We start from the raw sequence: 50252 nt of genomic DNA, 5'->3' as shown, positions 1-50252 counted from the left end.
TTCTTTCGGACGATATCGATTCAATCGTATCTTGCCTTCCCAGTGGTACTATCTCCTTCCATTCAAGCCCCTAAAATACAAAATTAGGGTATGAATGAATCCTTTTATTTTCTTTCGTAAACGTACGAGCTTTCGGGATTGCGAGATCACCGAAGGTCATGACAGGTCTATCCTAGTTAAGCCATACCTGATGCCAAATGACAACGGATAACAGAAAAACGATAACTGACAACAGTTCATTCATCAGGAGATAGCCGCGTCATCCTTCCTCGCTATGACAATGACTTTCAACGCTTCATTTTAATTAGTGCTTAAATATTTTCTTTTTGAACTCAACCACTAATGGACACTGATTCAGACAAAACTATTCATCAAAAAAAATAATAGGCAATAAATTTGATAATATCCTTTCTTTATATTTACCTTTGAAGCCTAGAATGGAACACGCAATAATTCAATCTAGACAATCTTTCTATAAAAGTGAAAATCTTCACTTTTGCAATCTCCATTTTCATAATTATTTTTCACTATTCAATTTGTTTTTGAGACGAAAAGCCTTTGATTCAGGTTTCAAATCTTATTTATTATATTTTTTATTAAAACCAACATTGTCTATTACACCGACAGTTGTTGGTTTTTTTTTGATATCAAAACAACCTTTTATATATAAATTCTAAAAATTAAGAAATGGATAACAGAAGCTTAGTGTCTATTGACGACTACACGAAAGAAGAAATTTTGGAAGTGCTGGCTAGGGCCGCAGAATTTGAAAAGAATCCAAACTCTAATATCCTTGAAGGTAAGGTCGTTGCCTCTCTATTTTTTGAACCCTCAACACGAACTCGCTTGAGTTTTGAAACAGCTATCAGTCGCATGGGTGGTCGAATTGTTGGTTTTACCGATGCTTCATCGACTAGTACATCTAAAGGTGAAACTCTTAACGATACGATTAAAATGGTGAGTAACTATGCTGACCTTATCGTAATGCGTCACTCTATTGAGGGTGCTGCTCGATATGCTTCAGAAGTTTCTGATGTTCCCGTAATTAATGCAGGTGATGGTGCCAATCAGCATCCTTCACAAACCATGCTCGATCTTTATTCTATACAAAAGACTCAGGGCACTCTTGAAAACCTGAATATCTTTATGGTTGGAGATCTTAAATATGGAAGAACAGTTCATTCTCTACTTATGGCTCTTTCACATTTCAACCCAACTTTCCACTTTATTGCGCCTAAAGAGTTAGAAATTCCTAGAGCCTACAAAATTTTCATGGATAAAAATAACATCAAATACCATGAACATTCCGAATTCAATTCGATCATAAATGATGCAGATATTCTATATATGACTCGTGTTCAACGTGAACGTTTTGTTGATCCTTTGGAATACGAGAAGGTTAAGAATGTTTATATTCTGAAAAATGATATGCTAAAAGATACGAAAGACAATCTTCGTGTTCTTCATCCACTACCAAGAGTAAACGAAATTGCAGTAGATGTTGATGCTAACCCAAAGGCCTACTATTTTACACAGGCTCTAAATGGTGTTTATGCCAGACAAGCCATCATCGCTAAGGCTCTAAATCTATAGAGATCAATTTATCATTGAATATTTCATTTTAAAGACTTTAAGTACATCAAGATATGACAAAGAAAAAAGAACTTCAGGTTAGAGCTATTAAGAATGGTACTGTAATCGATCATATTCCTGCAGAACTCCTTTTTAAGGTAATCAACATGTTAGAATTGGATAAATGTCCAACAGCAGTGACTATTGGGAGTAATTATAGAAGCGATATGCTGGGTAAAAAAGGCATCATCAAAATCTCAGAGAAATTCTTTGCTGATGATGAAATCAATAAAATTTCATTAATTGCGCCTAATGCCAAATTGAATATTATTCGAGATTATCAAGTTATTGAAAAAAGAGTTGTTGAAGTTCCTAACAAAGTTGAGGGAATCGTAAAATGTATGAATCCTAAATGCATTACAAATGTGGAAGATGTTTTTACTAAGTTTAAAGTTATGAGTAAATCACCAATCACATTAAAATGCCACTACTGCGAAAAAATTACTGACGAAAAAAACATTCGCATCAAATAATCAAAACATCATTCATTTCGAGATACAAGGAGTTCCGTTTTGGAGCTCCTTTTTGACACTATCCCGTAAAGTGTGTAAGTTATTTATTGAGGATTATGATACTGTTTGGAGGTTAATAAGTCGTCAGCTATCAAAATTGGTTATCAATAGTCCCTTGAGAATTGGGCATTGGTTAATCAATTAGTTCTCGGTTTTCGGTTATCAATTTTCCCTCGAGAATTCGCCTGTCCTTTCTTTAACCTTGTTTCCCTGTCGCCCATCCGCACTATCGCGAGTTCTCCCATTCATCTTTCGATTTATGGCAACACGATCACATGCTCTTGCAGATATTTTATCTGCAAGTTTTGAGTTAGAGATCTGTGATCTCTTTTTTTTTGATGCTTTACGATTGTAAATCGATAACTCCATAGCCCCAGATTATAAATCAGGGATGGCGAAAATTACGTTCAATTAGGAGAAGATGGTTTTAGATTTCTCTTTTAAATTCGAAATATTCAGCTGGAAATATTTTTAAAACCACCCCGTCTCATTTTCCTCGTTCCTCGACAAATAATCCACCCCTCCTTGAATGTAAGGCGGGGAATATAAAAAAAGAGAAGTGGTTTCTTATTTCTTTAAGCATACTTCATCATTATTTATCTGCATTTTGTTGTGTGTTTTTGATTAAGCTCTGTCAGAAATGACTATATAAGACGCTTACAGACTTATCGTTCCCGATAAACATTGGGATTTATATCGTAATTATTTTTCAAATTATCCTCCGATACTTCACCCATCTGCCTTCCGCTCTTTCTCTTTTTTTTCCTTCCTTTAACCTTTATCCTTTCCTTCCTTTATCCTTATTTACTTTTCCTTATCTTTGCGACAGAAAATTTTAAATCATATACTATAACCCATAGTATCAGAATCACAACAAATATGACTAGCGAAGAATTACAAAATATCGTTTTACAAGCCATTGAATTAGGCCAAACTGGAAAAACTAAAGCTTGCAATAAAGAGCTACGCAAAATTTACGCTACCTTAAAAACAAACCCTTTAATTCTATGGGAAAGTAGTCATATTTCACACCTAGGCAAAAGCTTACTTCTTATATTGCATCTTGACTTAATTGATGATGAAGAAAAAAGTATTGGTTTAGTTTTACTCGCCTATCTCTTTTTAACCAAGGGAATACGGAATGAAGAACAGATATCTGAGACTGATCTTGACGAAATATTTCGCATTCGAAAGGATAGGATTCTTCTCTTGAGAAGTTTTGACGATTTTTTTGTGGATAGCTTGCAAGAAATCTATTATGCCAATGATAAAGCGCCCAATAGAGAAGCCTATAATGATCAACGTAAAGCCGTATTAAGTCGTGTACCATACATGCAATTTTCTGATATTTACGAAATAGAGCAAGACTATCCCAATTTAAGAGATGATGAATTTCTTCTTGATACTGCAAATTATATTGAATTAGATGATGAAATTAATTCAGAAAACATTAGGGAAGCCAAGCTTCTTCATGACGTTTTATTTAAAACAAGCTTACAAAAACTAAAGGAAGGTAAAATCATCTACTAATTTATAGACAGTTCATACTTAGTTATCAATTGTCAGTTTTCAAAATTGGTTATCAGTTCCCCCTACAACTGGCATTGAGCATTGGTTAATTAATCATTCGACATTTCTCGATACTTCACTCTTCCAAATCTGTCATAGCGAGGAGGAATCCCGAAAGGATTCGGGACGGCTATCTCTTAGTTAATGAGCAAATGTCAGTTTCACTTCTTTTTTACTTCAAAATTTTCAGCTAGAAATATTTTAAAACCACCCCGTCTCATTTTTCTCGTTCCTCGACAAATAAGCCACCCCTCCTTAAATGTAAGGCGGGGAAATATTAAAAAAGGGAAGTGGTTTTTTATTCATTTCATCATTATTTATCTGAGTCTAGCTTTTTTGTTGTGTATTTTTATTAATAATTCGTCATTCTCCTACAAATTATCCTTCGCCCATCCGCCTCCCAAACTCTTTCGGGATCGCCCTTTCCCCTTTAACTTTTACACTTTCCTTTTTTTAACCTTATTTCTCAATCTCCCTGTCGTGAGTTAACCTTTACACTTTCCTTCCTTTACGCTTGTTTACTTAAATTTTCTTTAACCTTTAGCCTTATCTTTTGATTGATAATTCCTATCTTCATACAACAAAATAAAAGATCAAAGAATCTATATTTCCACAAGAACTGAGATATCAAAATATGAGTCAAGAAAAATACGACCTAATCGTAATAGGTAGCGGACCTGCAGGGTTTTCAGCAGCTACACGTGCTATCGATTTTAAAAAATCGGTTTGTATCATTGAAGCCAACCATCTTGGTGGTGCTGGTATTATGAACGGAGCTCTAAGCTCAAAAGCTATGTGGGAGTTATCAAAAGATTTTAATGTTGCTTCTTCGGTTAATCGAGGCTATAGAGTTTCCGGATTACTTGCTGATTACAAACAAGTTCAGAAAACCATTATCCAAGCTGCGAAACAAAAGCAACTACAAATGCTCTCTCAGATAGAAACCTTTTCTGAAAAAACGGAGACCCACGGAAGCATCTGTTTAAAATATGGATGGGCAAAATTTATCGATTCCAATACAATTCAGATTGATAAAAAAGGAGAAAAAGAGATTATTACAGGTGACAATATCATAATTGCAACAGGATCGCGCCCAAGAGAAATGCCAGACATTGAAATTGACCAAGAGCGAATTATAAATTCTGAAGGTATAATGAAACTCAAGGAATTTCCCGAAAGAATGATCATTATTGGTTCAGGGATTATTGGCTGTGAATATGCTACTATCTTTTCTAATTACAATCAAACAGAAGTTCATCTACTTGATCGCCAACATAAAGTAATTCCTTATGAAGATGATGATATTAGTGATTTTGTTTCAAAAGGACTTGAAAAAAATGGCGTAATCATTCACCACACAGCCAACCTAAGAACAATTCGTAAAAAAAGTGATTGCCTAGAGGTTGTTTTAGATTATCAAGATGGGCATTCAACAGTTATTGAGGTAGATGTTGCTATTGTAGCCATAGGTCGTATACCAAATCTTGATAATTTAGGGCTCGAAAATGTTAACATCAAAACAACCGAAAGAGGCTATTTAAACATTAACGAAATATGTGCAATTGACAACTTCCAATCTTGCAATATTTTTGCCGCAGGTGATGTATCGGGTCATGCACAACTCTATTCGGTTGGTGAAATTCAAGGTCGATCTATCGTTGAAGCTCTATATGGCAATTTAGAATTTCCACTCGACTACTCAAATATGTCTACACTGATGTTCTTCAAACCCGAAGTTGCTGCCGTCGGGATGAATGAAAAAGCCTGTAAAAAGCAGAACATTCCATACAAAGTAGCTAGCTACTCAAACGAATTAGTCAACAGAGCTATTGCCATGAGAGCTACCGATGGGTTTATTAAAATTATAGTAAGTGACGATGGTGAAAATCGCATATTGGGTATGCGTGCTGCTGGTCCACAAGCGTCGACCTTAATTACATCAATTGCTTACCAAATCACCCAAAAAGGAACACTTAAGGATATCCGTAAAAACGTACACCCTCATCCAAGTATCTCTGAAGGAGTACAAGAATGTTTACGTGTATTCGAAGGAAAATCGATTTACAAACCGCAAGCCTTTCCCGATTTAATTAAATTAAAATCATGGAAACCAGGAATAAATTAGGAATTAGGAATTAGGAATTAGGAATTAGGAATTAGGAATTAGGAATTTACAAATAAACGAATTTTCAGACTACTGGGTTCGAATAATTATTGAAATTTTAGAGTCAAATTCAGAATGGATCAATATAGAAATTGAATCTAAAGAATTAATGAAAATACTAGGATCTATTTATTCTAAAAGCTCAAAGTCGAGATAATCCCTTTCACCTTGTTTTACTTTATCCTTTAAGACTTTTCAAAAAAACAGCGACTAAACTTATTGAAGTTTTAGTCGCTGTGTTTTTTTTAGCCTTAGTGCCTTGTTACTTTAGATTTTATTTTCGCTCTAACGTGAGCAGAATCTTCTGAGAGTAAATATCGTCTGGTTGATGTTGGAAGGAAATCAATTACCGTATCCAACTTATCCTCACGAATGGCTTGTCTTACTTTATAAGCAGAGATATAATTATCTTTAGAACCACATGTAATTCGAGGTATTACTATAAGCTCAACACCATTGGGTGGCAAATGCTTAATCATAGCTTTATTATAGGCCAATGTTACCGGAGAATACATCTCAGTCCCAACATATCTACGGTTAATATTTAATATGGGTACGATATACCTCATAAAAGCAATAACATCTAGCTCAGCTTGACATGCAGCAATGTCTGATTTCTTCTCTTTCTTTAAAAAATAGGCAGGAAAGATAGTACCCGAAACCACATAATCTCCACCTTTTACCATTACTAAATTATCAATATGGCCAAGCTCTTCCTTAATTAATCGCCAACGGGTTGAAAAACTAAAGGATGAACGATTTTCTTCAACAACAAATAAATAAACTACTCTATTTTCACGGCAAGCTTTCTCAATTAGATATTTATGCCCCATAGTAAATGGGTTACAATTTACAACTACAGCTGCAATATGGCCAACATGCACATCACGCTTAATAGAACGTAAATAATCTTGGTAACTTCTAATATTCTCATATCCAAATTCAAGAACCGAAAACAAAGGCTCTGCAGTTGCAATTTCGGTAAATCCCAAACCTTTAAACACAACAAGATTGGCAGGCTTGGTATAAACAAAAATATGATTATGCTTCTGAATAACAATATCAATTAGATGAGTTACAATTTGAGCAAAAGCAGCACCTTCTCTAAACTTGGGTGCAACTGCCACATATTTTAAAACACGACCTTTATACGATCCTGTTCCAATAAGCTCATCATTCAAATTATATAGAATCATAGAATAATCTACATCATCAGTAATATAATCAAAGCCTAAATTACTCAAGAATTCAGATACCAATTTGACATCAAACGGGTTTTTTAAATCTAACGATTCTTCTCTAAAGTCAGTATTTTCTACACTCATTGTTATATTGTGTTTCCTATTGGTATTTTATTCTAATTATTATAAATGTAATTAATCATGATTCACTAACCTTCTATTCACACGATACATAAAATAAGAAACTGCCATTAAATCAGCAGAACCTCCAGGTGAAATTCTTTTTTCTTCACAAAATGCTATCAAATCATTATAAGTCGATTCAAATTTTTCACTCTTAAATTCAAGCAAACAACTTGACGCTTTGTCTTTAAGTTTCTGAAGCACTTCTACACCTTTTCGATAAAGAATATTACTATCATCATTATTTGAAATAATAGCCAATAACGCACAGGTTAATCCTTTATTTAATATTTTATCATTTAGAATTTCTTCGGTATCAAATTGCTCATGCAAAATAGGAAGTGCCTTTTTAAAAACACAGGGCATACCAGCTTGAATTTCGCCACGTATCCCCTGTCCCATTTTACCAAAACGTCTATAACACGCTTCACCATGTGTTTCTTTTCCCAAGTCAAGTTTCTTCCCCAGTTCACGAGCAACCAAGTCGCCATTCATATCCTGAATAAGAGAAACAAATTTATCATTGGTAAATGAATCCTTGGACAATAAATAAGCTGATACAAAAATTGAAAATCCTAAAAGGAAAATAGCACCTTTATGTGTGTTAACGCCATGCGTTTCGGCAAACATATCATCTTCAATCTCAAGGCCAATTAACCTCAACCTAGGCAAAGCTTCTTTCAAATTGTCACCAGAAAAACAATAACCAAAGTCTGCTATCTTCTGAAAAGAAATAGAAAGAGCTGCCGTAGAATTTAAAAAAGTTGAAAAATCCATATCAGTATGTGATCCCTCATTAAATCGATCGACCAAACCAGGTTTAGGTGCTAGAGCAACTTCATGCAATAAAGATTGTGTTGCTAAAATGGCAAGTTGCTTGCAAATATTTTGTCTTTTATTTGATGCCTGATATTTAAATATTTCAGACTCTATTTTCGTACGCATAGCAGCATAATCGTGAGCTTGCGTACGCATACAATATATGGCTGGTGCCTCATTACAAAAGAAACAAGTTTTAGCTTTACCTGAAGAAACCAACTCTCCTTTTTCATCGACCACATCAACATCTAATAAACGCCCCAAAGGATGTTCAATTTCAAATATCTCGCAAAGTTCTTTTATTTGGATAGCAGAATAATCAGAATCGATTATCTCTGCAAGGAAGAAATCTCCTGCCGTATCGGTTTCGCAATGAATCGTATCTTTATTCGTTACGATTCGATGAGAAAGAAGGTATTTTTGCAGCTCACTCAAACATGTCTTAAAAAAAGCATGAAAACTTTCATTAGACTTTGGCAAACCAGGAATGTTCAAATTAAAACTCAGCGTAATACAGCCTTTTTCAAGTCTCTGCATTCTCAATTCGCTTCGCCTATCCTTAGCCAATAGCAATTCCTCTATCGACTTATCCATCCCTATCGTCATGCATGAGTTTTTATTCATCAGCAATAAAAGTCAGTTAATTTGCTTCTAAAGATAGAAACAGTTCCCCCTCCATCTTCATGGAGAGGGAAATATAATTTTCAATTCAAAAATCGAATTAACTTATCCTAAATTTGTAACATTTTTGATCACGTCGATGATTGTTCCGTCGCGATATTCTACTAAAGCAACAATCTTATCACCAAGTTTTTTCTTAGCAGGAATACCTGTCATAGAATCAACTTCTTTCTTAAGATCTTTAATATCTACAACCTTAAGCCCAGCTTTTTTCAAAGCAACAGCTAAATCAGGCTTTGCTGGATTAACACAAACACCACGTTCAGTTACAATCACATCAACACTCTCTCCTGGTGTTACAACTGTATGAACACGATCCATAATAATTGGTAAACGACCACGGAATGATGGACAAACAATTACCGAAAGATTTGCACCTGAAGCTGTATCTGAGTGACCTCCTGAAGCACCGCGAATTTCCCCTGATGAACCCGTAATAACGTTAACATTAAAATCAACATCAACCTCGAGTGCACCTAAAACAACCACATCCAATTTATTGGTCATGGCACCACAGTTATTAGGATTTGCATATTGGTCACAAGTAATTTCAACATGCTTAGGGTTATTCAATACCGAAGTACTTACGGCAGCATCAAATGATTGAACATCGAAAATAGCTTTAAATAAGCCTTCATTAAGCATATCAACACCGTAAGATGTTACGCCACCAATCATGAAAGAACCTTGAATGCTTTTACGCTTCATATCCTCACGTAAAAACTTAGCCACAGCCAAAGAAGCACCACCCGCACCAACTTGGAACGACATGCCATCCTTAAATAAACCAGACTGTTCGATTACAGTTGCTGCAATACGAGCAATACGTAAGTCCATAGGTGAAGATGTAATACGCGTTGTACCCGATGCAATTTTAGATGTATCACCAATACTATCAATATTTACAACATAATCAACAAAGTGCTGACGAATAGTACTTGGCACACATGGGTATTCTACCATATTATCAGTAACGATAATCACATTTTTTGAGTAACGTGCATCAATATCAGCATAGCCCATAGAACCAAAGGCAGATGGTCCGTGAGAACCTGTAGCATTACCTTCCACATCAGCAGCTGAAGCAGCTAGTACTGATAAATCTGGCTTAATTCTACCTGTTAGAAAATCGCGAACACGACCACCATGGGAGTGAATAATTGCTGGATATTTTAATTTGCCCGACGAAATTACATCGCCAAGAGCACCTCTAATTCCCGATGAAAATATTTTAGTTATCATTCCTTTCTCAACATAAGGAACCAAGCCATCGTGAGCCGAAGTTAATGAAGATGAAGCTAAAGTTATATCTTTAATTCCCATCTTATCTAAAATCTCAATAACTTGCATCAACACACCATCACCTCCACGAAGATGGTGATGACAAGTTACTGTCATACCATCGAAAGGTTTACATTTTTCAATGGCATCCTCTAAAGAGGAACAAACTTTTGATGTATGTGCTTTTTTGGCCTTTAATGTACGAGATATATTGGTAGATGGAACTTCATCTTCGATGATACTTTTCCATACACCCTGGTAAGGCTCCAATTTGCCAATACCTTCTATATATTCAGGAATTTCAACTCCTAATACGTTTTTCATGTTTTTATAATTTCATATTTATATCACATAAAAGTTGCCAATAATATTTACCCTTTTAATATGAAGCGTATTTAATAAGGCTCGTTTTATTGCTTTATAATTAATTGTTTTCCAATTTATCGAAATACAAAAATTTACTTTAATCTGATAAGTCTACACTTTTTTCAATATCCTTAATATCGATATTAGCATATTCTAAAACAGTAATCGCTCTCTGAACTACAGGTGCATCAATCATTTTACCATCAATGGCAAAAACACCAATACCAGCTTTCGTATTCTTATAAAATTCAGAATAGACACGATAAGCTTTACGAATTTCTTTTTCGCTAGGATTAAACACCTCATGAACAGGATCAATCTGACGAGGATTAATCAATGCTTTACCCGCAAAACCTAATTTTTTAATGTATTCAGTCTCTTCTTTAAGACCTTCCTCATCATTTACATCAGCAAAAACAGTATCTAATACATCAAGGTTGTTGGCTTTACCTGCCATTACAATTCGCTTACGAGCATAATCAATTCCGGCGCCGTCTGGTGTTTTTATAATACCCATGTCAGCAGTCAAATCCTGACCACCAATCGTTATGGCATCTATTCGTGGTTCGCAAGAAGCAATATCATAGACATTCGCAACGCCCTTTGCGGTTTCGATCATCACATGAATCGTCATTTTAGGATCTTTGATATCATGTTCCTTTTCGATTCGACGAACTTCTTTCATAAAATCTCTTACATCCTGAACAGATTCTGTTTTAGGAAAACGAATATTGTCAGGCTGCATAGGCACGATCTCTTCCAAATCGGCTAAACCAAATGGCGTTTGTAAATTGTTGACACGAACACAAACTTCTGTCTTGTAAAAATTTACAGTTTTAAGCATACTACGTACCAAAATACGAGCAGCATCTTTTTGGTTTAAAGCAACTGCATCTTCCAAGTCAAGTAACACAGCATCGCAGCCATAAACACCTGCTTGTTGAACCATAGCCGGATTGTTACCCGGAATGTACAACATTGATCTTCTTTTCTTTTTAGCCATTACAATGTACCCTCCTGAATACCTAAAGAACGTTTAATTGCGGTTTCAACTCTCGCTTTAATGGTTGGAGTCAATGCGCCTTTGTCCTTAGCAATAAGGTGCACGTGTCCAACGTTCATTGCATCTAAAACTTGATTAATGGTTGCTTTAATATCCTCTTCGAATTGTAGCATTACAGTAGAGGAAAGATCAACCTGCCTACCAGTTCCTTCATCAACGGGCTCAATAAGGACCATAATGTCGCTCGATTCAAAAGTTCCAGCTTGAGCTTTAAACTTAGGTGTCATTATTTTTATATGTTAGTTGTTATTATCCGTTTGTAAGCTATTAATGATTACAAACGAAACTTTAATTGTATATGCGTGATAAACCTAAAACAAGATTAAAATATTTAATAATAAACCATTCTAAATAAAATTTATTTTTCAACTATTATTTTATCAATATTCTAACTATATTTCAGAGTACAAATGTTGCAGTCTTTCAAAAAACAACAAAGGAATTTGGCTTACATTTTGTTTCAATAAAAGTGTTTTAAAACAGCTCAAAGGTAATATTTCTTATCATGTTTTTATAACTGTTCTTATAAAAAATTTATATATATTATCCGTACCTCATAACAGTTAGATTAATAATATAGTGTAGCACAAAAAAAATCTAAATAAAAAAAAATCCTAGAGTTGCCTTTAGGATTTTTTTCACATTATAGGTTAGTGAGATCTTATAGGTTAGTATAAGAATCCGCTCAATATAAAGGAGAATCCTCTTTCAAAAGCAAGCGCAAGTTAGCCTTTCATTCTCGAATAACGCAAACGTTTACTAAGATTTTTTTTGTTTATTAGTTATTCAGATCAAAATCAAATAAAAATAGATTTAAAATTGATATTCACTAAGAATAATTCGTGTGATATGAGATTTAAAACGATCCAAAATTAAACTGTCGCTAAGATTAAAGAAACGGAAGGATAATGGTTAAAGGATAAAGTAAGGAAAGTATTAAGTCACTAAGGATAAAACGAAAAAATTAAAAAGTTTAAGTAAAAGAGAACAAGGTAAAAGTCAATTCAAGAAAATAGTAGAGATCGCGATTCATCGCGTCTTAAAACAAAGAGAATAAGGATAAAGGAAGGAAAGTTGAAAGTGAATGTGCGATCCCGAAAGTCCCGATAATTATCGGGATCGGTAAGATAATGAGTGAAGGTGTGGATGGGCGAAAGGAGAAAAGACGATAAAGCAAAGGAGCGAATAATTGGAGGCTATTTGTAAAATAATTTAGAATCATAAATGACGATTCCATTGGTTATCGGAAATGACAAACTTGATAAGCGCGAGAAAAAATCGTTACTGACAGCGTTTAATCAACAAAGCTAGACGCAGATAAAGAATGATGAAATATGATTTTAAAGATAAGAACCTACCTTCGCTTACTATTCCATTAACGTAATCCCGAAAACTTACGGGATGAGAAAATGAATCGAACCCCGAAGAGTCGAGGAACGATCAGTTAAGTAACCCTAAAAATTAAATTCTAGGATAATAAATTATTAATTCGAAAGACTAACGCGCACCAACCAATGATACTGAAGAAATAGTATCTCCCATTCCAACCAAAGTCACCGGTTTCTCAATTAATATAGTAGGTACTGCAATAATTTCCATCAGATCATTTTCGAACAAGCCTGTTTCTAGCAACTTATTCTCACCATACATCGAGGTAACTAGTTTTTGCAGATTTGTTAATTCATCCAAACCAACATTCGACACTTTATGTCCTTGGGCCCAAAGTAAAACATCTTTGGTATTTATAGATCCAGTTCCTGCCTTTGCTGCTGCCACAGTCGCTGCCAATTGCATTCCATTTCTGTTTTGCAATGAAGTTATTTTAAAGTTTTTCTTTTGTATCGTTAAATACAAACCAAACATATGTAACTGTAAACGAGGACATCCTGTATATTCAAACACTTTCAACATACCCAGAAACATATTTTCTGCATTAATATCAGCTTCACACTTGGTAGCCAAATCTTCTTCGCCAATAACTTCTAGTATATCAATTAATTCACGCTCGTTAAAACCTAAACTATCCACACTTTCGACTAATGAATCAATTAAGTGTTTACGTATAACTTTATCTTGAGTTGATGCAACTTCTAGATGTAATAAATTCTCTGGACATGATTTTCTCCAGGTTTTAATCATTTCTTTCGAAGCATCTATCCTATCAACACCTTTGCTTCCATCTTTCAAATTTTCATGAAGCATTTGATAGCCCGATAAGATGATATATTCTGGGTTAACATCATCCTTAGTCATACACTTTGAAAATTGCTCGTCCACATGCAATTTAAAGTTTAAAGGATCGTAGGTTGCAATAAATCGATTAGCCTTAGGACAAGTATATGCTGTTCCACCCAAATTAATAGTATCTCCGCCATCAAACTCGATAATCCAATGAATTAAAGGTAAATCATCCTTTCTATCAACTTTTGAAGCTTGAGCTACCTTACCATTTTCATCAACAGACAAAAGATTGTCTAAATCTAAAAAAAGTTGAGCTTGCTCTTTTGGATTAGAAGCACAATGAACATACACCGAATTAACACCACAAACAGCCATAACATTGGCAACAATGCCACCTTGTCCACCCATCTGAAGCTTATCGTAGCCTACCGTTTTATTCAACCAGTTGAATACAGTTTTATTATCAATCAACCACTCTTCAGCCTTGCCATCTTTAAAGCATTGAAGAAAACCTCGAATGGCATCTTCATTAGTCTGAATAGAACTTTCTCCTTCCCCAGTTATCTGAGCCAAATCAAGCTTATTTTCAGAAATAATTTTCTCAATGTCTTTCCCACTAACTTTAATTACTGCATCTACATTTGCATTAAATGCACTAATTAAACCATTTACTTCGCCCATTTTTTTAAGCTGAGTAGGAGCCGTCTTGTAATGTTCTAGCCATAATTCCTTTAAATCGCTGTATGCCATGCTTAGATTCTGTTTTTTTTAAGACATCTTAATGAACAAATCACCATCGTTGTCAACTCATTTTATTATTTGATAAAGTAAAGAAATGTAATTTAAGTCTGTTTATTTAAAATTCATATTAAAAAGTCATTAAAATTTAATGCAATGGTTTGAAATTATAGCCTAATCAAGCTGAAAAGAAGCTTCATTTAAATAAAGATTTATAAACTAAATGCTTAAAAACACCAAATAACACTTATATACATTTGTACATTTATATATATTTGTATCAACAAATATAGATTACATCATATATATAAATATTTAAAGAGATTAATAGATGAAAGCAACAACAACTTGGACTCAAGGTACAGCTTCAGTAATTACTGACAATAGAGGACACGAAATTATTTCAGACATACCAGAAGAAAAAGGTGGACACGACTTAGGCGCTAGTGCACTTGAGCTTTGCCTAATGAGCTACTCTGCCTGTGTAAATACAATCTTCAACATGATAGCTAAAAAAATGAGAATTGATTTTACAGCTCTTGAAGTTGATGCTTTTGGATTCCAAAAAGACGGTGCTCTAACTTTTACAGATGTTGAAATCGAAGTGAAAGTTGAATCTAATGCTAGCGATAAAAAAATAGAATCTTGCCTTCAAAATACATTAAAGACATGCCCTGTAGGCATATTATTCAAACAAGCAAGCGTAAATACAACTTACAAAATCATGCGTTTGCAAAACGCATAGCTAAAAACAAATTACATTAAAATACGGAATCCCTTTCCTTAATTGGTTAGGGATTTTTTTGACCTTTAACAACAGATTAACAATTAAGCCAAGCACTTACAAGATATCAAGGTCTTTTATTTTGTAATTTTACGGAGCGAGTTGATAAATAATTAGGACTTCATTTCAACTTCAATCTTAAATTTAAATACAAAATATGAAACGTTTATTATTTATTATTCTGGCAACAATTAGCCTAAACTCATTTGCTCAGAAGGCAGAAAGCAGTTTGAAAGTAGGACAAAAGGCACCTCAGGTTGTAGGTTTTGATCAAAATGGCAATCAATTTAAAAGTTCTGATGTACTTAAGGACAAACAACTTATTGTCGTTTTTTATAGAGGTCAATGGTGCCCTTATTGTAATCGTCATCTGAGCGAATTACAAGACCATTTAGAAGATTTCAAAAAGGCAGGTGCTCAAATTGTTGCCGTTACACCTGAAAAGACAGAAAATATTGAGAAAACTATAAAAAAAACAAAAACAGAATTTCCCGTAATTTGGGACAAAGATAATTCCATTATGGAATCATTTGGCGTTAACTTTATACTTGCTAAAGAGCTTCAAAAAAAATATAAAGGATTCGGTGTTGATTTAGCAAAAGATAATGGAAATGAGAGCCAAACGCTTCCTGTTCCTGCCACATTTATTATTGGCAAAAATGGAAAGATTAAGTTCTTACAATACGATCCCAACTATAAAAACAGATCATCGGCCAAAGAAATTTTAGAGCAACTATAAAGTCGAGCTTACTCCATTCAAAAACATCCTTTATCTTTATGATTTAGGATGTTTTTTCATTTTATTTAAATCATTGTTTTAGAATTCAACCATAACACACCTCCCATTCAGATAAAAGACTTAACTATGCAATAAATAATAGACATGACTAGTTATACCCCTAACAAAGCAGATTTCTCCCTTTGGAAAAGAATAAAAAGTGAATTAAGCCTTCTGTTAGTGCTTCAAATTCTTATTATCATTTTCTTAGGATTAAACCTAGTATATGAACTAACCTTAATTGTGATATTCATTCTTCTACTTTCTATAAAACGAAATAGAATTGTTTATCAAGTAAGTTTTGATAATCAAAATGAAGAATTCTCAATTTCGTATTATTACTTAGTCGCTTTAAAAGGGAAAGAAACAATCAAGTTTGAGAAATTAAATTCAAAACTAGGTTTAAAACGATATGGGCTTGGTAGCTCAATTACAACCCTAGAGTTTTTTAATAAAAAACAACTTGTTGGTGAAATTAGAGTTGGAGATAAATGGCAATGGACAGATGAACAACTTAAAACGATTCATGACCAAACTAAAAATTTGAAAGATTAAAACAATATGCTTTTTCTCATATTCTAATTTTATTACCTTTAAATGTAATCAAGACTTAAAAACATAAAACGGATACTTAAATATTATTTCTTAATTCTGCTGATTTTTTCAAATTGGTCGAATTCTTTTGCGTTCTCGTCTACTAATTACAAACAAAATGAAACCGTTGCGACAATCAGCATTTCCGACACTATAGACGAAAACTTAAGGGGTGACACATTAAATGAAAATCCTGAATTTTACAAAAAACTTAAGTCTAAGGCCTATAAATCCAAAATTACGAAAGAACTCTACAAACTATTTTTCAGGGCCCCTTACAAAAGTGAAAAGTTGGAGAATAAAAAAGCAGAACAAAGTGGTCAAGCTTTCTTACCATACCAAGGTAAGCGGATAAACAAACTTATTATTGATGTTATACCACCATTTAAACCAAACTATCTAGATACGATTGAAAAGACTAGAATCTGGATTGAAAAATCGGCCAATAGACTTCATAATACCAGCAGTAAAAATCATATAAGAAGACTACTTTACTTTAAAGAAGGTGATACTTTAGATGCATTTAATACAGCAGAAAATGAACGTTTAATACGTAATTTATCATATATAAAAGATGCCCATTTCATTGTTGTCCCCGTTATGGGATCAACAGAGCTTATTGATCTTTATTTATTAGTAAAAGATCAGTTTTCATGGGGATTCGATATCGATGCAGGATCTCTTACCTCTACCTCTGTAGAACTATACAATCGCAACTTATACGGACGAGGACATGAGATTAAAGCTGGTTTTGAATATAACTCTGGCAAAGATCCCCAATGGGGATATACAACATGCTATGATATTGAAAATTTCAAGTCCTCACACATCAATATTGGCGTATGCTTTAGTGACAATTATAAAAAATCATTAACCACATTATCATTACAGAAACAGTTTGAAACCTACATGACAAAATATGCAGGAGGACTAACACTTTCTAGAACTAGACATTCAAAAAAAATCAATTCAAATGATCCAATTCTAAATGAAGAGCCTCTTGATTTTGATTATGCTTCAAACTGGTTCGGGCGATCATACAAGCTTCCATCCAAAGATAAATTATATAAAAAACAAATACTTGCAACCATTGGCTATTCATCTATCAACTTTTCGGAACGTCCAACAGTAGATAAAGACTTAAATATTTTTTTTCACAATAAAAGACTTTATCTAACCAGTTTAACGCTCAGACAAACTAAATATTTCACATCAAATCTTATATATAATTTCGGAAGAACAGAAGATATTCCTTTTGGCTATTCACTACAAGTTACTACTGGTTTGGAAGATGGAGAGTTCTCCTTCAGAAAATATTTAGCTTTTGAATACAAACGAGCTAATTATTATAAAAAGATTAAGACATATTTATTTACTAAATATTCAATTAGTGGCTTTTTTGATAAAAGCCATTACGAACAAGGCTATATCGTATTACAAAATAAGTTGATTAGTCGACTCCGAAAACTTGGAAGATACCGGTTTCGTAATTTTTTGGAACTTAATTACGATTTAGGTATTAATCGCCTTTCTGAAGAATTTATTACCCTAAATACAGATATAGGCATAAGTGAATTTAAAAGCCTTGAAGCAATAGGAACACAACGTTTAACTTTAAAGTTTGAGCAAATAACATTTACCCCATTTATTGCTGGTGGTTTTAAATTTGCATTCTTCAATTTTATCGATGTAGGAACAATTGGAAGCAATAAAAAGAGTCCATTCAAAAACAGTGCCTATTATGGCTTTGGGCTTGGACTTCGTTTAAACAACGAAAACTTGGTATTTAAAACTATAGAGTTAAGATTATCAATATATCCTAGAGCACCACACGATTTCTCAAGTACTCAATATGGCATATCAGGAGAAGATCGTCCTACATTTAGTGATTTTAGTGTAGATGGTCCTGAAGTTATCGATTTTGAATAAACAAATTAAGTTTTTTTTTACACAACGCTTCCACGCCACTTTCCATATTTAAGATATAAGAAAGAAACTGTTCCCATTAATATTGCATAGAAATATTCAGAATACCAAACTTGAGTTATAGACGCATTCAAAACCTGAGTGGTAAGATAAACACCACCCAAATAAAAAACAAGTACAAAAACTTCTAATAACATAGCATGAAACGTTCTACCGGTCCCCGAGATCCCATCAAATAAAGTAATTGCAATTGGAAACAATAAGGCTGCCACAAACACAACATAAACAACAGGACGTGCATGTTCTATTAAAAGAGCATCATCTGTATAAATAGAAATTATCAAATCTGGGAAAAAAATTAAAACACCCACTATAGATAGTACAGATAAAAAAGACAACTTAACTGTTCTCCAAACAACTAACATGACTTTATCGGGAAAACCCTCTCCAATAACCTGACTTACCAAAGTATTAACCGCCGAACCAAATGCCCATACGGGTACCATTAGTAATACATATATACTCCTAACAATATTTGAAATTGCCAACTCATGCTCTCCCATTCGTTCAACCATAATGAAAAAGATAAACCAACACGATAAGGATAGAAAATTTTGAATCATTATGGGGAATGACACATTTAATAAACGCTTAAATAAAGGCCAATCAACCTTACAAAAACGCAAAAGATCGTAGTGAGCAAGAGGGACTTTCCTTAATGTATAAAAAATAAAAAAGACCATTGCTGTAAATTCAGCGATTACCGAAGCTAAAGCAGCACCCTTAATTCCCATTTCAGGCAAACCAAAATTTCCAAATATTAATCCATAATCGAAAAACACATTAATAATCGCCATAAAAGCTGTACTCCAACTAATTACTTTAGTTTTAGCGATTCCAATAAAAAAAGCTCTAAAAAGAAGATTGACACATGCAAACAGAATTCCCCAAGCACGAACAGATATATAATCGTTACTCGCTTGATAAATACCATCGGAACTGACCATCCATTTTAATAAACTTGGCGATTGAATCTTCATAAATCCCAACAAAAAAATGCCAACAATCATCAAAAAATAGAACGCATGAATCAAGGTTTTCCCAACCATTTTATAATTCTGTTCCCCTACTCTTCGAGCAATTATAATTTGAGTTCCCAATCCAAAGCCCCACACAAACATAACAATTGCGAAATAAAATATGGTTGCAATAGCAGCAGCACCTAAGGCTGTTTCGCTTAAGTGACCTAAAAATGCAGTATCAGTAACTGATATTATATTCTGGGCAACACTCCCCAATATAATTGGGTATGCAATTGTCCAAATGCTCTTATTATCAATTTTTGTTTTCAATCTCTCCTACTTTTATAAATTCAGGCCAAATGTAAGCCCAAAACAATGATATTCAAACTATGTTTAATTGAAAAAGCTCGCTTTGCAATTAGCAAGCGAGCTTTTAATTCTTAATTTGAAATTTAATCTATTTCAAATAATCATCAAAATAATTACTTACTTTCTGCTTCAAATGAATCCTATCCATGCCTCTCACATTGTGCTCTGCACGTGGATAAGGAAAGTAGTCAACTTGAACATTGTTTTTAATACATTCTCTAATAAAATTTAAGCTATTCTGCCAAACTACAGTCTTATCAATAACGCCTTGGCAAATTAAAAGCTTTCCTTTTAAATCTTTTGCTTTGCTTATTAAAGACACTTTAGCATAGCCTTCTGGATTTTCCTGTGGCGTATCCATATAGCGTTCGCCATACATAATTTCATACCATTTCCAGTCGATTACTGGACCACCAGCAACAGCAACTTTAAAAACATCGGGATAATTTGTAATTAATGAAATAGTCATAAATCCACCATAACTCCATCCATGAACACCAATACGATCAGCATCTACATAGGTTTGGGATTTTAAGAAATCAACGCCTTTCATCTGATCAGCCATTTCTGCTTGTCCACACTGACGGTGAATAATGGCTTCGAACTCTTTTCCTCGATTGGAAGAACCTCGGTTATCAAGAGTGAAAACAACATAACCTCGTTGAGCCATATATTCTTCCCATAAACTAGCTCCACCTAACCATCTATCAGTAACCATTTGTGCATGAGGTCCGCCATAAACATAAATTACAACTGGATATTTTTCAGATGGATCAAAGTCAGCTGGTTTAACCAAACGATAATGTAAGTCGGTTTTATTATCTGCAGACTTAATTGTTCCCAATGAAATTTCTCCAAGATTATAATCTTTAAGTTTGTTTTCTGCTTTCACAAGATTCTTAACAACTTTTCCTTTGCTATCGTTAATATTAATAATTCTAGGCACATTTAAACTCGAATAATTATCAATAATATAAGCACCGGTCTTACTAACTTTGACATTATGAACACCATGACCTTCAGTTAAACGAACACGTTTACCTGTTTTCATATTCAATTTATAAACATGACGCTCAATTGGACTTACCTCGGTAGACTCGTAAAATAGATTTTTCTCAGCTTTATCAAAACCTAAAACCTTTGTTACCAACCAATCGCCACTAGTTAGCTTTTTAATCAACTTACCTTCGCTAGTATACAAAAACATATGATTAAAACCAGCCGTATTTGATTGATAAATAAATTGATTAGGTTTCGTTTTAAGGAAGATTAATTTATGCTGAGGCTCTACCCAACGGTCATCCTTCTCTTCTAGTAAAGTTTTCACAAACTCACCAGTCGCCGCATTATATTTATTCAACTTCATATGATTAGAAGCTCTATTCAACACCTGAATATATAGATATTCCCCTTTTGCTCCCCAAGATACATTTGTAAGATATCTATCCTCGTCAAAATCAGTCACCTTAAGCCAAACGGTTTTTCCGTTTTCAAGATTAAAAACACCAACAGATACTTTTTCAGATGACATACCAGCCATTGGGTATTTAATTTCCCTCAAATCTCCAACACGAGTGTTAATATCAATTAATGGAAATGAAGTGACTTTACTTTCATCTTTACGGTAAAAAGCCAGATTAGCTCCATTAGGAGACCAAAAAATACCACCATCAATACCATATTCACTTCGGCTTACAGTTTGACCACTTACAATATTTTTATCCGTATCAGAAGTTACAGCAACTGCAACGCCATCTTCACCAACAAAATAAAGATTATTTTCAAGCGTATAAGCTAATTTATTATTAGAATCACAAAGCACTTGATTGTCTGCAAGTTCATCTACACTTAAAACCAATTGGGCTTTATTTTCTTGAATCTTGTAGTGTACCAAGCTATTTCCACTAAAAAACTGAATTGTATTAGCATCTTTCCATGAAAAAGCAGGAATTCTACTAAGCTTAGACAAAGATTCTACTGATAATGCAGCATTTAGGGTTTCTAAATCCAATAGTTTTTCCGCTTCATGCTTTGGTGTACCCACCATAATAGCATTCTTTTCTACAAAGCTAAATTCATTTTTATCTGCACGCCAGTCTAAATTGTTAATGCTTTCAGGATAGAAATCACGCCACGGTCCAATTATTGCATCTTTCATACTCAAAACTTTATTTTGAGCGTAAGATGAAACATCACAAAGGGCTAATAAACAAATAGCTCCTAAAATAATCCTTTTTCTCATTTGGTTTAAATTTTATAATTGCTGTTGATAGTATTTCTTATAAAGCCCTAAATGTATTAAAAATAGATAAAAGGGCATTTGACTTCTAATATTTTCTTAGTAAATTGCAGTTATATTTCACAAGCAACCTATAATGGCAAAAAAAAACTCAAAGAACCGAATTATATTTACGATCATATTTTCTATAGTTATTGTAATCATATGTTTCTTCTATTTTAGAAAACCTTCTGAGAAAACAAACAAGGAAGTTAAACTTATTGAAGACCTAGTAACTTCCTCTGTAAAAGCAGAAAAAGAAACGGGTAATGTTTTCCACTTCAACAATATACTATTCAGTATGCCTTCTCCCTATCAAATTTCATTGATTCTACATGAATCTGGAATTTCATACAATAAGGAGTTGTTGAACCCTTCACTTAATGCTTCTGATTATGTAACTAATTTTAGTCGAGCTATAAACTTTGGTGCTTATGGTGTAGACTTAGGTTATATTAATATTTATCAGCAAACCCAAGATGCTACAAGCTATTTTGCAGTTTTAAAAATCTTATCCTTAGATCTTGGCGTTCAGAAAGTACTAGATCAAAATACGGTAAGTAGAGTAGAAAAGAATATCGACAACCGAGATTCTTTAATGATAATTGTATCTGAAGTATACAGAGACATTGATAAATATTTCAAAAATAATAAAAGAGAAGCAACTGGAGCCTTAATTCTTGCAGGTGGATGGATCGAATCGGTATATATTCTTACTCAAGAGATGAAGAATAATCCGCATCCTGAATTGATGCAACGAATTGCCGAACAAAAAAGACCTTTAGAGAATCTTATTAAATTATTAATTCCTTATTCTGAAGAGAGTGAGAGCTATAAATACCTAATAGAAAATTTAATTCAACTTGCTTATACTTTTGATGAAATTATAGAAGAATATGAATACATACCTTCTGAGGATTTCCCTAAAAAGAAACTTACTTATGTAAATAGCACATCAAAATTAATTATTACGCCAAAGTTAACTTCTATTATAACTGATAAAATTGACAAACTTCACACTTTTGTCACACAATAAAGTAATAATTAAGTAATTATACAGCAATCACAATATACTCTGCCTAACACAAATACCGAAAAGATGAAAACGATATATTTGTTTATAATCATACTTGTTTCAACAGTTTTTACATCTTTAGCTCAAGATAATGCTTTGATGGACGAATGTAATAAATACCTAGAGTCCACTTACGTATCTGATGGTCAAGAGTACAAAGCAGACTTGAACTCAGGAGAATCAGCTGAATTTCACACAACATTTTATTCGGGAAACCATTATAGAGTTGCTGAAGCCTGCAATCAGGAAGACAGTGAACTTATTCTCACTATCTACGATCCTGAAAATCATATTTTATTCACGAACAAAAAGTACAGATCAACTCCATATTGGGATTTTGAATTTAAAAGCACACTAAATTGCACGATTAAGGTTCAGTATATTTCTAAAACAAAAAAACCGGGTTCAATTTTATTACTGATTGGATTCAAACAGTAATAACTCCACCTACATCTACCCAATCTGTCTTAATTCATGAGCGAAAGAATTCTAAAAGCCTTAATGCAATTATTCGCAATCATTGCGCATCCTGAAGGTACAGGAGAAAAGCGTCGTAGAATGGTTGTGAAATATTTGTATCGACTACTTGATCAAGATTCTGCACAAGAATACTTGAACCTTTACGATAAATATTACCAAGATACTGTTGAACGAAACAATAAACGATCTAAGAGAAACCAAGTAACTTCTTCCCGTTCGGTTCGTGTTCTTCGTATATGTAGCGAAATGAACAAAGAACTTGTTGAACGACAAAAAGTCATCATCGTTATTCAACTTCTTGAATTTTTAAGGGAGAGTAACGAAATTACTGAAGAAGAAAAAGAATTCGTTGCAACAGTTGCTGACACATTTAACTTACCAACAGAAGGTTATACCAGATTACAAGATTTTATGCTGTCTGATTTTGACGACATAATAGAATCAAAACGTCTCTTAACTATTAACAACAAAAAATCTAAAACCAAAGGAGAACATATCTATTCTGAAGGAATAAGTGGAGAAATTAAAATTCTTAGACTTGCCAGAATTGATCTTTTTGTCATACGATTTCAAGGTTTAACTGAACTATTTATGAATGGTCTTGCGCTTAAACAAGATCATGTACATATTTTAACTCAAGGTTCATCGATTCGTAATCCTAAAATTGCCCCTATTTATTTTAGTGATATTCAAAGTACATTTAATCGTGATACTAACATTGACCGTGTTGTTTTCGAGACAAAAAATATTGAATTTAGATACAAGGGAAATGATCAAGGCGTTCACAATAACTCTTTCAAAGAAGAATCTGGAAAGATGGTTGGGATTATGGGCTCGAGTGGAGCTGGTAAAACGACCTTACTAAATATTCTGAACGGTTCATTAGCACCACAAAAAGGTCAAGTTTTAATCAATGGACTTGATATTTATAAGCAAAAGGACTTAATCGAAGGTATTATAGGCCATGTATCTCAAGATGACCTTCTAATAGGTTCCCTAACAGTATTCGAGAATCTATATTTTAATGCTAAACTTTGTTTTGACAAAAAATCACCATTTCAAATCATTAGACTTGTTTACAAAGTTCTAAATGACCTTGGTTTATTTGAAGCTAAAAACCTACAAGTAGGAAGTCCTCTAGATAAAAAAATTAGTGGCGGTCAACGTAAACGACTCAATATAGCTCTAGAGCTAATTAGAGAACCAGCTGTTTTATTTCTAGATGAACCAACGTCAGGTTTATCTTCTCGAGATTCTTCTAAAATTATGGATCTCTTAAAAAACTTGGCTCGTAAAGGCAAATTAATATTTGTAGTTGTTCATCAACCTTCAAGTGAAACGTTTAAGATGTTTGATCGCCTCTTATTTCTTGACCTGGGTGGATATATGATTTTCAATGGAAATCCAATAGATGCAATTACTTATTTTAAATCTCAAACTCATCAAGCCAACCGAAGTAGTGGTGAATGCGAAGTGTGTGGTAATATTGATGCCGATCAGATTTTCAATATGGTGGAATCTGAGGTGCTTGATGAATATGGACTTCCAACTCAGGTTAGGAAAGTTAGCCCTCAACAGTGGGATGAAAGGTTAAGAAACGCTTCTGATATACCTCACAGAAATATCAAAAAAGCCAAAGAACTACCTCCTATTAGTTTTAAGATTCCGAATCAATTTAAGCAATTTAAAGTGTTTGTCAATCGTGATATTCTATCAAAGCTTGCAAACCCACAATATCTGCTTATAAACTTATTTGAGACACCTCTTTTAGCCTTCATTTTGTCATATATTATTAAATTCTATAATATAGATAAAGGCAACAAATTAGGATATACTTTTAGCAGTAATAGCAATATTCCTGTTTATCTTTTCATGTCTGTTATTATAGCTCTTTTTATAGGTCTAACGCTAAGCGCCGAAGAAATAATAAAAGATAGAATAATTTTAAAACGTGAACGGTTTCTGAATCTAAGTAAAAACAGCTACTTGCTTTCCAAAGTTGTTATTCTATTTACAGTTTCAGCATTTCAGGCTTTTGTATTTGTGTTAATAGGGAACTACATTCTTGAGATAAAGGATATGTATTTCACCTATTGGATTGTTCTTTTTAGTTCGTGGTGTTTTGCAAATATGCTTGGCTTGGTTATCTCCGATAGCTTTAAAACTGTAATTAACATTTACATTTTAATTCCTTTTATTTTAATCCCTCAGCTTATTCTGAGTGGTATAATTGTAAAGTTTGATAAAATAAACCCTAATATTTCGCATCCCAATAGAGTGCCTTGGTATGGTGAAATTATTACGGCTAGATGGGCATACGAAGCTTTAGCTGTTTATCAATTTACCACAAACAAATATGAAAGCAATTTCTATTTGTATGATAAAGTAATGAGCCAGGCTGATTACAAGAAAAACTATTGGCTTCCTATTTTAAAGAACAAACTAGAAGATTGTAAAAAGAAACTGAATCAGGGAAAAGTAGATGAAATTTATAAATTGAATTTAGAATTGATTTATAACGAATTAAAAAGCACCTCGCTTCCGCTGAGCTTTCAAAAGCTAGAACTTTTAAAACGTAATCCAACAAATATAGATCTATTGGATGAGTTAAAACTTTATATAGACGATCTTAATAATCATTATATTATGCTGTACAATGCAGCTAACAAAGAAAAAGACGAAAAAATACTCGAATTACAAAGTCAATTTCCAGACAAAGACAGTTTTGTCAAAATGAAGAAATCTTATGACAATAATAGACTTACTGAATTTGTAACTAATAACGATGATATAGAGCGTATTGTAGAATATCAAAATCGCCTTTTCCAAAAAATTGATCCCATATTTAAAGATGGAGAAAGTTCCTTTTTAAAAGCACACTTCTATGCACCTCGAAAAAAGATATTCGATAGAGAATACGATACCTATTGGGTGAATATTATTGTTATATGGACAATGACAATTTCACTCTACATTATCTTGTATTTTGGACTATTTAAACGCATGTTAAATTCTCTAGAAAAACGATTAAATAAACTGATGTAAATAAAAAATCCATTCTTACCAGAATGGATTTTTTTATGCTTTCAAAGTATGGAACATTCAATTAGTGTCTAATTTTTTTATTAGCAATTCAGCCTTCTCTAACTCTTCTGGTTTACCAAGATCCATCCACAAATCAGATGTATCGTAATAACCTGCAATTTTATGATTCTTAGCTAAACGCAGATATAAATCAATTATAGAAAAAACACCTTCTTCTTCAATTAAATCTAAAAGTTTATAATCGATAATATGAATTCCAGAGAAACTATAAGGATTCGAGTTTACATGGCTTTCATTTACAATCTTTTCTTCTTTAGTAGCATCATTCTTCCAAGCACACAATAAACCATCCTTATTAAAGCATAAATATCTATTTGTATTTTTATCTCTTAGATTAAGAGTCGCTAGCGCTTCTTTTTTCTTATGATATGAGACAAGATCGTTAAGATTCAATGAACTTAGGATATCAACATTATAGATTAATATAGGTGCATTGGGGATAAATAAAGACTTCGCATGCTTAATTGCTCCACCAGTATCTAACAAAAGTTTTCTTTCATCAGATATACAAATGTCCATACCAAAATTATTCTTCGATTCTAAAAACGCTTCAATTTGATCAGCAAAATGATGAACATTAATTACAATTCGATCAACGCCAAAATCTTTAAGCTTGAGAATACAATGTTCTAATAAGGGTTTACCATTTAAGCTTACAAGCGCTTTAGGACAATTTTTAGTATAATGCTGCAACCTTGTACCAAGTCCAGCTGCAAAAATCATTGCATTAATCATATTATTTTTTTATTTCTTTAGCGTCGCAAAGTCGTTTTACATTCTTAGCAACACGCGCGCATTTTTTACAAATAAACTTTGCTCCACTTTTACAGCCTTTATCTGCATATTCCGTTTTTGATAATTTACAACGCTTCTTTCCCATCTTATTTAAACTTCAACACTATCAATTTCCAAATGTTTCAAGTTGACATCTACATCACTATTATCATTAAGATACTTGGCAATATAATTAGCAGCATAAACAGAGCGATGTTGACCTCCAACACAACCAAAATAAATATTCAATTGCATCATATCTTGTTTTTTAGCTTTACCAATTGCCATATCTAAAAGGCCACATACAGATTTTAAGAAAGCAGGCATACCTGTTTTTTCAGTAAAAAAAGTAGCCAAATATGCTTGTTTCGTACAGTTTACATCGAAACTTGTATCTTCAGCAGGATCGTCAATCATGCGACAATCAAAAACAAAACCATCAGGCTTAATTTCTTTTTGATAAGAAAAGCTCTGAATAGAGACATTCAACTTGTCTTTTTTAACACCTACAGTTTTAAGAAACTTCGATTCAGAAACTTTCTCTAGTGCCAAAAATAGTTCAGGTAACTGATCTAAAAAGTCTAATTGAGGTAAAACTTCTTTTAAATCGCGTAACGCGTATGGAATTGATTCCAAAAAATGTTCTTTTTTCTCATAAAAGCCTCTAAATCCAAAAGCACCCATAGCCTGCATCATACGAATTAAAACAAAGCCATAATAATGCAATTTAAACTCTTCAATATTTATTTCACTATAATAACCCAGTTCACCTAAATAGTAGGCTAAAAGTTCCTCTCTTAAGGCTTCTGGAAAATCTGCTTTAGCATCATATAACAGTGAAGCCAAATCGTAAGCTAAGGCACCTTTTCTACCACCTTGATAGTCGATAAACTTAGGTTCTCCATCCTTCAACATAACATTCCTAGATTGGAAATCTCTGTAAAGGAAATAATCACTTGGAGCTTGTAATAAGAAATCTGTAAACTTCAAATAATCATCTTCAAGCAATTGCTCATCGAATGGAATTTTTGCGAGTTTAAGGAAATAATATTTAAAATAGTTCAAATCCCACATCATAGACTGCTTATCAAAAGCTGCACGCGGATAAGCTACTGAATAATCCAATCCATCAGTACCTTCAATTTGAAATTTAACGAGTTCTTTAATCGTTTTTTTAAGAATCAAAATCAATGATTCAGGAAAATGATTTCCATCTCTTTCATTATGGATATAATCAAAAAGCATTGTATCACCGAAATCATCTTGCAAATAAATGTCTTTAGACTCATCTACGGCTAAAATATTTGGAACAGGTAAACCTTTTGATTTAAAATGGCGACTATAAGTAATGAAAGCTGTATTTTCTTTTTTATCAGAATTATAAACACCCATCACAGTTTGTTTCTTACCAATAATACGAATGTATTCTCGGTAAGAACCTGAAGGTGGAATCAAATCTGTATGCACAACTTGATCACCTAAGGATTGTTCAAAAAGAGTGATTATATTTTGTTTGATATTTTTCTTCATAAAGGATGATATTACGCAATCAATAAAAATAAAGCTTCTTTATTACAAAAAGAAGTAACACAAAAGAACTTCTATAAGTAAAGCGGGTAACATATTTAACACACTAATCTTTTTGATATCCAAAATTGTAAATCCCAAACCAAGAATTAAGATTCCACCTATACCTGTCAGCTCAGTAATTATAGCCTCTGGAATAATGTTCCCAAAAAACATTGCCAGTAATGTTAATGCGACTTGGTAAATTAATAAGGGAATTGATGAGAACATAACCCCAATACCAAAGGCAGCCGTAAGTGCAATTGCTGAAAAACCATCCATTATCGACTTTGTAAATAAAAGATTTGCACCCTTCCCCATTCCTTCCTCAAAACAACCTAGAATAGACATACTACCCATGCAAAATAAGAGAAAAGCTGTTATCATTCCCGTAGAAAACGAAGCATCATCTTTCTTACCTAGTTTATGTTTGATTTTATCGCTTAGTTTCTCAGCTCCCTTTTCAATATTAATCCATTCGCCGAGTAAAGATCCAGTCACTAAACTAAAAACCATAATCAACATATTATTGGCTTTAAAAGCCATAACTAAGCCTAAACAAATTGTAAACAATCCAATGGCTTGAAAAACAATATCGAAAAGACGTTTGGGAATACGTGAACGAAAAACTAAACCAATAGCACTTCCAATTATCACAGCTCCTACGTTGACAAGAGTTCCAATCATAGGTTCTTTATTAATTAATATGAGGTAAAAATGAATATTTACTAGAATATTGAAGCATCTGCTGACTAAAATCCATAGGATAAATAATTTCAACATCTACAATTATTCCTTCATGATAAACAGGTTTGTACTCAGGATTAATAAATCCAGCATAAGCTGCTAAATGTAATTTCTCGAAACGCTCTTTCACTTGCTTGTGAATTCTCTCGTCTACTTTAACAGCATAGTTTTCAACCAAAAGTTTTCCAGCTTCAAAATCACCTTCCGACTTAATACGCTGAACCTCTTCCAATAATTCGCCGAAAAGTGTTCTTAACTTATTGTAATCACGTATTACAAAATAATCTTTCCCATCTTTTTCGATACGTTCTATTACTTTATCATCTGCACCTTTCTCGAAAACCCATTTAGCAATAAGTTGACGATTCCTCATGTGCGATTCCTCAATCTCTTTTCCCAATTCGATTCTAGTTAGTTGGGTTAAAAGACCATTACGTATATAGCCATCATATTCTGCTTTACCAACCTCCAAACTTGGAATCAAGCCAATTTCAATAAGCTTTTCGTCCATAATGTAATACAAAGCAAAAAGATCAGCACGAGCTTCTTCTAGAGTTGAATGATAATTTTTTAAAGCATCCATGCCCACACCTGGCAACAATTGTCCAGATCCATGTCCAAGACATTCATGCAAATCGGTATGTAGATTTCCACCAAGATGACCAAAGGCTTCTGATCGCGCAATTTCTTCTTTGCTATAGGAAAACTCTTCTAACAAACCTCCTTTTAAGGATGCTTGATGATATGCATCAGTTATATTATCAATCGTAACCGATTTACTACCATGCTCCTTTCTAATCCACTCAGCATTCGGTAAATTGATTCCAATTGGCGTTGCTGGATGACAATCGCCACCTAACATGGCAACTGTAACAACTTTTGCACTCACACCTTTTACAACCTCCTTCTTGAAGCGTGAATCAACAGGCGAATTATCTTCGAACCACTGTGCGTTATCAGAAATAATTTTAGTTCGTTTTGTACCTTCAACATCTTCAAAATTCACAACTGACTCCCAACTAGCTTTAATAGCAAGAGCGTCACCATAAACTTCTATAAAACCACTCATAACATCGACATGAGCATCCAAATCTTTTACCCAAAGAATAGAATAATCATCGAATGTTTTTAAATCTCCAGTTGTATAGAAATCAATTAATTTAGTCAAAGCTTGATGCTGCAATTCACTATCTGTAACAGAAAGTGCTTTTTCTAACCAATAAACAATCTCTTCGATAGCTTCACTATACATTCCGCCAATCTTCCAAGTTTTTTCCACAAGAACACCATTCTCTTTTACAAGTTTAGAGTTCAATCCTGTGGAAATTGGACGATCAACATCCCCTTTATCAAGCTTCTGATAAAAATCTTCAACCTCTTTTTGACTTACACCCTCGTAATAATTATTTGCCGAATTTACAATTAAGTCCATTTTTGGATCAAGTACAACTCGCTTGGATTGTTCTTCACTATCAAATATAACACCACTTAAGTCTGCTATTAAACTAACTTCATCTTCCGAAGCATTTAATGGCATCAACTCATAGTTAGAGTTTGCAATTAATTCACCAAAATATTCTTCAGAGAATTCTGGCATAATCTTATCCATTGAATAATGGTGATGGATACCATTAGAAAACCAAATTCGCTTAAGATACACTTCAAAATTCTTAAAATCGTCACACGCTCTATCGCCATCATACGACAATAAAATTGCTTCTAAGGTTCTTCTAATTCTAAGATTATATTTATTATTTTGATCGAATAAAATATCTCGTCCACAATGAGCTGCTTCCGACAAATAATAAATTAATTCCTTTTGTTGAAGAGATAGGTCTTCGAAACCAGGAACCTGATATCTTAATATTTTAATATCAGAAAATTGCTCTGTTTGATATATAAATTGTTCAGTCATTTTTTTTAATTATATTATAACAGAAATAGAAGTTAACACAACCGATAAATCTGTATTGTAATTTTTATGTGATATTGAAAAATTGTAAGCTAATCAAAATTCTTTAAATCAAATTCTTCAACTAAATTCCATATCCCTTTTTCAAGTTTAAGTGCATCATAAGAAAAATCTGGTCCATAATATTCAAATTGATTAATATATCGCGGATCAGATGGCGAAAGATGATCAAAAACGACACAATTGGCTCTTTCAAGAAATTTCAATTTCATTTGTACTTGCTTTGAGTATTCAAAAATTACTCGGGACAAACGCTTTCCTCTCCAATTAATTACAGGAATACCTAATTCAGGATTTCCGATTTTTGAAAAGCCTAAAATTTCTATAAGTTTCTTACTTGTACTTTCATTATTTCCATCCCATCCAAGCAATAAGTATAGCGTATTTCCATTTTGAGTAAAAGGCACTATTTGATAATATAAAGCACCCAACCATTGACTTGCAGAAAGCTTACTTGTCAGACTTTCTTTAATATTCAAGTTTTGATGCAATTCAAATAATTCGACTTTTCGTCCTACTTTTTTCAACAGAAGAGCAAAGTATCGATAATTTCCATTCTTAAGCATGCAATTCCAAGAAAAAATCTTCAACAGATTATCAGGTGAAGTTACTTTTCCCAAATTTATAAGATTATCAAACGGATAAGTAAAACTTCCATTATTATTGAGAGCCTGTTTTAAATCCGCCATAATGTTTTGGGAAATATTTAACATCAAAGAATCACTTGAAGCATTTCTTAATGCATCAAATCTAAGTTCAAGCTCCTTTTCAGAATTTTCTAATTTAGATTGAGCATTTAAGCCTAAAACAACAAACAAAAATATAAATACAATAAAAACTCGTTTCAAAATCATTTCTTATATTTTTACAGCATCTAAACTCTGAAAAAAGAAGTTTACAAACCGACTAAATTTCCCTATTGGTATTCACCAATACAGGTGTGATACGGAATGTATTGCAAAAGTGGATAATTGCCAATTGAAGATGTACAAACCAAATTTGAATAGGTTACAAAAATCTTAAAAATTATGACTAAAAAGAAATGATAAGTATAAAATAATCAAGAATACTTAATAAGTTAAATTTAAATCAATAATTTGATTTTAACAGCCCATTAGATCTTTTTAATTTCATCCCACACACAACCAGCAATATGCTTATGCACAGTAATATACACATCTAAACTGCTTTTGAATCAGCACTTACAAGACATCAATAATCTAGCTTGAATTAAAACTCTTTTCAGAATTATTTAGTCATAAAAAAGGGCTTGCGATTGCAAACCCTTTAAAATATATATTTTTTAAAATTATCGTGTCATCAAGTTGATGTCTCCCATCAACCTTTCTCTATACGATTTTCCAATAGGAATAGACTTAGTACCTCCATCAGTTGTTACTACAACTGCATTATCTTCAATCATTTCAATTTTTTTCAAATTCACAACATACGAACGATGAATTCTCGAGAATAAATGAGAAGGCATTTTATCTTCAATAGCTTTCATCGTAAAATGTATTGTATACTTATCTGTAAATGTATTAACAACAACATAATTTTCGAGAGCTTCAACCCAAAGAATATCATCGTAATGAAGTTTTACTAAAGTCGAATTACTTTTAATAAAAATCTCATCCTTTTCAGGAGTTATTTCCGTAGCTCCACTCTTTCCAAAACGATTATTCACCTTATTAACTGCTTTAAAAAAGCGGCTATAAGAGATGGGTTTCAACAAATAATCTGATACATCATATTCAAAAGCCTCCAGAGCATACTGCTCCTTAGATGAGATAATAATTATTTGAGGTGTTGTATTTAAACTATTCAAGAACTCAATTCCTGTCATCTCAGGCATTTCAACATCAAGAAAAATCAAATCAATAGGATCATTATTCTTAATCTCATTAATAGCCTCAATAGCACTTGCATAAGAAGCAATAAGTGTAAGATAATCTGTTCTATCAATATAACTTTCAACTACTTTTCTTGAAAGTTTATCGTCATCAATTACAACACAATTCATATGGTTAAATTTATTATATCCATTTTAAAATAGAAACTTAATAGTTTACGAACACTTAAATTTCTGTGACCAAATTTAATAATCTTTTCGTGAATGACGAAAAAAAATTAAATCTTACTATATAAACTTAACGAAATTATATGAGAAACTATACTAAATAATTAATTTTATTGTATTCCTTGAGTTTTTTTAAAACGATTAATCATTTTTACGCCGCTCTTCACCGATTTCTTATACCATTCTAATTTTAAATCCAACTTCTCCTCATCTGATAATTTCCAATTAATATTAGAACGACGAAGAGACGAGGACAAATGATTTAGAACAAGTGATGCAGATACCGAGATATTAAAACTTTCAGTAAATCCATACATCGGTATTTTGACAAACTCATCAGCATTATCCATTACAACATCAGATAAACCAGTCAGTTCGGTTCCAAAAAAGAAAGCCGATTTTCCTTTTGTCAAATCAAAATCTGGTAATAAAATATCATTCGTATGTGGCGTTGTTGCAATAATCCTATAACCCTTGTTTTTTAAACTCTTAATAGTATCAAGCGTATTTTCCTCTTTTGAATTATATCTTTTCAAATCAACCCACTTAGATGATCCCATAACGACCTCGGGATTGAGTTCGTAATTATTAGAATTTTCGATTACATGTAAATCTTGTATACCAAAACAATCACAAGAACGCATAACAGCACTAGCATTTTGTGGCTGAAATATATTTTCAAGCACTACTGTTATATACCTAGTTCTTTCATTTACATTTTTATCAATTAACTTAATTCGATCTTCTACCATTACTGTTTCAAGAAAATGAATTAAATCTTCTTTTTGCTTAGAATTCATACTTACTAAAATTAAAAATAGCGATAAGATAAACTATCGCTATTTGAAATTTAGACTTATTACTTGCCTAAATGATATAAAAAAAGGGAGTTAAAGATAACCCCCTTCAAAATTTTTAACTCTTCAATTATTGAATTGTTTCAACAAGATCAGAACCTGCTTTAAATTTAATAACTTTTTTAGCTGGAATATCAATTGGTTTACCTGTTTGAGGGTTTCTACCAGTTCTAGCTTCACGAGTTGAAACAGAAAATGAACCAAATCCGATAAGAGCTACTCTATCTTCACCTTTAAGAGCTTCTGAAGTACTTTCGATAAAAGCATCAAGAGCTTTTTTTGCATCAGCTTTAGTTAAACCGGCTTTGTTAGCCATTGCTTCAATTAATTGAGCCTTGTTCATAATTTATAATTTTTTTGGGTTAATAAAAATGTGTTTTTATCTGAATCACACACAAATATAACGGTTTTATTAAGCTTTGCAAATTTCAAAGCACAATAAATCTGTTTTTTTTTGACTTTAAAGGATCAACATAATATATACCGACTCTCCCTATATATAGTACACTATAGAGTATATACAAGTCATTATTTCACACTCTAGTTAAACTTTTAAAACCTAAAACAGAATTACACCACAAAGCCAAACACACTCCTAAGTGTTGATAGTCAACAATATAAGATTAGGCAATTACTAACAATAAGCTTAAAAAGCTTTACCTATTTGAATTAAACTTAATAAAAATACTCAACTTATTGAAGGCAAAAAAAACGTATAAATTACAGATATTTGTTTAGGCGTAATAATAATTCCTGTATACTAGCACAACTAGTCACTTTTCCATCTTTATGGATCTGCCACTCCATTCTATCTTCAATTAAATAAATTGAGCAATTGTCTGTTTCTTCACTTGTAACCTGATAACCTTCACGAGAAAGAGCTCTACGAGTCCAGAATCCCATGACATCATTGCCTATCAACTGGATTTTTTGCTTTTTTTGATAGTTCATGATAAAGTTACCTGATTTTCTATCGAAATTGAATGATTTATTCTTGAATGTATTTTCAATACTGCCTGAAAGAACGAGATCTTCAGGTGCTCCAATTTTTAAATCATTATTTTTAGACATAAGCCAAATAATATCAGCAGCCTGAAGAGCAAGATCAAGTTCATGAGTTGATAATAAAATTGCCTTATCCGTTTCTTTGGCAAGACTTCTTAGTAAGTGCATTATCTCAACCCGATTAGGTAAATCTAAATGAGCTGTAGGTTCATCTAACATGATAAGAGGTGTATCCTGCGCCAAAGCTTTAGCTATCATCACACGCTGCCTCTCTCCATCACTCAATTGATTAATAAACTTATTAGCATACTGCCATAAGCCAACCTGCTCGAGAGCCCACCTAATCATAGACTCATCCTTATCTGATAAGCGTCCCATCCAAGATGTATATGGATGCCTACCAAGAGAGACAATATGGTAAACAGATAAATTCCCAACCTGCAAGCGTTCAGTTAATACGATACTCAATAAACGGGCTATTTCACTAAAATTACGTTCTTTAATAGGTATACCCTCAACTAAAGTTCTACCTTTCAAAGGAGACTGTAACCCCGCAATAGTACGCATTAAAGTAGATTTGCCTGAACCATTAGGTCCTAGTAAACAAACCAACTCGCCTCTTCGAATAGTTAAGTTAAGACCGGACAGCAAGCATAAGTCATCCCCTCTCTTTTCCTTGTAACCAATCGACAAGTCTTTTGTTTCCAGTATCTCTTTAAAATATTTATTATCCACAACCAATATTCATTTCTTTGTAATAGACTAAATTCTGTGCTGCTTATGAAAATGAAGCCTTAACACTTCTACTTCTCACTATAACCCAAATTACAACTGGACCTCCAAAAATGGCAGTCACTGAATTAATAGGCAAAGTTGTTTGGCTACCTGGAACTTGAGACAAAATATCACAAACCAACATTAATGCAGCACCAATAAAAACAACTGCTGGCAACAAAACCTTATGACTAGCTGTTCCAAAAATAGCACGAGCCATATGTGGCACAGCAACTCCAATAAAAGCAATTGGTCCAGCAAATGCGGTCAATGTTCCAGCAACAAGTGCCGTACTTATAATAACCCAAATTCGAGTTCTATTAACAGAAATACCAACTCCTCGAGCATAATTTTCGCCCAACAGCAAGGCATCCATTGGTTTTATTAAAGCAATAGACAATAGCAAACCTAAAATAACTATAGGCGCCATTAATCGCATTTCATTCCAAGTTACACCACTCAGACTTCCAAAAGTCCAAACAATAAAGCTTTGCAACTGTTCTGGATCACTAAAATATTGTAAAATATTCACCACTGCACCCGTTATACTTCCAAACATAATTCCGATGATTAATAAGGAAACACTATCGGAAATACGAATAGAAGCCATTCCAATAATTATAAATATGATTGAAGCACCTGCAATAGCAGAAACAACAAGAGCCCAACTGCCTAAAAAACTGTATACAACCCCAAAAACGCCTGGAAGCAAAACAGAAGCCATAACCATTAAAGCAACGCCTAAACTAGCACCAGAACTAATTCCTAACACATAAGGTCCTGCTAAAGGATTTCGAAACAATGTTTGCATCATTAATCCTGATACAGATAAACCCGCACCGACCAAAATAGCCGTAAGAGCTTTGGGCAATCTAAAATTAAGGATAATATAATTCCATGACGCTTTTACATCCTCTCCCATCAGAATTGCCATGATTTTTTCACCAGGAATACTTACACTTCCAAGAATCAAGTCAACAACTAAAAAGAAAGCTATTAAAACAAATAGACTAACAAACAGTATTATTTTTGTTTTATTCTGCATTGCTACATTACATTTTACTTTTCAAAATCACACTTATCTTACTTCAACTTCTGATAAAAATACAATTCATAATCAGGAAATAATTCTGGATGCAAAACCTTTGCTAAATCCTTTAGTAATAAATCGGGACATATAACTCCTGACTCATAATAATCATTCGCTCCTTTATTATCAGTACGCTTAGTAACAGAATATACTTGTCCATCTTTATAAGCCTGAAATAAAGTATATCGCTCATCCAAGTCTTTCATTTCTTTTAAACTTTGGCAACGTGCTGGCCCAAACCATATTTTAGAACCTGACTGCTTTTCAAGAACAACTTCGAAACTTAGAGGGATACTCCCTTTTGTTGAATCAGAAAACCAACAATACTCACCTTTAGCATCGCGAAGCAACTGAGCCAAATAACTCTGTCCACCAGGCATATACCAAATCCCCTTATAGTGATAGCCTGAAATCACATCTGGTTTATCTTTAACATGAGCTATTTCTGATTTAACTTTTGAATATCGATTTTCAAGATCCGTAAACAACTTATCAGCTTTTTGTTCCTTATTAAAAAAAGCAGCAATAAACTTAGACCACTCAGCACGTGCAAGAGGATTACTCTCCATCCATTCTATATTAAACGCAACGGGCAATCCAGCATTTATAAGTTTTGTTTCCTCATTAGATATTTTCATAAACCCAGCTACCATAACCAGTTCTGGAGACAAATCAACAATTCGCTCAAAATCTAAACTTGTATTATGACCAACCCCAATAACTTCGCCATTCTCAACTTTCTTTAAAAGATGTTTGTTAAAAACTTTATCAGGTAAAGAAACAGCAACCACACGATCTATAACGCCCAAAAAATCTAAAATCCCAATTTGTGTACTTGATAATGCAGCAATAGTTTTAATTGGCACTTCAATGATTTGAGCATCTAAAGGCAAATTAAATTGACCCTTTGTGCCTCGGGGAATTAGATAATATTTTTGGAATACTTTTCCTTTATTCCATGGATCGAGAACAGAGAGTTCTTTATATCCTTCGTGCATTTCAATTTTAAACCCTTTTGCATATTTAATATTTGATTTAAAATAAAAAGACGAATCAACTAAAACATCTGATGTTTCAGATTTAGATACATTTTTCTTATTCGTGGATTTTCCACAAGATAGAACTAGGAATAAACTAAGCACAACACCTAGTATCAATAATTGACGATTGCCCATTACACAAAATTAGAATGGGAAGAAGAAAAGAAGATATAACCACAACGGCATTATCTCGTTACTCAACTCCCGAAGTTACGAATACAATTATTTAAGGCAGGTCTTCTGGCTTATCCATTCAAACGCCTTCCCATTAAACTCGTATTTTGAGCTTCTAAATAGTGGCTTTATAATTTGAACATACAATCCGGTTTAATCGAACAGGATATACAGCTGCGGGGACAGCTCCGGTTTTGAACCGGATTCCCTTTTTAATTCCTTAATAGGAAACCTAATTGCTTGCAAAGCTATGTAATATTTATAAAAAAAAGGCAAAACGATCAGTATCATTGAATAAGCAAATGAATCTCTTATCAAAAAACCTTTCGTGAAAAAAAAGAGGTTATTGACTAGCAACAACCTCTTTGGCTTATAAATCTTCTGACTCATCAATTTTATCTGGTTCTGGCATATTTTTCCTCATACGCCCAGAATCTTTAAGGGCTTTATCGATAATCCATTCTATTTGCCCATTTGCGCTTCGAAATTCATCAGAGGCCCATTTCTCTAGCTTCTTATAGATTTCTGGATTTAATCGTAAAACAAAGGATTTTTTTTTAGTCATATTTCTAATACTATTGATACAAACTTCCCGTATTTAAAACGGGTGTCGCATCCTTATCAGAACAAAGAACAACCATCAAACTACTTACCATAGTCGCTTTTTTGTCTTCGTCAAGTTCAATTACTTCTTTTTCTTTTAACTGTTCAAGAGCCATTTCTACCATACTTACGGCACCTTCTACAATTTTAAATCTAGCTGCAACAACAGCTGTGGCTTGCTGACGGCGCAACATAGCTCCTGCAATTTCTGAGGCATAGGCCAAATAATTAATTCTCGCTTCCATAACTTCAATTCCAGCAATCTCGAGCCTTTCCGAAAGTTCTCTCTCAAGCATTTCACTAACTACATTACCGCCAGAACGTAAAGTAATCTCAGCTTGTTCATCTTCAAAATGATCGTAAGGATAAAAACCTGCCATACCTCTAATAGCCGCTTCAGATTGAATGGCTACGAAGTTTGAATAATCATCGACATCAAAAGTCGCCTTAAACGTATCTCTAACTCGCCATACTAAAACAACACCAATCATTATTGGATTTCCTATCTTATCATTCACTTTGATAGGATCACTATCGAGATTTCTTGCTCTCAACGATATTCTTCTCTTGGAAAAAAACGGATTAACCCAATAAAAACCATTCTGCTTGGCAGTTCCCTTATAATCTCCAAACAAAACTAAAACAACTGACTCATTAGGATTTATTATCATAAAGCCTGGAGACATAAAAACACCAACCAAAAGAGCAACAATAAATATTGGATGATGAATTACTGCAAGACCTAAGATTCCTGCTAAAATTAAAAGAAAAACTAAAAACACAATAAAATAGCCCGATACAGGGGTGAAAATTCTTTCTTGTTTCATAATTATTTGTTTTTGATATCATTTTGATATCAATTTACAATAATAATGTGAATTTTACAAATGTTCGTTTTCGAATAGTTTTTAAATAGCCATATAAACGTATAAATTATGGCATAAAAAAAATATTTACGCCCATTAATTCACCCCTACACTAAGTATGTTATTCATCTTAAAATCTGATACAAACGACTGTTTATTTATACAAAACAATAAGATACAGAAGTAATACTTTTTGTTAAACACAATCCAAATACTTACTTTTTAAAATGAATTATATTAGGATTTATTAAAAGCCTTATCAACCAACCACTTAGTGAAATTATTATCATAACAACCTAACATACAGTTAATTAACTTTTATTGATTTATTTTTCATTCTCTAAGTGCTGATATCTCAAGGGTTAAATCTTCTTTTTTAAAAGTCAAGTTTAAAATCATTTTTTTTACAGCTTTTTTTTACTCAAATTTGCAAGACCCAATAAAAAACTGACCAATAAAATACTTAAAAATTCAGAACAAAAAATGGAGAATAATCACTTCCAAATCTGGGAAAATTGCTTAACCGTAATTAAGGACAACGTTTCACCAATTAGCTATAGCACATGGTTTCAACCTATTGTGCCATTAAAATTGGAAAATGAGATTCTTACATTGCAGGTTCCTAGCCATTTTTTTTACGAATACTTGGAAGAGAAGTATATTGACCTCCTTAGAAAAACGCTGAGAAAAGAACTTGGTTCGAATGCTAAATTGGAATATAATGTTGTAATGGAGAATAATCACATGGCTAATGTGAAACCTCTATCTGTAGTTGTTCCTGGTAACAATCCTGCAAATACAAAAAATCGTCCAGTTAAAAATCCTTTTTCACAAGAGGAACCTAGCATTAAGAATCCATTTATAATACCTGGAATTAAAAAATTACAAATTGATTCTCAGTTAAATTCTAGCTATACTTTTACCAACTTTATTGAAGGTGATTGTAATCGTCTAGCTCGTTCTGCAGGTTGGGCCGTTTCCGAAAACCCAGGAGGCACAGCATTTAACCCTCTTGTATTATATGGTGATTCTGGATTAGGTAAAACTCACTTAGCTCAATCAATTGGATTAAAAGCTAAAGAACTTCATCCTGAAAAAACAGTTCTATACGTTAGTTCACAAAAATTTCAAACTCAGTTTACTGAAGCTATTCGTAATAACAATAAAAACGATTTCCTTCATTTTTATCAAATGATAGATATTCTAATTATTGACGATATTCAGGAATTAGCTGGTAAGGAAAAAACACAAAATACATTCTTCCATATTTTCAATCATTTACACCAATCGGGAAAACAATTAATTTTGACTTCTGATAAGGCGCCAATTGAGTTGAAAGGTATGGAGAACCGATTACTTTCTCGATTTAAATGGGGTTTATCTGCTGATTTGCAAAATCCTGATTATGAAACAAGAGTTCGTATTTTACAACAAAAAGCTTATAAAGACGGTATTATTCTAGAGAACGATGTTATTGAACATATTGCAACTCATGTTGTGAATAATGTTCGTGAATTAGAAGGTGCTCTTATTTCTCTTTTAGCTCAGTCGACTCTAAACAAAAAGGAATTAAACTTAGAATTAGCAATTGAGATAATTGACAAATTGGTAAAAAACACCAAACGAGAAATTTCTATTGATTATATTCAAAAAATTGTTTGTGCTCATTTTAATATGGCCGTTGATTTACTTCAAGCCAAAACGAGAAAACGTGAAATTGTACAAGCTCGTCAAATTGCAATGTATTTTTCTAAATCGATGACTAAAGCTTCTTTATCATCTATTGGTTCTCAAATTGGAAAGAAAGATCACGCTACTGTACTTCATGCTTGTAAAACAGTCAACAATTTAATTGATACAGATAGAGCTTTTAAGACACAAATAGATGAAATAAATAAAAAATTGAAAATGTAAATGCCAACAGGTCTTACAATTTTAAGATATACAAAGGAGCTGTTCTAAAAGAGCAGCTCTTTTTTTTTAGTAGAAACACTTTTAAACAAAAAAACATGCTTCTTGTAATTCTTGCCATACTTTCATCAACAGGAATCTTAATCTGTTTTAAAAGTTTTGAAAAATTCAAAATTGAAATTCTTCCTGCAATTGTCATCAACTACATTACAGCCGGATTTCTGGGATACATTCTCTCAGATGATTCAATTTCATTACAGCATTTATTTGAACAAGAATGGCTTGGCTTCTCACTCTTAATTGGTATTCTTTTTATTATTGTATTCTTCATTATTGGAAAATCGGCTCAAAAAGCTGGCATAACAATCACAAGCCTAGCAAGTAAAATGTCGTTCATTATTCCCATCATGTTTTCGATTCTCTATTTTAAAGAATCAGTAAACTCAATCATGTTGATAGGCTTTACAATGGCCATCGTATCTATCATCTTAGCCGTATACAAGCCTTCCAATCAATCAACAAAAGTGAAACACGTATGGCTACCCATTTCCCTGTTTTTAGGAGCCGGATTAGTAGACACGTTGGTTAAATATTCGCAAGAGACTTTTCTAACCGAAGGCGGCTCACTCCTATTTTCTCTAGTTCTATTTACAATTGCCGCAGTTGCTGGAATGATAAGCTTATACATCAAAAATAAATCTTTAATAGAATTGATTAAGCCCAAAACAGTAATTGGTGGTTCTTTGTTGGGAATCTTTAATTTTGGTTCTCTCTATTATTTAATTGCGTCACTTAATAGTTCTGGTTTTAATAGTTCTATCGTATTTAGCATGGTTAATATTGGTATTGTCGCCTTATCGCTTATATTTGGTCTTTTCCTTTATAAAGAGAAAATTAGTAAGCTTAATTATCTGGGGATAATATTAGCATTTATCGCCATGATTATTTTAGCACAATAAGCAACATTTAAAACCATATATTAACCATTGTATTATGGAATCAGATAGTTACAAGACCATAAAAAACATATCGGAAGGTATCTATAAAGAAAAAGGAAGCAAATTTATTACATATGCTTATCCTGTGACATGTGAAGAAGATATTAAAATTAAAATAGATAAACTCAAGAAAGAATATTACGATGCACGTCATCATTGCTATGCATACATGTTAGGAGCCGATAAGAAGACTTTTCGTGCCAACGATGATGGTGAACCTTCTTCAACTGCTGGCAAGCCAATACTGGGGCAAATACTATCTTCAGATCTAACTAATATTTTAATTGTTGTTGTTAGATATTTTGGAGGTACCAAACTAGGCGTAGGAGGTTTAATTCAAGCATATAAAACTGCGGCTCATGATGCTATTTTGAATGCCGAAATCATAGATAAAACAGTAAATGATATTTATGATATTCATTTTGACTACCTCGTTATGAATGATGTTATGAGAATTATAAAAGAGGAAGAACCTCTACAAATTGATCAGGATTTTAACCTAACTTGCCGAATAACATTAAGCATAAGACAGAGTGATGTTGAAAAAATAATTAAACGCTTTAGTAAGATTGATAGCGTTAAATCAGAACACGTCAGAACAGAATAAAAAAATCCCGCCTTAAAAAAGCGGGATTTATTATACTTAATCAAATAAGCTTACCGTATACGGAAATTCACCCATTTGGTATAACTTATAAACAATTTTTGCTTCATGAGCAGCATCATCCAATCCTCGATGAGCTTCGTCATATCCCGTATTTCCAAAGAAAAAATCCCAAGCTTCTTCAACTTTTGGCCATTTAAATCCTCTTCGACCATTGGCAGCTGGTAATTTCACAATTGGAGTTGATAAAAGCATCGGACAATCTAATTCCTTAATATGAAAACCTCTGTCCTTTAAAAACCCGAAATCGAAAGCTTTGTTATATGCTGTTACTCGATAATTATCTAATAAATCTTGAATTTCCTCCTTTTGACTTTCTAAACTTGGAGCTTCTAAAACGTCCTCAAAATCAAGATCTGAATTCTGGAAAATCCATCCAAAACCACCGCGAGTATGAGACGCATTAAGTCCTTCTTCTTTAATTAAAGAATTATAAGCAGGTGTAATAGCTCCCGTATCTAAATCAAGTTTAACAATTCCTATTTCCACAATTTTACCACCTTGATTTAAAAATCCAGTGGTTTCTATATCTAATACTAATATCTCTTTAGCCATAATTTGAATTATAGTGTGTGAAGATTAAACGCCTCATTCAGGAGGTATTAATTAAAGAATAAAAATAGCTTATTCAATTTAAATAAACTTAATTCAAACTATTTTTTTTTAGATATAGGTAAGTATTCCGTCTGAACATTACTCATAGAACGAAATAAATTAGTTCTTATACGAGAATCATCACCTGCAATACGGTCAATCATCTTAGTGGTTTCTTTTCTTTTTGTTACATCTTCGTGTGGACAAAGTTCCTTTTCAAGTACAAATTTACGAATTCGACTGTATTCACGCATTTCCGCATCCTTTAAAAGTATCAACGGACGTATTAAAGTAATGTTACCTTGAAACATACTCAATTTGGCTGGCATACTACAAACTGAACCTTGATACATCATATTCATCAGTAAGGTTTCAATGGCATCATCCATATGATGACCTAAAGCAAGCTTATTACATTTAAGTTCCCCAGTCATTTTAAAAAGAGTGGTTCTTCTATGCCAAGAACAGCGGAAACATGCTGGCTTTTTACTTGGTCGCTCAAAATCGACATTTATATCTCTAAAAACTAAAGACACATCCAAGTTATCACAAAACGACTTAAGAAATTCACGATCGACCTCGTAAGGCAAATCTAAAACATTAATATGAACTGCAACAACTTCAAAATTTTGTTTCTTGAACTTACGTCTTAAGGCTAGAAGCTCAAGTAAAGCAAGAGAATCTTTTCCCCCAGAAACGCCAACCATAATACGATCGCCCTCCTCTATCAACTCAAAATCAACAATGGCTTTACCCATTCGTTTGGCAATCTTACGCTGAAAATACGCATCCTTCTTCTCTTGTTCCGACTTTGGCTTGTTAACCGTCTCCATAGTTTCTTTATTTAAGCTCGGCAAAAATAAGCGAAAGTTATCAAGCAAACAATTACTATTGAGGAATTAGGAATTTTGAATTAATAATTACGAATGACAAATTACGGATTACGAATTATTACAAAAATAGAGTTACTTTTGCCACATGCAAGAAAATAAAATTAACATACAAGATATATTAAAGGGATTAGGAATTAAAGCCCTAAAACCGATGCAAGAAAAATGCATTAAAGCATGGAAAGATAATGATGATATCATTCTTCTATCTCCAACAGGTTCAGGGAAAACCTTGGCTTTTCTACTTCCACTTCTAAATCAACTTGATGAGAATATAAAAGGTGTTCAAACCTTAGTATTAGCACCATCTCGTGAACTTGCTATTCAAATTGAATCTGTTTTTAAAAGCTTATCAAGTCCTTTCAAAGTAAACTGCTGTTATGGTGGTCACGCTATGAAAATTGAGAAAAATAGTCTTTCGACTCCTCCTGCCGTTCTTATTGGAACACCTGGACGAATTGCAGACCACCTTCGTCGTGAAAACTTTTCGCCCGATAGCATCAACACCATCATTCTTGATGAGTTTGATAAATCTCTAGAACTGGGATTTCATAGAGAAATGGGTGAAATCATCGAACAATTAGAGTTTATCAAAAAAAGAATTCTAACATCAGCAACCAAAAGCGAGAGTATTCCAGAATTTACTGGCGTAAAAAATCCGTTTGAGATTAATTACCTTGTTGATGCTCCCAAAGAAACTTTAGTTGAGAAAATTGTTAGAGCTGACGGTAAAGATAAACTAACTGCCCTATTTAATTTGATTTGTCACAATGGCAATGAAGCAACCTTAGTTTTTTGTAATCATCGTGACACGGTAGATCGAATTAGTGATTTATTACAAGATTCTCATTTACAACACGACACTTTTCATGGTGGTTTAAAACAAGACGATCGGGAGAAAGCTCTAATTAAATTTAGAAACGGATCTCATCAAATTCTAATTACCACAGATTTAGCATCTAGAGGTCTTGATATCCCATCAATAAAACATGTGATACATTATCAATTGCCAACAACAGCAGATGCTTACACTCACCGTAACGGTCGTACAGCACGTATGGATGCATCAGGTTGTTCTTATTTTATATTAGCTGATAGTGATTACCTTCCCGAATTCGTTAATCAGGATATTGAAGAAATGATAATACCTGACAATATTACGCTTCCAGAAGATCCTGAATGGCTAACTATTTATTTAGATGCTGGTAAAAAGGATAAAATTAACAAAATGGACATTGTTGGCTTTTTTATGAAAAAAGGACAACTAGAAAAAGATGAACTAGGAAAGGTTGAAGTATTGGATCATTCATCGTTTGTAGCAGTAAAACGTAATATGGCTGAAAAACTTCTTAGAATGCTAAAAAACGAGCGCATCAAGAAAAAGAAAGTAAAAATGGAAGTGAGTTACTAAACTTCTACACTCTTCAAAAATAACAAACCCAACTTCTACTTAGGAGTTGGGTTTTGTTGCATAAAAAAAGAGTTGATCCGAAGATCAACTCTTTTATATAATAATAAAGCTTACTGCTGTTCGTCATACATTTCCAATGCATAATCCATCATTACAAAATCCATATCACCATCACGAACTTGATTCGTTTCTGTGATAACAATAATTCCATAATAAATATCAGCACCTTTTGTATACTTAACGATATATTTCTCATCAGCAACAACGTTATCAAGCACCATAACTGCTGTACCTGCATCAAAAGCAGACTTAAGTAATGGAAGGTTAGTCGCAGCCATCAAATCTTCATCTGCCGCATCAACAAGCACAAAAGATGTAGAATTTAATCCTGTGATACCTTGTTCAAGATTAGCATAATCGTGAGTAAACTTGATATTACAAGCCGTTTCTGCTATATCAATAACAGAATCACCTACTAAATCATACCCTGGCATATCAACGTCTACTTGAATAGAACTTGTTGCTCCTAATAAATACTCACTAACGATAATTGAACTCGTTACAGTATCAACAAAAGTACCAACTTTAGCAATCAACATTAGATTTAATGTATCTCCTTTAGTATAGTCAGATCCCATAAAAGACCAATCTAAGTCTTCAGAATCATAATCTTTAGTCCAAAGCTCAGTATACTCTTCGCTATTTAATTTAAGAGAAGCAGTAACAGCAATATCTGTCGCTGTTTTAGGTGAAACCTTGTAAGTAAAGTTTTTCACAACATCAGATAACTCATAAATTGGTTCATCAACTTCAATACCCTCACCATCTTCATCAACATCTTCTACAAATGGAATACGAAGAGAAGTAGCAGGTACCATTTCAAAAGTAGTGTACATTTCTTTTACTTTCCCATCAACTGTTGCATACACATAAGCTCTAAAACTACCATCTAAAGTATCACCTGCGACACCAAAATTAGAACGATCTAGAGTAAAAGAATACTTATTTCCTGTTGCTGTTCCTGAAGAAATTTCATTTCCATCGACTTCAATAGAAACATTAGTTACCGTTTTAGTAGTACTCATAAAATCAATTTCGGTTGCAAGCTCAGAATCTAAAATGGTAAATTCAGTTTCTGATAAGCTAAGCACTGCCGAATCATAGTAAATTTCCTTATCATCATCATCCTCACACGAAGCAAACGATACTGCCAGAAACATTACTAAAATATATTTTAAAAAATCTTTTTTCATAATTTTCATAATTTAATTAGTTTTTATCCCACCAAAGTTTAGTTGTTGCTGAGTCACCACCTATAGCAGCAGCAGCAGCATCATAATTATCCTCGTTCATATCATTTTCAGTATAAGGATAAGGGAAACGAGTAGGAATATCAGCATAAGTCATTCCTACAGGGAAATTTAAAATTGGGTAATCAAGTCTTCTCCACTCAGACCAGCCTTCAAGACCACGGTTATACATAGCTAACCATTTTTGAGTACCAATCTTTTCTTTCCATGTTCCTGTTGCAGTTGCATAAGCAACAGAAGACTGAGCTAAATAAGCATCAGCTTCAGCTTGCGTTCCACCATAATATAGAATACTTGCTGTAATACCATTATTATAATGAGACTCAGCAGTTCCACTAACAGCCCAACCTCTTTCAACAGCTTCAGCTAAAAAGAATTCCATTTCTGAATAATCAGAAAGAACAGCTTCAAATGTTGGTTCGAAAAAAGGATCACTGAAATGAGAATAATTAGAATAAGGAACACCATCCACTAAACCGAATTCGATTCCCTTATATTCACCATTTACAGTAGTAAACCATAATGGAAGACGAGGATCATTAAGATCATTCATCATATCTATTAAAGTATTTGAAGGACAATAATCATTTCGCCCATCAATTGTAAATCCATCATAAATAGTACTCACATAAGGATCAGTACCAATATATTCGAAAAAGGCACCATCTAAATTAGTATCAAATACGCCTGCAGCTACAGCCTCTAAAACTTTAGTTTCAGAACCAAAGCTTGGAACATCAGCCATACGCATAGCCATTCTTAGCTTTAAAGAATTTGCAAAAGTTTTCCATTTTGTAATATCTCCATCAAATAATAAGTCTGTATCACCAAATGAACTGTTATCGGCATTTAAATCAGCTATTGCAGCATCTAGTCTTGTAAATAAATCAGCATAAACAGTTGCTGCATCATCGTATGCTGGAGTAAAATCAGCAGCACCCATATTAGCCTCAGTATAAGGTACATTACCAAATGTTTCCGTTAAAACAGAATAGGTATAAACCTCTAAAATTTCAATAATAGCTATTTGATTTGTAGCTTGATCAGCTAAAGCTCCAGTATATTCCTCTGCTTCTATTACAGCTTTAGCATCTTCTAGATCCATTAAAACGTCTCTATAGAATTCTGCCCAAAAAGTATCTGGAATACCACGATCTTGAAAATCGTAACGAGATCCATCAGTATAAGTCACATCAGACCAATACTGAGCTAACATTCGCGATATATTAAAATTAACGTTCATGCTGTTATACTGATCTACAAAAGCAATTTCTGCATTTGTAAATAAGGTTTCTACAGGAACTTCACTTGCACTCTTCGAATCTATATTATCTTCCAATTCGCAAGAAACAATTCCCACCGTAGAAACAATCCCTAGTAATAAATATATTATTTTTTTCATCTTTTTCTTTCTTTAATATTAAAATCCTAAACTAACATTAAAACCATATGTTCTAGTTGTTGGGTAAGATGCATTAGCAATACCTTGCTTATTACCAGAACTCAGACCAGTTTCAGGATCGAAACCAGGTGTATTCTTATGTATAATCCAAAGATTACGTCCAACTGCAGAAATTACAGCTTTATTTAAGAATGTTTTACTCAAAATACTTTTAGGAAGCGTATACGACAATGTAACTTCTCTCAACTTAACATACGAAGCATCATAGATGTATCTAGCAGTTGGTGTTCGACCATAATATTGGTCTCCACCCCAACCACTTGCACTTGCAAAAGTTGTATTTTGAGTTCCATCAGCATAAACAGCATTAGCATGTAAAATACCTCCACCATCTGACACAGCATCACGCTTAGGATTTCCTTTTGAGTTTAATCCAGCAGTTTCTTTATATAAACCTGTAGCTAAACCATATTTACGGTCTACTGAATAAATATCACCACCTTGTTGAATATCAATAAGAGTACGAAGACTAATCCCTTTATAAGAGAATGTATTCGTAATACCACCAGTCCAATCAGCTTGGATGTTTCCAATTACCTTATCATCATCGGCAGTTTTTGTATAATAACCAGTAGAAGCATCAACAACTTTTTTACCATCTACGTAATTAAAATCGGTTCCTTTAAGAACGCCATAAGCTTCACCAACTGTTGCATTCAAAGTAACATCCCAAGCTGAAGTTA

Annotated in this window: 43 protein-coding genes and 1 riboswitch (1 of these 44 running past the window's edge); of the genes, 15 read left to right on the top strand and 28 right to left on the bottom strand. The window is 33.2% G+C overall.

The window, feature by feature from the left end; all coding sequences use genetic code 11:
* Positions 1-687 precede the first annotated feature (687 nt).
* On the top strand, positions 688-1593 hold the full coding sequence (gene pyrB / locus EMN46_RS10530; protein WP_154200767.1) for an aspartate carbamoyltransferase: 906 nt from the start codon (positions 688-690) through the stop codon (positions 1591-1593).
* A 53-nt stretch (positions 1594-1646) separates the two neighbouring features.
* Complete coding sequence (gene pyrI, locus EMN46_RS10525; RefSeq protein ID WP_154200766.1) at positions 1647-2105, top strand: aspartate carbamoyltransferase regulatory subunit; 459 nt, start codon at positions 1647-1649, stop codon at positions 2103-2105.
* Positions 2106-2306: 201 nt separating this feature from the next.
* On the opposite strand, the gene EMN46_RS10520 is transcribed toward pyrI, so the two are convergent.
* Positions 2307-2513, bottom strand: coding sequence for a hypothetical protein (locus EMN46_RS10520; protein ID WP_154200765.1), 207 nt, complete (start codon positions 2511-2513; stop codon positions 2307-2309).
* A gap of 510 nt (positions 2514-3023) precedes the next feature.
* On the opposite strand from EMN46_RS10520, the gene EMN46_RS10515 reads away from it, so the two are divergent.
* Both EMN46_RS10515 and EMN46_RS10510 read left to right on the top strand, forming a co-directional pair.
* Entirely contained in the window at positions 3024-3674 is a 651-nt protein-coding gene (locus tag EMN46_RS10515) for a hypothetical protein (RefSeq protein ID WP_154200764.1), read from the top strand.
* Between the two features lie 673 nt (positions 3675-4347).
* Positions 4348-5838 (top strand): NAD(P)/FAD-dependent oxidoreductase, encoded by a 1491-nt coding sequence (locus tag EMN46_RS10510; protein WP_154200763.1) that lies wholly within the window; start codon positions 4348-4350, stop codon positions 5836-5838.
* Positions 5839-6128: 290 nt separating this feature from the next.
* Here the strand turns inward: EMN46_RS10510 and EMN46_RS10505 are convergent, their stop codons facing one another.
* The 6 genes from EMN46_RS10505 to EMN46_RS10480 form a co-directional block, all read right to left on the bottom strand.
* Positions 6129-7202, bottom strand: a complete 1074-nt coding sequence (locus EMN46_RS10505) for a [citrate (pro-3S)-lyase] ligase (RefSeq protein WP_154200762.1) — start codon at positions 7200-7202, stop codon at positions 6129-6131.
* A gap of 51 nt (positions 7203-7253) precedes the next feature.
* Positions 7254-8666 carry a triphosphoribosyl-dephospho-CoA synthase gene (locus EMN46_RS10500; protein ID WP_195715241.1) on the bottom strand — a complete coding sequence of 471 codons (1413 nt, stop codon included), beginning with the start codon at positions 8664-8666 and terminating at the stop codon, positions 7254-7256.
* Between the two features lie 120 nt (positions 8667-8786).
* Complete coding sequence (gene citF, locus EMN46_RS10495; RefSeq protein ID WP_154200760.1) at positions 8787-10346, bottom strand: citrate lyase subunit alpha; 1560 nt, start codon at positions 10344-10346, stop codon at positions 8787-8789.
* Positions 10347-10485: 139 nt separating this feature from the next.
* A complete protein-coding gene (locus tag EMN46_RS10490) occupies positions 10486-11367 on the bottom strand; it encodes a CoA ester lyase (protein ID WP_195715240.1) in 882 nt (293 codons plus the stop codon).
* A 23-nt stretch (positions 11368-11390) separates the two neighbouring features.
* Complete coding sequence (gene citD / locus EMN46_RS10485) at positions 11391-11678, bottom strand: citrate lyase acyl carrier protein (protein ID WP_154200758.1); 288 nt, start codon at positions 11676-11678, stop codon at positions 11391-11393.
* Positions 11679-12948: 1270 nt separating this feature from the next.
* Positions 12949-14382: an ADP-dependent glucokinase/phosphofructokinase gene (locus EMN46_RS10480; protein ID WP_154200757.1), complete on the bottom strand. Its 1434-nt coding sequence runs from the start codon at positions 14380-14382 to the stop codon at positions 12949-12951.
* A gap of 319 nt (positions 14383-14701) precedes the next feature.
* Between EMN46_RS10480 and EMN46_RS10475 the strand changes: the two genes are divergently transcribed.
* The 4 genes from EMN46_RS10475 to EMN46_RS10460 all read left to right on the top strand — a co-directional run bounded on the left by EMN46_RS10475 (position 14702) and on the right by EMN46_RS10460 (position 18455).
* A complete protein-coding gene (locus EMN46_RS10475) occupies positions 14702-15115 on the top strand; it encodes an OsmC family protein (RefSeq protein WP_154200756.1) in 414 nt (137 codons plus the stop codon).
* A gap of 196 nt (positions 15116-15311) precedes the next feature.
* The gene (locus EMN46_RS10470; RefSeq protein WP_154200755.1) at positions 15312-15893 is read left to right on the top strand and encodes a peroxiredoxin-like family protein; all 582 of its coding nucleotides are present in this window, start codon (positions 15312-15314) and stop codon (positions 15891-15893) included.
* 144 nt (positions 15894-16037) lie between these two features.
* Positions 16038-16487 carry a hypothetical protein gene (locus EMN46_RS10465; RefSeq protein ID WP_154200754.1) on the top strand — a complete coding sequence of 150 codons (450 nt, stop codon included), beginning with the start codon at positions 16038-16040 and terminating at the stop codon, positions 16485-16487.
* A gap of 330 nt (positions 16488-16817) precedes the next feature.
* Positions 16818-18455: a hypothetical protein gene (locus EMN46_RS10460; protein WP_154200753.1), complete on the top strand. Its 1638-nt coding sequence runs from the start codon at positions 16818-16820 to the stop codon at positions 18453-18455.
* Between the two features lie 17 nt (positions 18456-18472).
* Here EMN46_RS10460 and EMN46_RS10455 read toward each other — a convergent pair whose 3' ends face one another.
* Positions 18473-19804, bottom strand: coding sequence for an MATE family efflux transporter (locus EMN46_RS10455; RefSeq protein WP_154200752.1), 1332 nt, complete (start codon positions 19802-19804; stop codon positions 18473-18475).
* Positions 19805-19931: 127 nt separating this feature from the next.
* Entirely contained in the window at positions 19932-22085 is a 2154-nt protein-coding gene (locus EMN46_RS10450) for a DPP IV N-terminal domain-containing protein (RefSeq protein ID WP_154200751.1), read from the bottom strand.
* Between the two features lie 133 nt (positions 22086-22218).
* Between EMN46_RS10450 and EMN46_RS10445 the strand changes: the two genes are divergently transcribed.
* The 3 genes from EMN46_RS10445 to EMN46_RS10435 all read left to right on the top strand — a co-directional run bounded on the left by EMN46_RS10445 (position 22219) and on the right by EMN46_RS10435 (position 26721).
* Positions 22219-23157: a hypothetical protein gene (locus EMN46_RS10445; protein WP_154200750.1), complete on the top strand. Its 939-nt coding sequence runs from the start codon at positions 22219-22221 to the stop codon at positions 23155-23157.
* Between the two features lie 63 nt (positions 23158-23220).
* Positions 23221-23634: a hypothetical protein gene (locus EMN46_RS10440; RefSeq protein WP_154200749.1), complete on the top strand. Its 414-nt coding sequence runs from the start codon at positions 23221-23223 to the stop codon at positions 23632-23634.
* Between the two features lie 36 nt (positions 23635-23670).
* Positions 23671-26721, top strand: coding sequence for an ATP-binding cassette domain-containing protein (locus tag EMN46_RS10435; protein WP_154200748.1), 3051 nt, complete (start codon positions 23671-23673; stop codon positions 26719-26721).
* 57 nt (positions 26722-26778) lie between these two features.
* On the opposite strand, the gene EMN46_RS10430 is transcribed toward EMN46_RS10435, so the two are convergent.
* The 14 genes from EMN46_RS10430 to EMN46_RS10370 form a co-directional block, all read right to left on the bottom strand.
* Positions 26779-27516 (bottom strand): nucleotidyltransferase family protein, encoded by a 738-nt coding sequence (locus EMN46_RS10430; RefSeq protein WP_154200747.1) that lies wholly within the window; start codon positions 27514-27516, stop codon positions 26779-26781.
* Between the two features lies 1 nt (position 27517).
* Positions 27518-27661, bottom strand: coding sequence for a hypothetical protein (locus EMN46_RS19640; protein WP_195715239.1), 144 nt, complete (start codon positions 27659-27661; stop codon positions 27518-27520).
* 5 nt (positions 27662-27666) lie between these two features.
* Positions 27667-29085 (bottom strand): RNase adapter RapZ, encoded by a 1419-nt coding sequence (locus EMN46_RS10425; RefSeq protein ID WP_154200746.1) that lies wholly within the window; start codon positions 29083-29085, stop codon positions 27667-27669.
* 42 nt (positions 29086-29127) lie between these two features.
* Positions 29128-29808 carry a DUF554 domain-containing protein gene (locus EMN46_RS10420; protein WP_154200745.1) on the bottom strand — a complete coding sequence of 227 codons (681 nt, stop codon included), beginning with the start codon at positions 29806-29808 and terminating at the stop codon, positions 29128-29130.
* 10 nt (positions 29809-29818) lie between these two features.
* The gene (locus EMN46_RS10415) at positions 29819-31783 is read right to left on the bottom strand and encodes a dihydrofolate reductase (protein ID WP_154200744.1); all 1965 of its coding nucleotides are present in this window, start codon (positions 31781-31783) and stop codon (positions 29819-29821) included.
* Between the two features lie 89 nt (positions 31784-31872).
* Positions 31873-32694: a hypothetical protein gene (locus tag EMN46_RS10410; RefSeq protein WP_154200743.1), complete on the bottom strand. Its 822-nt coding sequence runs from the start codon at positions 32692-32694 to the stop codon at positions 31873-31875.
* Positions 32695-33149: 455 nt separating this feature from the next.
* Positions 33150-33863 (bottom strand): LytTR family DNA-binding domain-containing protein, encoded by a 714-nt coding sequence (locus tag EMN46_RS10405; protein ID WP_154200742.1) that lies wholly within the window; start codon positions 33861-33863, stop codon positions 33150-33152.
* Between the two features lie 167 nt (positions 33864-34030).
* Positions 34031-34720 carry an RNA methyltransferase gene (locus EMN46_RS10400; protein WP_154200741.1) on the bottom strand — a complete coding sequence of 230 codons (690 nt, stop codon included), beginning with the start codon at positions 34718-34720 and terminating at the stop codon, positions 34031-34033.
* Positions 34721-34847: 127 nt separating this feature from the next.
* On the bottom strand, positions 34848-35120 hold the full coding sequence (locus tag EMN46_RS10395; RefSeq protein ID WP_154200740.1) for an HU family DNA-binding protein: 273 nt from the start codon (positions 35118-35120) through the stop codon (positions 34848-34850).
* 377 nt (positions 35121-35497) lie between these two features.
* Positions 35498-36517, bottom strand: coding sequence for an ABC transporter ATP-binding protein (locus EMN46_RS10390; RefSeq protein WP_368667521.1), 1020 nt, complete (start codon positions 36515-36517; stop codon positions 35498-35500).
* A gap of 43 nt (positions 36518-36560) precedes the next feature.
* Entirely contained in the window at positions 36561-37601 is a 1041-nt protein-coding gene (locus EMN46_RS10385) for an iron ABC transporter permease (RefSeq protein ID WP_154200738.1), read from the bottom strand.
* A 38-nt stretch (positions 37602-37639) separates the two neighbouring features.
* Positions 37640-38821, bottom strand: coding sequence for an ABC transporter substrate-binding protein (locus tag EMN46_RS10380; RefSeq protein ID WP_154200737.1), 1182 nt, complete (start codon positions 38819-38821; stop codon positions 37640-37642).
* A 77-nt stretch (positions 38822-38898) separates the two neighbouring features.
* A riboswitch (cobalamin riboswitch) is annotated at positions 38899-39111 on the bottom strand.
* Positions 39112-39230: 119 nt separating this feature from the next.
* Positions 39231-39425 (bottom strand): Arc family DNA-binding protein, encoded by a 195-nt coding sequence (locus tag EMN46_RS10375; RefSeq protein ID WP_154200736.1) that lies wholly within the window; start codon positions 39423-39425, stop codon positions 39231-39233.
* 10 nt (positions 39426-39435) lie between these two features.
* A complete protein-coding gene (locus tag EMN46_RS10370) occupies positions 39436-40290 on the bottom strand; it encodes an SPFH domain-containing protein (RefSeq protein ID WP_154200735.1) in 855 nt (284 codons plus the stop codon).
* Between the two features lie 522 nt (positions 40291-40812).
* On the opposite strand from EMN46_RS10370, the gene dnaA reads away from it, so the two are divergent.
* The 3 genes from dnaA (at position 40813) to EMN46_RS10355 (ending at position 43845) form a co-directional block, all read left to right on the top strand.
* A complete protein-coding gene (gene dnaA, locus EMN46_RS10365; RefSeq protein ID WP_154200734.1) occupies positions 40813-42243 on the top strand; it encodes a chromosomal replication initiator protein DnaA in 1431 nt (476 codons plus the stop codon).
* 95 nt (positions 42244-42338) lie between these two features.
* On the top strand, positions 42339-43199 hold the full coding sequence (locus EMN46_RS10360) for a hypothetical protein (RefSeq protein WP_154200733.1): 861 nt from the start codon (positions 42339-42341) through the stop codon (positions 43197-43199).
* Between the two features lie 34 nt (positions 43200-43233).
* Positions 43234-43845 carry a YigZ family protein gene (locus EMN46_RS10355; RefSeq protein WP_154200732.1) on the top strand — a complete coding sequence of 204 codons (612 nt, stop codon included), beginning with the start codon at positions 43234-43236 and terminating at the stop codon, positions 43843-43845.
* 36 nt (positions 43846-43881) lie between these two features.
* Here the strand turns inward: EMN46_RS10355 and EMN46_RS10350 are convergent, their stop codons facing one another.
* Together EMN46_RS10350 and EMN46_RS10345 are read right to left on the bottom strand one after the other, a co-directional pair.
* Positions 43882-44457, bottom strand: coding sequence for a 3'-5' exonuclease (locus tag EMN46_RS10350; protein WP_154200731.1), 576 nt, complete (start codon positions 44455-44457; stop codon positions 43882-43884).
* A gap of 98 nt (positions 44458-44555) precedes the next feature.
* Positions 44556-45329: an ATP-binding protein gene (locus EMN46_RS10345; RefSeq protein WP_154200730.1), complete on the bottom strand. Its 774-nt coding sequence runs from the start codon at positions 45327-45329 to the stop codon at positions 44556-44558.
* A gap of 145 nt (positions 45330-45474) precedes the next feature.
* Between EMN46_RS10345 and EMN46_RS10340 the strand changes: the two genes are divergently transcribed.
* Entirely contained in the window at positions 45475-46797 is a 1323-nt protein-coding gene (locus EMN46_RS10340; RefSeq protein ID WP_154200729.1) for a DEAD/DEAH box helicase, read from the top strand.
* Between the two features lie 110 nt (positions 46798-46907).
* Here the strand turns inward: EMN46_RS10340 and EMN46_RS10335 are convergent, their stop codons facing one another.
* The 3 genes in view from EMN46_RS10335 to EMN46_RS10325 are tightly spaced (at most 18 nt apart) and all read right to left on the bottom strand, a layout consistent with a single transcriptional unit that may run on beyond the window.
* Positions 46908-48050 (bottom strand): hypothetical protein, encoded by a 1143-nt coding sequence (locus EMN46_RS10335; protein WP_154200728.1) that lies wholly within the window; start codon positions 48048-48050, stop codon positions 46908-46910.
* Positions 48051-48066: 16 nt separating this feature from the next.
* Positions 48067-49509, bottom strand: a complete 1443-nt coding sequence (locus EMN46_RS10330) for a SusD/RagB family nutrient-binding outer membrane lipoprotein (protein WP_154200727.1) — start codon at positions 49507-49509, stop codon at positions 48067-48069.
* Between the two features lie 18 nt (positions 49510-49527).
* Positions 49528-50252, bottom strand: the final stretch of a protein-coding gene (locus EMN46_RS10325; protein ID WP_154200726.1) for a SusC/RagA family TonB-linked outer membrane protein. It continues 2473 nt past the right edge of the window; 725 of the gene's 3198 nt are visible here — the last part of the coding sequence; its start codon lies beyond the right edge, outside the window; its stop codon occupies positions 49528-49530.

Source organism: Ancylomarina sp. 16SWW S1-10-2 (genome assembly GCF_009669305.1).
GTDB lineage: Bacteria > Bacteroidota > Bacteroidia > Bacteroidales > Marinifilaceae > Ancylomarina.
This window is presented reverse-complemented; position numbering and strand designations above follow the sequence as displayed.

Bases quoted from the DNA above. Each gene is read 5' to 3' on its own strand.
- EMN46_RS10465 (WP_154200754.1), top strand. From the start codon at position 16,038: ATGACTAGTTATACCCCTAACAAAGCAGATTTCTCCCTTTGGAAAAGA.
- EMN46_RS10440 (WP_154200749.1), top strand. From the start codon at position 23,221: ATGAAAACGATATATTTGTTTATAATCATACTTGTTTCAACAGTTTTT.
- EMN46_RS10520 (WP_154200765.1), bottom strand. From the start codon at position 2,513: ATGGAGTTATCGATTTACAATCGTAAAGCATCAAAAAAAAAGAGATCA.
- EMN46_RS10345 (WP_154200730.1), bottom strand. From the start codon at position 45,329: ATGGAGACGGTTAACAAGCCAAAGTCGGAACAAGAGAAGAAGGATGCG.
- EMN46_RS10400 (WP_154200741.1), bottom strand. From the start codon at position 34,720: ATGAATTCTAAGCAAAAAGAAGATTTAATTCATTTTCTTGAAACAGTA.
- EMN46_RS10490 (WP_195715240.1), bottom strand. From the start codon at position 11,367: ATGTTGTACATTCCGGGTAACAATCCGGCTATGGTTCAACAAGCAGGT.
- EMN46_RS10420 (WP_154200745.1), bottom strand. From the start codon at position 29,808: ATGATTGGAACTCTTGTCAACGTAGGAGCTGTGATAATTGGAAGTGCT.
- EMN46_RS10330 (WP_154200727.1), bottom strand. From the start codon at position 49,509: ATGAAAAAAATAATATATTTATTACTAGGGATTGTTTCTACGGTGGGA.
- EMN46_RS10425 (WP_154200746.1), bottom strand. From the start codon at position 29,085: ATGAAGAAAAATATCAAACAAAATATAATCACTCTTTTTGAACAATCC.
- EMN46_RS10380 (WP_154200737.1), bottom strand. From the start codon at position 38,821: ATGGGCAATCGTCAATTATTGATACTAGGTGTTGTGCTTAGTTTATTC.
- dnaA (WP_154200734.1), top strand. From the start codon at position 40,813: ATGGAGAATAATCACTTCCAAATCTGGGAAAATTGCTTAACCGTAATT.
- EMN46_RS10360 (WP_154200733.1), top strand. From the start codon at position 42,339: ATGCTTCTTGTAATTCTTGCCATACTTTCATCAACAGGAATCTTAATC.
- EMN46_RS10500 (WP_195715241.1), bottom strand. From the start codon at position 8,666: ATGACGATAGGGATGGATAAGTCGATAGAGGAATTGCTATTGGCTAAG.
- EMN46_RS10510 (WP_154200763.1), top strand. From the start codon at position 4,348: ATGAGTCAAGAAAAATACGACCTAATCGTAATAGGTAGCGGACCTGCA.
- EMN46_RS10340 (WP_154200729.1), top strand. From the start codon at position 45,475: ATGCAAGAAAATAAAATTAACATACAAGATATATTAAAGGGATTAGGA.
- EMN46_RS10355 (WP_154200732.1), top strand. From the start codon at position 43,234: ATGGAATCAGATAGTTACAAGACCATAAAAAACATATCGGAAGGTATC.
- EMN46_RS19640 (WP_195715239.1), bottom strand. From the start codon at position 27,661: ATGGGAAAGAAGCGTTGTAAATTATCAAAAACGGAATATGCAGATAAA.
- pyrB (WP_154200767.1), top strand. From the start codon at position 688: ATGGATAACAGAAGCTTAGTGTCTATTGACGACTACACGAAAGAAGAA.
- EMN46_RS10450 (WP_154200751.1), bottom strand. From the start codon at position 22,085: ATGAGAAAAAGGATTATTTTAGGAGCTATTTGTTTATTAGCCCTTTGT.
- EMN46_RS10350 (WP_154200731.1), bottom strand. From the start codon at position 44,457: ATGGCTAAAGAGATATTAGTATTAGATATAGAAACCACTGGATTTTTA.
- EMN46_RS10430 (WP_154200747.1), bottom strand. From the start codon at position 27,516: ATGATTAATGCAATGATTTTTGCAGCTGGACTTGGTACAAGGTTGCAG.
- citF (WP_154200760.1), bottom strand. From the start codon at position 10,346: ATGAAAAACGTATTAGGAGTTGAAATTCCTGAATATATAGAAGGTATT.
- EMN46_RS10375 (WP_154200736.1), bottom strand. From the start codon at position 39,425: ATGACTAAAAAAAAATCCTTTGTTTTACGATTAAATCCAGAAATCTAT.
- EMN46_RS10470 (WP_154200755.1), top strand. From the start codon at position 15,312: ATGAAACGTTTATTATTTATTATTCTGGCAACAATTAGCCTAAACTCA.
- EMN46_RS10435 (WP_154200748.1), top strand. From the start codon at position 23,671: ATGAGCGAAAGAATTCTAAAAGCCTTAATGCAATTATTCGCAATCATT.
- EMN46_RS10335 (WP_154200728.1), bottom strand. From the start codon at position 48,050: ATGAAAAAAGATTTTTTAAAATATATTTTAGTAATGTTTCTGGCAGTA.
- EMN46_RS10505 (WP_154200762.1), bottom strand. From the start codon at position 7,202: ATGAGTGTAGAAAATACTGACTTTAGAGAAGAATCGTTAGATTTAAAA.
- pyrI (WP_154200766.1), top strand. From the start codon at position 1,647: ATGACAAAGAAAAAAGAACTTCAGGTTAGAGCTATTAAGAATGGTACT.
- EMN46_RS10405 (WP_154200742.1), bottom strand. From the start codon at position 33,863: ATGAATTGTGTTGTAATTGATGACGATAAACTTTCAAGAAAAGTAGTT.
- EMN46_RS10445 (WP_154200750.1), top strand. From the start codon at position 22,219: ATGGCAAAAAAAAACTCAAAGAACCGAATTATATTTACGATCATATTT.
- EMN46_RS10385 (WP_154200738.1), bottom strand. From the start codon at position 37,601: ATGCAGAATAAAACAAAAATAATACTGTTTGTTAGTCTATTTGTTTTA.
- EMN46_RS10475 (WP_154200756.1), top strand. From the start codon at position 14,702: ATGAAAGCAACAACAACTTGGACTCAAGGTACAGCTTCAGTAATTACT.
- EMN46_RS10370 (WP_154200735.1), bottom strand. From the start codon at position 40,290: ATGAAACAAGAAAGAATTTTCACCCCTGTATCGGGCTATTTTATTGTG.
- EMN46_RS10515 (WP_154200764.1), top strand. From the start codon at position 3,024: ATGACTAGCGAAGAATTACAAAATATCGTTTTACAAGCCATTGAATTA.
- EMN46_RS10395 (WP_154200740.1), bottom strand. From the start codon at position 35,120: ATGAACAAGGCTCAATTAATTGAAGCAATGGCTAACAAAGCCGGTTTA.
- EMN46_RS10480 (WP_154200757.1), bottom strand. From the start codon at position 14,382: ATGGCATACAGCGATTTAAAGGAATTATGGCTAGAACATTACAAGACG.
- EMN46_RS10410 (WP_154200743.1), bottom strand. From the start codon at position 32,694: ATGATTTTGAAACGAGTTTTTATTGTATTTATATTTTTGTTTGTTGTT.
- EMN46_RS10415 (WP_154200744.1), bottom strand. From the start codon at position 31,783: ATGACTGAACAATTTATATATCAAACAGAGCAATTTTCTGATATTAAA.
- citD (WP_154200758.1), bottom strand. From the start codon at position 11,678: ATGACACCTAAGTTTAAAGCTCAAGCTGGAACTTTTGAATCGAGCGAC.